This is a genomic window from Macrococcus sp. CoH-51_TC_04 (assembly GCF_058188655.1).
Genome location: NZ_JBVGOY010000001.1, coordinates 346,028 through 403,698 on the forward strand (window position 1 = coordinate 346,028; position 57,671 = coordinate 403,698).

At 36.0% G+C, this 57,671-nt stretch carries 64 protein-coding genes, 1 other RNA gene and 1 riboswitch (2 of these 66 running past the window's edge); of the genes, 10 read left to right on the forward strand and 55 right to left on the reverse strand.

Going from position 1 to position 57,671, the window contains the following annotated elements; translation table 11 throughout:
- From ACZ2V4_RS01750 to ACZ2V4_RS01780, 7 genes are all read right to left on the reverse strand, one after another.
- A protein-coding gene (locus ACZ2V4_RS01750; protein WP_283722145.1) for a lysophospholipid acyltransferase family protein crosses the window boundary here: on the reverse strand, positions 1-546 show its 5' portion. Its footprint begins 183 nt before the window's first position; only the first 546 of its 729 coding nucleotides appear in the window; its start codon is at positions 544-546; its stop codon lies off the left edge, out of view.
- Complete coding sequence (locus tag ACZ2V4_RS01755; RefSeq protein WP_219491699.1) at positions 539-1,021, reverse strand: dihydrofolate reductase; 483 nt, start codon at positions 1,019-1,021, stop codon at positions 539-541. Before ACZ2V4_RS01755 ends, ACZ2V4_RS01750 begins: the two co-directional genes overlap by 8 nt.
- 9 nt (positions 1,022-1,030) lie before the next feature.
- Positions 1,031-1,981, reverse strand: a complete 951-nt coding sequence (locus ACZ2V4_RS01760) for a thymidylate synthase (RefSeq protein ID WP_283722144.1) — start codon at positions 1,979-1,981, stop codon at positions 1,031-1,033.
- 247 nt (positions 1,982-2,228) lie between these two features.
- Positions 2,229-3,059, reverse strand: coding sequence for a hypothetical protein (locus tag ACZ2V4_RS01765; RefSeq protein WP_458620013.1), 831 nt, complete (start codon positions 3,057-3,059; stop codon positions 2,229-2,231).
- Positions 3,007-3,441: a BrxA/BrxB family bacilliredoxin gene (locus tag ACZ2V4_RS01770; protein ID WP_283722143.1), complete on the reverse strand. Its 435-nt coding sequence runs from the start codon at positions 3,439-3,441 to the stop codon at positions 3,007-3,009. Before ACZ2V4_RS01770 ends, ACZ2V4_RS01765 begins: the two co-directional genes overlap by 53 nt.
- Entirely contained in the window at positions 3,438-4,562 is a 1,125-nt protein-coding gene (locus tag ACZ2V4_RS01775; RefSeq protein ID WP_419894934.1) for a virulence factor, read from the reverse strand. The genes ACZ2V4_RS01770 and ACZ2V4_RS01775 overlap by 4 nt, the downstream gene beginning before the upstream one ends.
- A gap of 9 nt (positions 4,563-4,571) precedes the next feature.
- On the reverse strand, positions 4,572-4,754 hold the full coding sequence (locus tag ACZ2V4_RS01780; protein ID WP_413474579.1) for a zinc-finger domain-containing protein: 183 nt from the start codon (positions 4,752-4,754) through the stop codon (positions 4,572-4,574).
- Between the two features lie 126 nt (positions 4,755-4,880).
- Between ACZ2V4_RS01780 and ACZ2V4_RS01785 the strand changes: the two genes are divergently transcribed.
- Together ACZ2V4_RS01785 and ACZ2V4_RS01790 are read left to right on the forward strand one after the other, a co-directional pair.
- Entirely contained in the window at positions 4,881-5,561 is a 681-nt protein-coding gene (locus tag ACZ2V4_RS01785) for a queuosine precursor transporter (RefSeq protein ID WP_219491712.1), read from the forward strand.
- Entirely contained in the window at positions 5,561-5,950 is a 390-nt protein-coding gene (locus ACZ2V4_RS01790; RefSeq protein WP_490514451.1) for a ribonuclease HI family protein, read from the forward strand. Before ACZ2V4_RS01785 ends, ACZ2V4_RS01790 begins: the two co-directional genes overlap by 1 nt.
- Position 5,951: 1 nt before the next feature.
- Here the strand turns inward: ACZ2V4_RS01790 and ACZ2V4_RS01795 are convergent, their stop codons facing one another.
- From ACZ2V4_RS01795 to ACZ2V4_RS01810, 4 genes are all read right to left on the reverse strand, one after another.
- Positions 5,952-6,722, reverse strand: a complete 771-nt coding sequence (locus ACZ2V4_RS01795; protein WP_219491718.1) for an HAD-IIB family hydrolase — start codon at positions 6,720-6,722, stop codon at positions 5,952-5,954.
- Complete coding sequence (locus tag ACZ2V4_RS01800) at positions 6,719-7,675, reverse strand: Fic family protein (RefSeq protein WP_490514452.1); 957 nt, start codon at positions 7,673-7,675, stop codon at positions 6,719-6,721. The genes ACZ2V4_RS01795 and ACZ2V4_RS01800 overlap by 4 nt, the downstream gene beginning before the upstream one ends.
- Before the next feature lie 63 nt (positions 7,676-7,738).
- A complete protein-coding gene (locus ACZ2V4_RS01805) occupies positions 7,739-8,611 on the reverse strand; it encodes a 5'-3' exonuclease (protein ID WP_490514453.1) in 873 nt (290 codons plus the stop codon).
- Between the two features lie 528 nt (positions 8,612-9,139).
- Entirely contained in the window at positions 9,140-12,535 is a 3,396-nt protein-coding gene (locus ACZ2V4_RS01810) for a dynamin family protein (protein ID WP_490514454.1), read from the reverse strand.
- A gap of 131 nt (positions 12,536-12,666) precedes the next feature.
- On the opposite strand from ACZ2V4_RS01810, the gene ACZ2V4_RS01815 reads away from it, so the two are divergent.
- From ACZ2V4_RS01815 to ACZ2V4_RS01825, 3 genes are all read left to right on the forward strand, one after another.
- On the forward strand, positions 12,667-12,834 hold the full coding sequence (locus ACZ2V4_RS01815; RefSeq protein WP_232618435.1) for a cytochrome c oxidase subunit 2A: 168 nt from the start codon (positions 12,667-12,669) through the stop codon (positions 12,832-12,834).
- A 12-nt stretch (positions 12,835-12,846) separates the two neighbouring features.
- Entirely contained in the window at positions 12,847-13,323 is a 477-nt protein-coding gene (locus ACZ2V4_RS01820) for a cupredoxin domain-containing protein (RefSeq protein WP_198479482.1), read from the forward strand.
- A gap of 71 nt (positions 13,324-13,394) precedes the next feature.
- Positions 13,395-15,050: a b(o/a)3-type cytochrome-c oxidase subunit 1 gene (locus tag ACZ2V4_RS01825; protein ID WP_101140911.1), complete on the forward strand. Its 1,656-nt coding sequence runs from the start codon at positions 13,395-13,397 to the stop codon at positions 15,048-15,050.
- Between the two features lie 46 nt (positions 15,051-15,096).
- Here ACZ2V4_RS01825 and ACZ2V4_RS01830 read toward each other — a convergent pair whose 3' ends face one another.
- The 6 genes from ACZ2V4_RS01830 to ACZ2V4_RS01855 form a co-directional block, all read right to left on the reverse strand.
- A complete protein-coding gene (locus ACZ2V4_RS01830) occupies positions 15,097-16,107 on the reverse strand; it encodes an MsnO8 family LLM class oxidoreductase (RefSeq protein WP_458620019.1) in 1,011 nt (336 codons plus the stop codon).
- A 113-nt stretch (positions 16,108-16,220) separates the two neighbouring features.
- Complete coding sequence (locus tag ACZ2V4_RS01835; protein WP_219491728.1) at positions 16,221-17,339, reverse strand: THUMP domain-containing class I SAM-dependent RNA methyltransferase; 1,119 nt, start codon at positions 17,337-17,339, stop codon at positions 16,221-16,223.
- Positions 17,340-17,466: 127 nt separating this feature from the next.
- Positions 17,467-17,834: RNase P RNA component class B (gene rnpB, locus ACZ2V4_RS01840), an RNA gene on the reverse strand.
- A 49-nt stretch (positions 17,835-17,883) separates the two neighbouring features.
- Complete coding sequence (gpsB, locus tag ACZ2V4_RS01845; protein ID WP_219491731.1) at positions 17,884-18,198, reverse strand: cell division regulator GpsB; 315 nt, start codon at positions 18,196-18,198, stop codon at positions 17,884-17,886.
- Positions 18,199-18,208: 10 nt separating this feature from the next.
- Complete coding sequence (locus ACZ2V4_RS01850; RefSeq protein ID WP_101152410.1) at positions 18,209-18,760, reverse strand: SLOG family protein; 552 nt, start codon at positions 18,758-18,760, stop codon at positions 18,209-18,211.
- On the reverse strand, positions 18,757-19,092 hold the full coding sequence (locus tag ACZ2V4_RS01855; RefSeq protein WP_099483547.1) for a DUF1798 family protein: 336 nt from the start codon (positions 19,090-19,092) through the stop codon (positions 18,757-18,759). Before ACZ2V4_RS01855 ends, ACZ2V4_RS01850 begins: the two co-directional genes overlap by 4 nt.
- Before the next feature lie 77 nt (positions 19,093-19,169).
- Here ACZ2V4_RS01855 and recU point away from each other — a divergent pair, with 77 nt between their 5' ends.
- Positions 19,170-19,775 (forward strand): Holliday junction resolvase RecU, encoded by a 606-nt coding sequence (gene recU, locus ACZ2V4_RS01860; RefSeq protein ID WP_283722133.1) that lies wholly within the window; start codon positions 19,170-19,172, stop codon positions 19,773-19,775.
- 21 nt (positions 19,776-19,796) lie between these two features.
- Positions 19,797-22,145: a transglycosylase domain-containing protein gene (locus ACZ2V4_RS01865; RefSeq protein ID WP_490514455.1), complete on the forward strand. Its 2,349-nt coding sequence runs from the start codon at positions 19,797-19,799 to the stop codon at positions 22,143-22,145.
- Between the two features lie 77 nt (positions 22,146-22,222).
- On the opposite strand, the gene ACZ2V4_RS01870 is transcribed toward ACZ2V4_RS01865, so the two are convergent.
- The 9 genes from ACZ2V4_RS01870 to ACZ2V4_RS01910 form a co-directional block, all read right to left on the reverse strand.
- Positions 22,223-22,534 (reverse strand): YpoC family protein, encoded by a 312-nt coding sequence (locus ACZ2V4_RS01870; RefSeq protein WP_219491740.1) that lies wholly within the window; start codon positions 22,532-22,534, stop codon positions 22,223-22,225.
- Positions 22,531-23,184, reverse strand: coding sequence for an endonuclease III (gene nth / locus ACZ2V4_RS01875; RefSeq protein ID WP_219491742.1), 654 nt, complete (start codon positions 23,182-23,184; stop codon positions 22,531-22,533). Before nth ends, ACZ2V4_RS01870 begins: the two co-directional genes overlap by 4 nt.
- On the reverse strand, positions 23,174-23,848 hold the full coding sequence (locus ACZ2V4_RS01880) for a DnaD domain protein (protein ID WP_420493744.1): 675 nt from the start codon (positions 23,846-23,848) through the stop codon (positions 23,174-23,176). The genes nth and ACZ2V4_RS01880 overlap by 11 nt, the downstream gene beginning before the upstream one ends.
- Positions 23,849-23,976: 128 nt before the next feature.
- Positions 23,977-25,272 (reverse strand): asparagine--tRNA ligase, encoded by a 1,296-nt coding sequence (gene asnS / locus ACZ2V4_RS01885; protein ID WP_219491746.1) that lies wholly within the window; start codon positions 25,270-25,272, stop codon positions 23,977-23,979.
- A gap of 73 nt (positions 25,273-25,345) precedes the next feature.
- The gene (locus ACZ2V4_RS01890; protein WP_420496019.1) at positions 25,346-27,898 is read right to left on the reverse strand and encodes a helicase C-terminal domain-containing protein; all 2,553 of its coding nucleotides are present in this window, start codon (positions 27,896-27,898) and stop codon (positions 25,346-25,348) included.
- Between the two features lie 9 nt (positions 27,899-27,907).
- Positions 27,908-28,873 carry a biotin--[acetyl-CoA-carboxylase] ligase gene (locus ACZ2V4_RS01895; RefSeq protein ID WP_420496020.1) on the reverse strand — a complete coding sequence of 322 codons (966 nt, stop codon included), beginning with the start codon at positions 28,871-28,873 and terminating at the stop codon, positions 27,908-27,910.
- Positions 28,860-30,086, reverse strand: coding sequence for a CCA tRNA nucleotidyltransferase (locus ACZ2V4_RS01900; RefSeq protein ID WP_490514456.1), 1,227 nt, complete (start codon positions 30,084-30,086; stop codon positions 28,860-28,862). Before ACZ2V4_RS01900 ends, ACZ2V4_RS01895 begins: the two co-directional genes overlap by 14 nt.
- 2 nt (positions 30,087-30,088) lie before the next feature.
- Entirely contained in the window at positions 30,089-31,222 is a 1,134-nt protein-coding gene (gene bshA / locus ACZ2V4_RS01905) for an N-acetyl-alpha-D-glucosaminyl L-malate synthase BshA (protein WP_283722123.1), read from the reverse strand.
- A 14-nt stretch (positions 31,223-31,236) separates the two neighbouring features.
- Positions 31,237-31,554: a nucleotide pyrophosphohydrolase gene (locus ACZ2V4_RS01910; RefSeq protein ID WP_420496022.1), complete on the reverse strand. Its 318-nt coding sequence runs from the start codon at positions 31,552-31,554 to the stop codon at positions 31,237-31,239.
- A gap of 58 nt (positions 31,555-31,612) precedes the next feature.
- Between ACZ2V4_RS01910 and ACZ2V4_RS01915 the strand changes: the two genes are divergently transcribed.
- Positions 31,613-32,485: a YitT family protein gene (locus tag ACZ2V4_RS01915; RefSeq protein ID WP_420496023.1), complete on the forward strand. Its 873-nt coding sequence runs from the start codon at positions 31,613-31,615 to the stop codon at positions 32,483-32,485.
- Positions 32,486-32,536: 51 nt separating this feature from the next.
- Here the strand turns inward: ACZ2V4_RS01915 and ACZ2V4_RS01920 are convergent, their stop codons facing one another.
- The 22 genes from ACZ2V4_RS01920 to cmk all read right to left on the reverse strand — a co-directional run bounded on the left by ACZ2V4_RS01920 (position 32,537) and on the right by cmk (position 50,222).
- Positions 32,537-33,232 carry a zinc metallopeptidase gene (locus ACZ2V4_RS01920; RefSeq protein WP_219491764.1) on the reverse strand — a complete coding sequence of 232 codons (696 nt, stop codon included), beginning with the start codon at positions 33,230-33,232 and terminating at the stop codon, positions 32,537-32,539.
- A gap of 49 nt (positions 33,233-33,281) precedes the next feature.
- Positions 33,282-33,860: a DUF1405 domain-containing protein gene (locus ACZ2V4_RS01925; protein WP_219491766.1), complete on the reverse strand. Its 579-nt coding sequence runs from the start codon at positions 33,858-33,860 to the stop codon at positions 33,282-33,284.
- Positions 33,861-33,913: 53 nt separating this feature from the next.
- Positions 33,914-34,702, reverse strand: a complete 789-nt coding sequence (locus ACZ2V4_RS01930; RefSeq protein WP_219491769.1) for a menaquinol-cytochrome c reductase cytochrome b/c subunit — start codon at positions 34,700-34,702, stop codon at positions 33,914-33,916.
- Between the two features lie 30 nt (positions 34,703-34,732).
- Positions 34,733-35,407 (reverse strand): menaquinol-cytochrome c reductase cytochrome b subunit, encoded by a 675-nt coding sequence (gene qcrB, locus ACZ2V4_RS01935; protein WP_012657017.1) that lies wholly within the window; start codon positions 35,405-35,407, stop codon positions 34,733-34,735.
- 11 nt (positions 35,408-35,418) lie between these two features.
- Entirely contained in the window at positions 35,419-35,922 is a 504-nt protein-coding gene (locus tag ACZ2V4_RS01940) for a QcrA and Rieske domain-containing protein (RefSeq protein WP_012657018.1), read from the reverse strand.
- A gap of 117 nt (positions 35,923-36,039) precedes the next feature.
- Positions 36,040-36,465 (reverse strand): DUF2487 family protein, encoded by a 426-nt coding sequence (locus tag ACZ2V4_RS01945; protein ID WP_219491771.1) that lies wholly within the window; start codon positions 36,463-36,465, stop codon positions 36,040-36,042.
- Positions 36,466-36,467: 2 nt separating this feature from the next.
- Positions 36,468-36,995 carry a YpiB family protein gene (locus tag ACZ2V4_RS01950; protein WP_219491774.1) on the reverse strand — a complete coding sequence of 176 codons (528 nt, stop codon included), beginning with the start codon at positions 36,993-36,995 and terminating at the stop codon, positions 36,468-36,470.
- Complete coding sequence (locus tag ACZ2V4_RS01955; protein ID WP_219491778.1) at positions 36,982-38,196, reverse strand: tetratricopeptide repeat protein; 1,215 nt, start codon at positions 38,194-38,196, stop codon at positions 36,982-36,984. The genes ACZ2V4_RS01950 and ACZ2V4_RS01955 overlap by 14 nt, the downstream gene beginning before the upstream one ends.
- Complete coding sequence (gene aroA, locus ACZ2V4_RS01960) at positions 38,196-39,497, reverse strand: 3-phosphoshikimate 1-carboxyvinyltransferase (RefSeq protein ID WP_420493750.1); 1,302 nt, start codon at positions 39,495-39,497, stop codon at positions 38,196-38,198. The genes ACZ2V4_RS01955 and aroA overlap by 1 nt, the downstream gene beginning before the upstream one ends.
- Positions 39,494-40,567 (reverse strand): 3-dehydroquinate synthase, encoded by a 1,074-nt coding sequence (locus ACZ2V4_RS01965; protein ID WP_420496024.1) that lies wholly within the window; start codon positions 40,565-40,567, stop codon positions 39,494-39,496. Before ACZ2V4_RS01965 ends, aroA begins: the two co-directional genes overlap by 4 nt.
- A 9-nt stretch (positions 40,568-40,576) precedes the next feature.
- Positions 40,577-41,737, reverse strand: coding sequence for a chorismate synthase (gene aroC / locus ACZ2V4_RS01970; protein ID WP_219491786.1), 1,161 nt, complete (start codon positions 41,735-41,737; stop codon positions 40,577-40,579).
- A 119-nt stretch (positions 41,738-41,856) separates the two neighbouring features.
- Positions 41,857-42,303 (reverse strand): nucleoside-diphosphate kinase, encoded by a 447-nt coding sequence (gene ndk, locus ACZ2V4_RS01975; protein ID WP_219491789.1) that lies wholly within the window; start codon positions 42,301-42,303, stop codon positions 41,857-41,859.
- A 71-nt stretch (positions 42,304-42,374) separates the two neighbouring features.
- Positions 42,375-43,352 (reverse strand): hexaprenyl-diphosphate synthase large subunit, encoded by a 978-nt coding sequence (hexs-b, locus tag ACZ2V4_RS01980; protein WP_219491791.1) that lies wholly within the window; start codon positions 43,350-43,352, stop codon positions 42,375-42,377.
- A 5-nt stretch (positions 43,353-43,357) separates the two neighbouring features.
- Complete coding sequence (locus tag ACZ2V4_RS01985) at positions 43,358-44,080, reverse strand: demethylmenaquinone methyltransferase (protein WP_283722118.1); 723 nt, start codon at positions 44,078-44,080, stop codon at positions 43,358-43,360.
- On the reverse strand, positions 44,073-44,504 hold the full coding sequence (hexs-a, locus tag ACZ2V4_RS01990; RefSeq protein WP_490514457.1) for a hexaprenyl-diphosphate synthase small subunit: 432 nt from the start codon (positions 44,502-44,504) through the stop codon (positions 44,073-44,075). The genes ACZ2V4_RS01985 and hexs-a overlap by 8 nt, the downstream gene beginning before the upstream one ends.
- Before the next feature lie 100 nt (positions 44,505-44,604).
- Positions 44,605-44,877, reverse strand: coding sequence for an HU family DNA-binding protein (locus ACZ2V4_RS01995; RefSeq protein ID WP_041636009.1), 273 nt, complete (start codon positions 44,875-44,877; stop codon positions 44,605-44,607).
- Positions 44,878-44,988: 111 nt separating this feature from the next.
- On the reverse strand, positions 44,989-45,690 hold the full coding sequence (locus tag ACZ2V4_RS02000) for a YphF family lipoprotein (RefSeq protein WP_490514458.1): 702 nt from the start codon (positions 45,688-45,690) through the stop codon (positions 44,989-44,991).
- Positions 45,683-45,889: a DUF2768 family protein gene (locus ACZ2V4_RS02005; RefSeq protein WP_219491800.1), complete on the reverse strand. Its 207-nt coding sequence runs from the start codon at positions 45,887-45,889 to the stop codon at positions 45,683-45,685. Before ACZ2V4_RS02005 ends, ACZ2V4_RS02000 begins: the two co-directional genes overlap by 8 nt.
- A gap of 9 nt (positions 45,890-45,898) precedes the next feature.
- A complete protein-coding gene (locus ACZ2V4_RS02010; protein WP_490514459.1) occupies positions 45,899-46,897 on the reverse strand; it encodes an NAD(P)H-dependent glycerol-3-phosphate dehydrogenase in 999 nt (332 codons plus the stop codon).
- A gap of 10 nt (positions 46,898-46,907) precedes the next feature.
- Positions 46,908-48,218, reverse strand: a complete 1,311-nt coding sequence (der, locus tag ACZ2V4_RS02015) for a ribosome biogenesis GTPase Der (protein WP_219491805.1) — start codon at positions 48,216-48,218, stop codon at positions 46,908-46,910.
- Between the two features lie 109 nt (positions 48,219-48,327).
- Entirely contained in the window at positions 48,328-49,491 is a 1,164-nt protein-coding gene (rpsA, locus tag ACZ2V4_RS02020) for a 30S ribosomal protein S1 (protein WP_219491808.1), read from the reverse strand.
- Positions 49,492-49,571: 80 nt separating this feature from the next.
- A complete protein-coding gene (cmk, locus tag ACZ2V4_RS02025) occupies positions 49,572-50,222 on the reverse strand; it encodes a (d)CMP kinase (protein WP_219491811.1) in 651 nt (216 codons plus the stop codon).
- Between the two features lie 74 nt (positions 50,223-50,296).
- Here cmk and ACZ2V4_RS02030 point away from each other — a divergent pair, with 74 nt between their 5' ends.
- Positions 50,297-51,262 carry an asparaginase gene (locus tag ACZ2V4_RS02030; protein ID WP_420496026.1) on the forward strand — a complete coding sequence of 322 codons (966 nt, stop codon included), beginning with the start codon at positions 50,297-50,299 and terminating at the stop codon, positions 51,260-51,262.
- 15 nt (positions 51,263-51,277) lie between these two features.
- On the opposite strand, the gene ACZ2V4_RS02035 is transcribed toward ACZ2V4_RS02030, so the two are convergent.
- The 5 genes from ACZ2V4_RS02035 to ACZ2V4_RS02055 form a co-directional block, all read right to left on the reverse strand.
- Positions 51,278-52,258, reverse strand: coding sequence for a YpdA family putative bacillithiol disulfide reductase (locus tag ACZ2V4_RS02035; RefSeq protein ID WP_120785594.1), 981 nt, complete (start codon positions 52,256-52,258; stop codon positions 51,278-51,280).
- A gap of 45 nt (positions 52,259-52,303) precedes the next feature.
- Positions 52,304-52,951: a CBS domain-containing protein gene (locus ACZ2V4_RS02040; protein ID WP_219491817.1), complete on the reverse strand. Its 648-nt coding sequence runs from the start codon at positions 52,949-52,951 to the stop codon at positions 52,304-52,306.
- Between the two features lie 17 nt (positions 52,952-52,968).
- A complete protein-coding gene (locus tag ACZ2V4_RS02045; protein WP_490514460.1) occupies positions 52,969-54,018 on the reverse strand; it encodes a LysM peptidoglycan-binding domain-containing protein in 1,050 nt (349 codons plus the stop codon).
- A 76-nt stretch (positions 54,019-54,094) separates the two neighbouring features.
- Complete coding sequence (locus ACZ2V4_RS02050) at positions 54,095-55,477, reverse strand: RecQ family ATP-dependent DNA helicase (protein ID WP_419894956.1); 1,383 nt, start codon at positions 55,475-55,477, stop codon at positions 54,095-54,097.
- Positions 55,467-56,411 (reverse strand): helix-turn-helix domain-containing protein, encoded by a 945-nt coding sequence (locus tag ACZ2V4_RS02055; protein ID WP_458620029.1) that lies wholly within the window; start codon positions 56,409-56,411, stop codon positions 55,467-55,469. Before ACZ2V4_RS02055 ends, ACZ2V4_RS02050 begins: the two co-directional genes overlap by 11 nt.
- Positions 56,412-56,543: 132 nt before the next feature.
- On the opposite strand from ACZ2V4_RS02055, the gene ACZ2V4_RS02060 reads away from it, so the two are divergent.
- Positions 56,544-56,768, forward strand: coding sequence for a ferredoxin (locus ACZ2V4_RS02060; protein ID WP_041636407.1), 225 nt, complete (start codon positions 56,544-56,546; stop codon positions 56,766-56,768).
- 62 nt (positions 56,769-56,830) lie between these two features.
- On the opposite strand, the gene ACZ2V4_RS02065 is transcribed toward ACZ2V4_RS02060, so the two are convergent.
- Both ACZ2V4_RS02065 and ACZ2V4_RS02070 read right to left on the reverse strand, forming a co-directional pair.
- Positions 56,831-57,361, reverse strand: a complete 531-nt coding sequence (locus tag ACZ2V4_RS02065; RefSeq protein WP_241427513.1) for an ECF transporter S component — start codon at positions 57,359-57,361, stop codon at positions 56,831-56,833.
- A gap of 49 nt (positions 57,362-57,410) precedes the next feature.
- Positions 57,411-57,528: riboswitch (FMN riboswitch) on the reverse strand.
- A gap of 24 nt (positions 57,529-57,552) precedes the next feature.
- Positions 57,553-57,671, reverse strand: partial view of an ATP-binding protein gene (locus ACZ2V4_RS02070; protein WP_490514461.1) — the end only. Its footprint extends 1,639 nt past the window's final position; 119 of the gene's 1,758 nt are visible here — the last part of the coding sequence; the start codon falls outside the window, past its right edge — the gene reads right to left on this strand; its stop codon occupies positions 57,553-57,555.

The following is a 57,671-nucleotide window of genomic DNA, read 5'->3' on the forward strand; positions in this document are numbered from 1 at the left end:
TGGTATAATCGGCACTTGTGCTGATTTTGCAAGCTTCAGTGACCCTGCTTTAAAATCTCCTATACCATGTCCTTTACTTCTCGTTCCTTCAGGAAATATAAGTACACTATGCCCTGCTTTTAATGATGCGATTCCATCTTTTATCATCTGTAATGAAGAACGGCGATTTGTTCTATCAAGGTATATACAGTTCATCATTGTCATCCACTTATCGAGAAACGGTATTTTCTTGACTTCGACTTTGGATACAAAGCCAAATGGTTTATCAATCGCGTGAATCAGTACAGGAATATCAAAATTACCTTCATGATTACTGACAAATAGGACACTATTTGTAGGAAGTGCATTTTCTTGCTTAACTTGAACTGTGACACCCGCAGTTTTCAGTACAGCATGTGCCCACTTCTTAGGTTCGATAAAAGCAAGCCTATCTCTTTTATACACATCATCCTGTTCAAGTATTTTTTTTTCAATTCGTTTAAATTGCGGTGTAATAAATGCAGCATAACCGATAATTACACTGACTGTCTTCATCATTCTAATCATTTGTATACCTCACAAGATGCATAAAGTGATGAGGTATCACATTCTTCTCATCAAGTACACCTTCTTCTATGGATTTAACTTTAAAATCTTTGAATGTATATTCAGGGAAAAATGCATCTCCAGGATATTTCTCTTCAATAACCGTGACATACATATCATCCACCTTATCAATCATCTGTTCGTATAAGTTTTGTCCACCGAATATAAATACATGACCTTCAAGCAGATCAATTTCCTCTAGACTATAAATCACATCTGCATCGTTCGGTTTAAAATCTTTATCTCGTGTGAGTACTACATTTCGGCGATTAGGTAATGCTTTACCTAATGATTCATATGTTCTGCGCCCCATTACTATCGTGTTATGCGTTGTTAATGTTTTCACTCGTCTGAGATCATTCGGAAGGTGCCATGGCATCTTATTCTCAAATCCAATTACTCTATTTCTATCATGACAAACAATTATAGATAACATATCTGCTCCTTAGACTGCAATCGGCGCTTTAATCGCCGGATGCGCTGTGTAATCGATTATTTCTAGATCTTCATACTCAATATTAAATATATCCTTATCGCTATTAATTTGAAGCTTAGGTGCTTCATAAGATGACCGCATCAACTGTGTTTCAACCGCTTCGATGTGATTCGAATAAATATGTGCATCTCCCATAGAATGGATAAATTCACCCACTTCTAGCCCACATTCTCTCGCAACTAAATGTGTTAGTAGGCTATAGCTTGCAATATTAAAAGGCACGCCAAGAAATACATCTGCACTGCGTTGATACAGCTGACATGAAAGCTTATTATTATTTACATAAAACTGAAACATTGTGTGACAAGGTGGCAGTGCCATCGAATCAATTTCTCCTGGATTCCAGGCTGATACAATATGACGTCTACTATGTGGATTCAACTTAATCTGTTCAATCACTTCCTTTAGCTGATCAGTCACACGATCCTTCGTTTCAAATTGACGCCATTGTTTACCATACACATTCCCTAGATCGCCATAGCGTTGCATAAAATCATCATCCGTCAGAATCTTTTCTTTAAAAATATTCAGCTGCTCTCGATACTGTTCATTAAATTCAGCGTCACGCAATGCACGATGACCAAAATCAGTCATATCCGGACCCATGTATTCATCACTTTCAATCCATTTTAAGAAAGCCCACTCATTCCATATATTGTTATTATATTCAAGCAAGTATCTGATATTCGTATCCCCACGGATAAACCAGATCAGTTCAGTTGCTACAAGTTTGAAAGATACTTTCTTTGTTGTCAGCAATGGAAATCCTTTAGAAAGATCGAATCGCATCTGATGTCCAAAAACTGACAATGTCCCAGTATTCGTTCTATCATCCTTATCCTTACCGGTCTCTAAAATAAGTTTTAATAAATTATGATATTCAAGGTCAAAAGAATTCATATCGCCACCTCTTTCTATTTTTACTTATATACATTATAATACAGATATATAGGCGACATTTAAAGAATTACATATTGTAATATTAAACGCGCATATTTGTATAACAGAGGAGTGAATTGCATGGATGCTTCAATCATGGTAGTTTCAGGATTATTTCTTTTATTATGCTATATGATCAGTATGTGTATTACTGAATAGTTATTATTCAGTGCATAAAAAATAAGGATCCAGGACAATTCCTGAATCCTTATTTTTTTAATATGCCATAATGTGTAATCGTATTTCTTCTGATATTCATTTCAAATGGGTACTGCGAAATTAATGGTGAATTATATTCTGCACGTAAGACTAATTTGGCGTCCCTTTGAACAACATTATCCAGTAACGATCTTGCATCCTGCTTATCCCCAGTCAAAAAATTGACTAACGCACTAATATTAGAAGTATCAACAGTATTCTGATAAAGACAGTCCACATATATCACATCAAATAGTGTATCATCCTGTTCAATGGAGCCAAAGACAAAATTAATCGAATTAAAAGCTTCTCTCAGTTCTGGGTTGATAACATTACAATAGTAATTCATGCTCCATTTTATCGCAAAATGTATATAAAAATTTTGTTCATAGGCATAAAAGTTTGCGCGCTGTAATGTTCTGGCCATCAGCATCAGGTCGTTACCTAACCCCATCGTACAGTCTGCGATAAGAAGAGGGGCATCAGCATTATCAGTAACCGCAGCAACAAGTGGTGGAAGTATGCCTGTTTTTACGTACTGTTTATATTTAATATTCATCGTACTTTCCTGGTAACTGATTTTGTTATCAATTTGAGTATAAAGATAGATACCGTTTTTCTGGATGATTAGAAGTGGTATATCACTTTCAATGAAGAAAGACTTTACTGTCTTTTTCCCTCTAATGATAACCTTCGTATCAGAATAATAATTTTCCAGATCCTTTACAATCATACTGACGTAATCAAGAACACATTCATCCGGATTAACACACGTTGTTATCCTCAGCTTATACGCAGTGTTCATCAAACTGCTCTTTAATATCCATACATAATTCTTCAACCGGTCGTCCTTCAATATGTTCTCTCGGTATAAAGCCTACGAGCGTACTTCCTTTGAATAATGCCATAGATGGACTTGAAGGCGCTTGCCCGATATAACCTCTCATTGTTTCAGTCGCCAATTTATCCTGTCCAGCAAAGACCGTAACAATATGGTCTGGTTTAACTGGATTTTGTGTCGCAACCGTAACAGCAGCAGGTCTTGCAAGGCCTGCTGCACAGCCACATACAGAATTAATGACAACAAACGTAGTAGCATCCCCTGCTTCACTAAAATGTTTATCGACCGCTTCACTACTTTCTAATGATTTAAAACCATTGTTTGTTAACTCACTTCTCATACCCTCTGATAATTGTTTCATATATTGTTCGTATGCATTCATAATGATTCTCCTTTATTTCTGTTAGCTATTTGTTTCCATACTGATCCGGCTGCGCTTTCACCATTCTTGATACGTTCGTAAGCCATCTGCACTTGTAACTTTACATCAAATGCTTCGTCTTCTAAATGAGCTTCTAAATATGGAAGACTAGTTTCGTCACCTTCATCATAGATAAACATAGCGGCACGCCATCTGACGATTGGTGCTTTATCATTTAATGCCTGGTGCATCGTATCAAGACTTGCTTTATATCCTAGATCACTAATTGTGTCTCCTGCAGTTCTTCGTACCGCAATATTTCTATCCTTCATTGCCTCATCCAGCAATGGAAGGACATCACGTGATTCTATCATGCCAAGGAACATTACAGCAAGTCTTCTTAGCTGAGGTTTATCATCACTTAATACCACTTTCAGGAACGGAATATCGCTGATATCAGGTGTCGGGTAATGATCCAGCATACGATAGCGTTCCTTCCAGTCATCTGTACTTAAATAAGTCTCTATTGAAACACGTTCCAGCTGTTTAGAATGATCTTCGTATCTATTTGCTTTACCCGCTTCAACAAGTTCCTGTAACCTTTCAGCAGGATATAGTGCATCAATCTCTTCTTTTACAGTATTAACAATCTCTTCATCTGTACCATACCTTATTCCATAATCGACCCAGCGTCTTAATAATATAACATTATCATCATCATTCTGACTGTCGAGCATTGCGTCAATAAAGCGTAAATCAAGTTGTTTACGTACTTCACTATCCAGATAAGTTATCTTAATCTGATATGGGATATTTTTGAATTCCAGTACTTCTACCTGCTTTTCACCCGAATCACTAACTGGCTGATGATTAACATCCGCTATCGATCCACTTGCAAATACCTGTTTTATTTCTGGTAGCAGTATATCCCAGTCGCTGCTCGGATTTTTATCCACTGAAATAAAATCTAATGCATGAAATACTGCTTTTACATTTTTAATATTCAGTAATTCATTGATAAATGCAGGATTAGATGCTTCAATACTTTGGTAAGTTGTACTCTTCATATCTTCTTTGTTAAAATCGAGCGTAATTTTTAATGTGTTTGGACTTGGTGTAGGTTCTATCTTTTTTATTTCCATTTTATCCTCCTATTGCAATACGTTTCCTAGTCTTTTGATTTCTATTCCAACCGTACATTTCTTTATACAGTAATTATGTGCGAACGTCTTATTATGTTCTTTACGATGATATTCTTTTAAGAGACAATGACTACAATAATGGTCATTGAGCTTATCAATAGTACGTAACGTAATTTGCTGATCACTATTCAATAAATCCACCTCATACGATATTATAACAAATTTATATATTTAAGCATGATGCTTTGCTTAACACATGTTGCATTAATACATTTATACCACTATAATACTTAAGTTAACTTTAAAAGGAGGTTTATTATGACAAATGAACTATGGGCTATCGCTGCATTTATCATGACATTTGTGATGCTCGTTATTATGTATAGGTTCTTTGGCAAAGAAGGACTTTTTGTATGGGTTGCAGTGGGCACAGTCATCGCAAATATTCAAGTCACTAAATCAGTAGAACTTTTCGGAATCACTGCAACGCTAGGAAATGTATTATTTGCATCAATTTACCTGGCAACAGACATTTTGAATGATCGTTACGGCAGACAAGTTGCTAAGAAAGCTGTATGGTTAGGTTTTTCATCCGCAATAATAATGACCGTTTTAATGACGATATCTTTACAATTCCATCCAGCTGCAAACGATATTGCACAGCAAAGTCTTAAGACATTATTCGGGGTTGTACCAAGAATCGTACTCGGTTCAATTGTTGCTTATATTATCGGGCAGTACGTGGATGTCTATCTTTTCAATTTGATTAAAAAACGTTTTTCTTCTGATCGTACATTCATTGTAAGAGCTTATGGCAGTACAGTATTCAGCTCAATTATCGACACCGCACTATTCACATTGATTGCCTTTACAGGCCTCATGCCAGGAAATGTTCTTTTTGAAATCTTTATGACCACATATCTATTTAAACTTTTGTCTACTATTTTCAATGTCCCGTTCGGATACTGGGCGAAATCGTTCCATAAAGAGGAAGCATGATGACCCAAGTTTATATAGACGCAGCAACGAGACAAGATCCTTTACAAAGTGCTTGTGGTATTATTTTCAGACATAATTCTGACATTGTAGAGTACGGTGAGTATCTAGGAGATATTGATAATCATCATGCGGAATGGCAGAGCCTGATTATCGCTCTCAAATTGAGTCTACAAAATAACTACACGTCATTACTTATAAAAACAGACTCCAAAATTGTCGCTGATTCTGTACAGAAAAAGTTTGTGAGAAAAGAAGCCTATAAAAATTATCTCAAGGAATATCTAGTGCTTGAATCTCAGTTTGAACTTATCATTTTAGACTGGATACCTAGAGCAGAGAATAAGCATGCAGATACACTCGCAAGAAGAACATTAAACAGATATAGCTGAGCTATATCTGTTTAATGTTCTGTTCTAATATATAAAGTACACCACTCTCATTATTAGAAGGCGCGATAGCACTCGCGTAAGATTTCACCTTATGAGGTGCATTTATCATTGCATAACTGTGACTTGACAGTTTGAACATTTCTATATCATTTTCTCCATCACCAAAGACAACAAGATCATCCTTACTTACACTTAATTGTTCCATCACTATTTTAAGCATATGCGCTTTATCTGCATAGGCTGTAATATCTATACAGTGCGCTCCGCTATAGACACAATCTAAACTTGCAGGAAGCAACTCAATTATATCTGAAAGTTCATCAGCGGCAGCCGTGACTGTAATTTTCAATACAGATTCATCAATATCATCACTAACAGTAAACACTTTGATATCTGGATAATAGGGCTGTATCATCATTCGGTAACTTTCTGAAGCTGTCTGGTGAATAAAGGCATTGTTTATCGTTGATACTACAAACTCATAATTTGTATCGATAAGACGTGTTATCGCTGTACAAACATCACGTTGCGCAATCAACTTATATCTCTTTATATCATCTAACTCAAGCGATGCGCCATTGGCACCAATATAAATAATGTCATTGTACTCAGCAAAAAAATATTTTAAATACGAAGAGTGATTACTGCTGGCTACAACGAAACGAATATTATTGTGCAGCATTTTATCATAAATATGTTTAAACCTTACCTCGTCATATTCATTATTATCATTTAAAAAAGTACCATCCATATCTACCGCAACTAACTTCATTTAGATTTTCCTTTCACGTGAAACATCGTATTCAAAGTATATTTTGTTGATTTTCCTATACCAACCTTCTTTATCTCATCATCTTTTTGAAGGCTCACTAAGGCGCGCTCTATTGTTTTTCTGCTGATATCAGCCAGCTTAAGTTCAATATCCGTTCTAGATAAAGGTGTAAATGACTGATTAATTACTTCCAGCACTCTATAATAAGGATCGTATTTGTTCATATTAATCAGTTCGAACTGATTAAAAAACTGCTCATAACATTGATGGATAATCTCGAGATAAAAACAGTAAAAGTCAACAAACGGACTATCTGGCTGCATCACTTCAAGATACTCATCTGCTCTTTCGGCTATGTATTGCTCTATATTATGGTACTTCACAACAATAAATCCGCTTTTAAGCAGCAGCAATGTTAAGAGTAGATGGGTTAATTTACGATTATCTTCCTCAAATATATGTTCTTTATTAAAAGAGTATATAAAGGTGAGAACTCGTTCAAGCGCATTATAATGATCACTTATCTGTTCATAATATGCTTGAGTTGAAGTGTGCAACATAGATGTATTTTGCTGTTTTATCTTTTCAATCATTGCATTATTACCCAATGACATTTCAAGATAAATACGTTCAATTTCTATAGGTAATAAATCAATAAACTCATAATCATTAAATATGTATACTAACGCATCTCGATAACCCATTAAAATCATATCATCATTATTTTTAATACTACTTTTATAGTCCACCATCTGAATCAGTTTGGTATTTGCAAAATAGAAGCTATCTAATTGCATTGTATATTTAAGAGCATTAATCATTGTAATTCTTTGTAATTTTTGCAAAGCAGTGTGATGTCTCTCGCCGATAAGACACTGCATGCCTTTATACTCATATATCTGTGTTGCAAGATCCAATATTTTCAGTTGTTTAGTATCGAATATATAACTCATAATCCCACCCTTTCCTCAGTCAATTAATTATAATTGACTGAGGAAATGATATCAATCTAAAAATTATTTTCCAATCAGAAATCTACTTACAGATTTTAACTCATGCTTATCACAGACACTTCTTATAAACTCATAATCAGAAGCATACGACATACGTTTTTTTATATCCTCAAGGTTGATAGGTACCTCTGTATGAATTTCAGCTAAACTTCTCGAAATTTTCAAAGCATCGATCGATGTCATGATTTTGTTTTGCTGTCCTTTTGGCAATTCTTCTAATGAAGCTAGAACGCCGCTCACATCTCGATAAGACTGGATCAATTTTACCGCCGTTTTTTCTCCTATACCTTTAACGCCGGGATAACCATCCGCTGTATCACCCATAAATGCTTTAACATCGATAAGTTGCTTTGGTTTAAGGTGATATTCTTCTTCAAATCGATTCAAATCGTACTTGCTATATATACTGAAACCTTTTTTTATAAGCCAAATTTCAATATTTTCATCTAATACCTGCAGTAGATCTCGGTCGCCGCTTATTACAGTGATATGGTATTCCTTATCAAGATATTTCGCTAACGTACCAATAACGTCGTCTGCTTCAAATTGATGAACCCCTATATTAACAAATCCTAGTTCTTCTGAAATGCGCTGCGCCATTTCAAACTGTGGAATCATCTCCTCTTGTGGTGCAGGACGATGCGCCTTGTAATTACTATCGATGTCATTTCTGAAAGTTTTGGCACCCATATCCCAGCATACAATGACGTGTGCTGCATGCGTGTCTTCGATCGCGCTAATTGCATGCTTTATAAACCCTTGCACACCATTCGTAGGTATACCCTCATGATTTCTCATATAGTTTCCATGAAGACTTGTTGCAAAGAAGTGTCGAAATAACAATGCCATCCCATCTATAATCAGTACATTTTTCATATTAATCTCCAGTCTCAATTTTATCAGGATAAAACGATATCCATTCAGAAAAGCTATCTGCATATAATACCACGTCTCTATCCACAGATCTTAATGCAGCACGGTCATTTATATATCCGCCTTCAAATCAATAATTATACGGAATATTGATTGCTTCAGGAATGTGACCACCAACCACATCGATTGGTTCAAGCAATCCTATAAACCTCTCCTAAGATCTCGCATCTACAAGTATACGTTCTTCATCATTTTTCAACAAGGGTTCTATATCTAAAAATATTGATTTGTTATAATTCAAATTTTTATCGTCAATATTAATTTTTCATCCGTCATATATCATCTATTGACGGATGAAAAATATTTTCTGATACAAAATATTGTGAAAAGCATCTAAATCTTCATAACTTCCATCAATAATATAGCAATCTCTTCCGACGAGATGACATAAATATAGGATAGGTAAAAATACTATTTTGTATGTGCTTCTGATTAAACTGTTCAAGCTTCTGTGTATCATTATCCATATTTTCATGAATTCATCTCTAATTGCTTTAATGCTGATTTAATTTCAGAAATGACACTATCATCAATTGAAGTAGCACGCTTTTCGATAATTTCTTCAGATATATTTTTATTCTTCTCATCAATATGTGTTTCTAATGCTCCGATACCATTTTCGATTTCAGTTATTATATAGCTTTCATATTTAAGGAGTACTTGATTGATTACCGTCATAGATTGCTCATGTATATTTTCAAATAGCTCATTTCTTGAATTCATATTCTTAAGCTGCTTTTCCTTTACTACTGGAAATACGAGTTGTTCTATTTCATTGACAATGGGATTCAGCTTCATTTGATTTAATTTCAAAATAAATGAGTCAAATACTATATCTTCTGCAATCTCATATTCTATAAGGGCTGCCTTCGTGAGAGAAGTTTCGTCTCTATAACTCTGGATCGCAGCTTTATTGATTCTCGGTACAATGAACTGAAATTCATTAAGTAGTTTACTTTCTACAGATGCTTTAAAACTTTTTTCGATCATATTCAATTTTTGAGAAGTATTTACTTCTGACTTGATAACATCATAAAGCTGGATCTTCATCTTATCACGTAAGTAACTTACCTGTTCATGCAGTAGTTGTTTTATATCACTTAATACTCTACTAACTATATTCCATTCTAATGGCGGCTCTTTCTGCCACACATCATACTGTAAATTTCTTCTATTTTGCTTTGCAATATACGCTTTATAATCATCTCTCATAAATTGCGCACTTCGAACGATACGCGATGCATTGCTATTAAACTGATGTATCTTTTGAATTTTACTCGTAGAATCTACGAAATGTTCAATTGCTTCAGCAAACACGTTAAAACGTTCATCATAACCACCTAATGCTTGTTTACTAGAAACTGAATAAATCCTATCTTCAATGTTCAGCTGGTCGAGTTCAGTTCTTAAATAATCCTCTACTGCAACTAGTTCTTCGTCATTTTTTCTTAAGTCCACTGCATTGATAACAAAGAAATTTTCACTCGCTTCATTCATTACTTCAATTTCATTTAAGTAAGATAGAAATGCTTTGTCCTTCTCTGTGAACACGTGATTATAATATGAAACATATATGAGTAAATCGCTATCCGCAATAATCTCTGTCGTTTCCATCGTATGTCTGCTATTCGTACTTCCTGTTCCAGGTGAATCTATAATAACCTTGTTTTTAAGGAAATCATTTTCTAGACCTATTTTTATACGATTGACGAACGCTGCGTGCTCATCTTGTGCCGTATATTTATCAATCTCATTTTTATCTATTTCAATCGTCTGTCCATTTGATAAGTATGCTTTATAGTGATGATATTGTTTGATCACACCAGATGCGAAGCTTTTATCTTCATCAGAAAAATCATTTATCTTGTTTTTATTTTTTTCTATCCATGACTCAATGGTATTCATATTTTCACTTACTGAACATGATATCCCATTAAGCTTGTTAAGCAGCATATCTTCTGTCTTAAATGTTACAAAATGCTGTTGACCATAATACAGTTCGGTAATACTTGCTGTTGTAGGATTCGGAGAAGAAATTAAGATTCTTTCCTGTAACAACGCATTGATGAGGGCACTTTTACCCGCACTAAATGCTCCGAATACAACTATTTTAGTTTCATCATTGTGAATTCTATCAAGCTGTGCTTCTAGCTTACGCATATCTGATTTAAAATAGTCAACCGTTTTAAAGGTTTCATAGACTTCAATATTCAGTGAATCTTGTCTACCTTTTCTATCATTAATAATGCTCTGCTTGTTCACCACTTCATCAGTTTCATTAATAGACAATGTTACATACCTTCTATCTATTAATTTATCGATAGATTCTTCCAGATGAATATAGTAATGCATATAATTTTTAGTAGTGACTGACTCCATTAACTTTTCATTATTTAGATAATCATCAAATAGGATGCTTTTATCTGAAGTATGATTTGTAGTATTTAATTTAGACATATTTATACTTTTTATGAACTTTTCAAGCCAGACTTTTTGTTGCTGCACAATCTTTTTCTCTATGAATGTCTTTAATTGTTCAGAATAGATTAGAATATATTCTTTTGTAACTTCCGGCTGTGGTTTGCTCAGCGCTTTAACATCCTCTTTTGTAATATGATAGTAAATATCATCAAGTAACGCTGGTTGTTCACTATATTTCATATACTGTTCATAATAATTTTTTAGTTGGAAATTAATCTGTTTATCCAGTAGATCATTAAGCATTTCGATGACACTATCTATTTTTTCGTTTTGAATACTCTCAAGCTTTGCCTGTTTATTGAAGAATCCACCTACTTTATAGTTTGTAGCAAAGGTCTCAAGCATCGCACCTATCTTTTCCCTCAGTTCAAAAGGGATTAAATAAGCATTCTTAACAATGTTCCGTACTTCTTTTAATAATTGTTCCGTACGATTATCCTGTATCAATAGTTGCTGCTCACTGTTCAGACTCTGCTGTATATGAAGCTCATCTAGGGCATGAGATATGTCTGCTTCATCTACCTCGAGCTGTTCTAATAGCCTATCTTTTCTTTGATTTAGATAGTTTATCTGTGCGCGTTCAATATAATCGATGATTCTATTGTAGAAATCTCTATCTGCAGTTAACTCATTTACTTGCTGATTGAGTTGTTCCTTTAATTGATCAAACTGATTATGTTCAGAAGCGTAGATTGAAGTATAATAAATAGCTTCAACGTTTAAGTTCCACATCTTAATATTTTGTTCTACTTTTTCTTTGAATGCCGTAAAGAGTATTTCATTTTCATCATGTTTATCAATCTGATTAATCAAGAGAACAACTGGAACTCCCAGTTCATTCATCATCTTAATCTGGCTGAAGTTCTTTTCTGCGTTCACATGATTATATTCCACCGTATAAAAAACGATGTCACTGATGAGTAGATATTTCATTGTGCTCTGCTCGTGATTTTTGAACGTTGCATCAATACCTGGTGTATCCTGAATTACTGTACCTTCTGGGAATGCAAGGTTTTGTTTATGAATCTCTACCGATTCTATATCTGTATTCAATGTATTCACCTTTTTAACAGTGGCATAGCTTTCGACGTCACTGTATGTCTGGTTGTCCATATTTATTCTTATTAGATCTATGTTATCTCTAATAATTTGAGCGGTATTACTCGTTGTCGGAATCGGAGAGCTAGGTAAAATATCCTCATCACATATCTTGTTAATCAAAGATGATTTCCCTGAAGAAAAATGACCTATAAAACTTAATACAATATAATCTGAATAAACTTTTTTTATCACTTCATTGATTTGATTCAATAATAAAGTGTTGTCTGACTTTTCCACTTCTTTTTTCAGTTGATATAATCGTTTGATCTGCTCTTTATTATCCATGTTCTACCTCATTACCTCTTTATTTGTGAAAAATATAACGAAATATCCAAAAGTGTGATATTTATCACATTAATAAACCAGTTACTCTATTATTATAAAGAAAGAAAAGCTATTAAGAAAGGATGTTCAATGTGAATGATGATAAAAATTTGAATCAAACTAAAGATCCAATTCAAGTCAATGAAGACGTTCATCATGATTTAGATTTGCGTGGAACAATGGCTGCTGTACTTGCTTTAGGAGCAATATTTGTTATCACTTGGTTTGCAATTTTTGTACTATTTATAGAACGAATTTAGGAGGGGAATACATTGCATAAGTTTGAAAAAATCTGGCTTGGTCTAGGTATGGGCTCATTAATTTTATTTTTAGGGATTATTTTTGTTTCTGCATTACATAATGGTCATGAGCCTATCGCAAGCGGCCGTGAATTTATTGCGCCGGAGCTTATTGATAAAGATGAAGTATTTAGTAACCCAGGATTACATAAAGTTGAAGGAAAAGACTGGGATTACGAACTTGTGTTTGTTGTTTCAGCATTTAACTACAACCCAGGTAAAGTTGAAATTCCAAAAGGATCAAAAGTAAAAATTATAGCAACAAGTAGAGATGTTGTACATGGCTTTGAAATTGCACAGACAAATGTCAATATGATGATTGAACCAGGTCACATTTCTAAATTTATAAAAACTTTTGATAAAAAAGGTGAATATCTGTTACTTTGTAATGAATACTGTGGCACAGGTCACGCAGATATGAAATCAAACATTAAGGTGGTTGATCAATAATGAGCGAATATAAATTGGATAGTGGGACTTTTGATGAACGTGCTTCGTTCAGAAATCATCATAGAGAAGAAATGGAAAATCGAGTTGAAATGTCCAAACCAGATGGTAAGTTGATTATGGCTCATATGTATGTTGCGATAGTTTGTTTAATCATCGGTGGATTGGCAGGATTAGTTCAGACTTTAGTCCGCTCTGGAACTTTAGAGTTACCCGCTGGTATTGGATATTATCAGATTCTTACGGTACATGGGATCATTCTCGCATTAGTTTTGACTACATTCTTTATCATGGGATTCCAGACTGCTGCAGTCATTCGTACTTGCGGAAAGCTTAGTCCATTACAACGTAAGCTTGTGTGGATCGGTTTTTGGGTAATGCTAATCGGTACTGCAATGGCAGCAACAATGGTTCTACTTAATAAAGCAACTGTGTTATATACTTTCTATGCTCCACTTAAAGCGCATGTTATCTTCTATGTAGGTATGGCATTAGTTATTGTTGGTTCATGGATTTCTGCAGCTGGACAAATTATGCGTTACGCACAATGGAAAAAAGAACATAAAGGCCAAAAATCACCTCTTTTATCTTACATGGTAGTAATTAACAATGTCATGTGGATTGTATGTTCAATAGGTGTTGCTTCTACAGTATTATTCCAGATGATTCCATGGTCTCTAGGATTAGTTGAGCGCATCGATGTTTCACTTAGTCGTACGTTATTCTGGTACTTCGGTCATGCATTAGTATATTTCTGGTTACTGCCAGCCTATATGTCATGGTATGCAGTAGTACCAAAGATTATAGGTGCTAAAGCATTCAGTGATAATCTTGCGCGTATGAGCTTTATGTTATTCTTGTTCTTCTCAATTCCTGTTGGTATTCACCACCAGTTAACTGAACCAGGAATTGACGTTACATGGAAATATGTACAGGTCGTATTAACATTTATGGTCGTTATTCCTTCTTTAATGACTGCATTCAGTCTCTTTGCTACATTTGAAGCATATGGACGAAATAAAGGTGCTAAAGGCTTATTTGGATGGATTAAAACATTACCATGGAACGATGCACGTTTCGTGTTGCCGTTTATCGGAATGGCCGCATTCATTCCTGGTGGTGCCGGTGGATTAGTTAATGCTTCTGCTCAAATGGACCAGGTAGTACATAATACAATCTGGATTACAGGTCACTTCCATTTAACAGTTGCAACAGCAGTCATTTTAACGTTCTTTGGAACAATGTACTGGTTAATACCACATGCTACTGGCCGTGTTATGACAAAAGCAATGAATAAACTCGCTATCGCACAAGGTGTGCTATGGGCAATCGGTATGTCAATTATGTCTGGTGCAATGCACTACATCGGATTATTCGGTGCACCACGTCGTTCAACATATTCTGAATATGGCGGCTCTAAAATAGCAGCAGAATGGATTCCATATCAAGTAATTCAGGCGATTGGTGGAACAATTCTTTTCGTATCCATTATCTTAGTTGTTATCGTATTTATACAGCTTGCATTCTTTGCACCAAAAGGATACGAAGCATTCCCTGTGTCAGAGGCAATGGATGAACATGCACCAGTTTATAAATTCGTTGAAAACTGGAAGTTCTTGCTTGTTGTAACGATTGCATTAATTTTAGTTGCTTACACAGTACCTATTGGTCAAATGTTTATGGATCCACCACCGGGTGCAGCTGGTATGGGTGAAGGCAAACTCTGGTAATAAAAACCATCAAGCATACGCTTGATGGTTTTTATTTTTAATTTAATTATTCTTCACTATTGATCTCATCTATAATTTCTTTAATAGATCTGAAACTCTCTATTTTTAATGCAAAGTCAAAAGTATTGTTAATTACCATCAATTCATCAAATTGATATGTTTGATACAATCTATTAATCTCATTCTTAACTTCATCTTTTCTACCGATATAATATCGTCCTCTGTTCTTGTCAATGATACGTTTGTCCTGATCACTATAGTGCATTTTATTAACCTGCTCAATAGAAGGAATGACTGTATCTCTTCCTTTAGAGACATTTAATAGCCAATGGTCCAAAATACGTCTTTGCATCTCTTTTTCTGCATCATCTTTCACAACGATGATAAAGGAACAAAATATTGTATAGGAGCGCTGCATAAATGCATTAGGAACAAATTCTCGCTGATAAATTTTAATTGCACTTTCTTGATATTTATCACTGATAAAATTCCCGAACACAAAACCAATACCTAATTTTGCTGCCCTTTTAGCACCATTATCAGTCAGCCCTAACGTAAATACCTCAGGATGTGTTTCTATTCTTGGTCCTGCTTTAACACTTCGATAATGGTGTTCTAAAGGCAAAGTGTTACGCAAAAAACCTAAAAATTCTTCTAGCATTCTATCATAATCTCTCACCTTACTTTGGGCACCATCTGTTAAAGCTTGTCTCGTGATTTCACTCCCGCCAGGAGAGTTCCCTAGGCCAATCGTCACTCGACCAGGAAACATTGCTTCTAATAAATTTGCATTTTCAGCTACCTTATAAGGACTATATTGTGGCAGAAGGATGCCTGCAGAACCTATATTAATTGAAGACGTTATCGATAATAATCTCGTCATAAGAATTTCTGGTGCATGACTGATTAAACCAGTCGTATTATGATGTTCAGCAACAAAATAGCGATCATATTTTATTTCTTCAGCAAATTGAACAAGTTCTATCGTTTGCATCAATGCATCCATCGGCGTTTCGCCTCGTGACATCGGTACTTGATCTAATATACTTAATTTCATATAATTTCACCTGCTATTCAATATATTTATCATAAATATAAACCCACACAAAACATAAATTTATACTTTGTATGGGTAACTTGAACATTTTTACGTATTGCTTTCAAATCCTTTTATCTCTCGCCCCAATATTGATAATAGGTACATTCAATATATCCATTGAACAGCTTGCGGCGTTTTGTCGCCTTCTTACCTACTAATACTTCAAATGTCTTCAAACTAGTTAATATATACAACGACCATTTAGGATTCTTTTCGATCAGTTCCCCTAGATAACTGTACATCGCTTCTACCTCTGCTCTTTCACCGATACGCTCTCCATAAGGTGGATTACCTACTATTGCACCTTTCTCACCATTTAGAGTAAGGTCATGGACATTCATCTGCTTGAATTCAATAATATCTCCAAACCCTACTTCAATCGCATTATTACGGGCAATTTCAACCATATTCGGATCTATATCACTTGCTGTAATCGATATTTCTTTATCATATTCAGCAACTTCTTCTGCTTTAACTCGCTCTTCGTCATACATACCTTCAGGAATGATATCCCAGTCCTCACTTACGAAGTCACGATTGAATCCAGGTGCGATATTTTGAGCGATCATTGCAGCTTCTATCGCAATGGTACCTGAACCACAGAATGGATCGATAAATGGTGTTTCCCCTTTCCAGTTAGATAATAATACAAGTGCGGCCGCCAAAGTTTCTTTCATCGGTGCTTCACCTTGAGCAAGACGATATCCGCGTTTATGCAGACCTGCTCCTGATGTATCGATTGTCAGCAATACTTCATCCTTTAAAATTGCGACCTCTACTTTGTATAAAGCACCACTTTCTGAAAGCCACCCTTGCTTGTTATGTGCTTTTTTCAAACGCTCGACAATCGCTTTTTTTACAATCGCCTGACAATCAGGCACGCTAAATAGCTTGGATTTAAGACTACGGCCCTGCACAGGAAACTGTCCATTTTCAGAAATGAAATTTTCCCACGGAATATCCTTCGTCTTATCGAAAAGCTGTTCAAATGTCGTGGCATAAAAACGTCCTACTACTAACTTCACTCTATCCGCACTTCTGAGCCAAAGGTTAGATTTTACAATTGCACGTGCATCACCTTGATATAGTACTCTACCATTTTCAGTCATTGTTTCATATCCTAATGCCTGAACCTCTTTCGCTGCGACAGCTTCCATTCCCATAGGGGTTGTTGCTAATAATTGATACATAATCTACTCCTTGTTTACATAATATTTTTATTGTGTTTTTATTGTAAATTTGATTCACTTCATTTTACCATTGATGTATTCAATAAAAAAAGCCCTCCATATTGGAGAGCTTAAACTAGAAAGATATCTCTATAAGCCATGTTCTGTCCCATAGTACTGCTAGCGAGCCTAGTTACTCTCGTACGCCGGTGATAATCATCTGTCTGTACTTTCATACCTCTTCTATACGTTCATTTCCGCTAGAAAAGTGCTCCTACCAAATTTGGATTGCTCACTCGAGGGGTTTACCGCGTTCCACCTTCTTTATTTCTAAAGAAGCTACGTCACTGTGGCACTTTCAAACTACTAAAACCATATCATAGACTTAGGTTCGTTCGTTGCCGTCAAATTAATGCCCTGGCTTATTGTTTCACCAGGCACGATCACTACAGCCATCTCAGGCATGTGTGAGCATGGACTTTCCTCTATAAATAAATATAGCGATTATCCGAGATATCTTTAATAATTCTATTTATTATAGCATGACTCTATTGATTTCACCATACTATTTACCAAAGACTGCTTTCTCTAGATTAGATATTCTCTTTAATAGATCAAAATTATTTGTAGTAGATACAGTGTTCTCGCTTCTACCAGTAGCAAGTCTCATTCTTAAGTCTTCAATTTCACGTTTTAATTTAACATTCTCATCATTTAATTTTAGAAGCTGCTGATTCATATCTGCCATCTTCTGATAATCTTCAATGACATCATCCAGAAAACTGTCCACGTCTTCTGGCTTAAATCCTCTGAACGCGGTACGTTCAAATTCTTTTTCGTATATATCCTTTGCTGATAATTTCAATGTAATATCCGCCATATGCTCACTCCTAATATTCTTTTGCTCTCATATATTCATTTACAAAATCTGATAAATCCTCCAACGTCACAACATCAATATTATATTGATTTTCTGCCGCAAAATCAATCAGTGTCTGCTTGAAAAATTTTGGGCTAGCCTCATGTTCATCATCATAGAAAAGAATTGTACCTTCAGTGTTATCAAGCACAAACTGATCTGTATTCCTAAATTGAAATCCACCTCTATAGACATCGTTGTGTGCAGAGGTTATAAAATCAGCACGCGCACAAATCTGATTGTAATAAAGCTGGTTCTCTTCATTCCATTTGCTATGATGCTCCAGAAACGGTGTGATGATACTCAATTTAACATCATACATTTTCTTTAGACGAATAACAACTTCAGCTGCCCACAGTTCAACACCGAGCTGACCTTCTATGATGACCCATTCCAATCCATCTTCGATATATTCTTTAAGTTTCTGCTGAAGAAATAATTTAATGTAACGCACTTCAGGCTGCTTGTTATTAAATATATTGAGTTCGTATGGTTTATAACCCGTTATATAGATAGATTTCATGTATTTATCATTCGATTCAAATAATGGAGTTCATGTTTTACAGCCTTAAACTGATCAATAAAAACTTTCTTACTCGTCTTACTAAAGAAACAACTTACAGATAATTCTTTAATATGGGCAACCATTAGCTGATATTTCTTTTCATTCATTAAAGGTAGACTGATGACTTGTACTTTATAATTTTCAAGCATAGAAAGATGCTTATCAACTTTTTCTGTAAAAGGTTGAACATCCATAACAAAATTAAATTGCTGCCCATCTTTAGAAGCTTTAAAATAATGCTCTATTCTAATGATATCATTCATTAAACTTTCAATACATTGTTGTAACATTTAATGGCTCCTCATCAGTTTTATGATACACTCATTGTATATTATATTTATTATCTTCACAAATAGGATGAATCTATATGGTCAATTACCCAAATGGCAAGCGAAATACGTCTAAAGCACTAGTTACAACAGCAAATAATCATAGTAAAATAGAATATGGAAAAAGAGGAATGCGTTTTGAAGAAGCAATCGACCATGCCAATCAATATTATTTGAAGCAGGATATCGCAGTTATCCATAAGAAACCAACGCCGATACAGATTGTTGATGTAGATTATCCAAAACGTTCTCGGGCCGTAATAAAAGAAGCATATTTCAGAAAAGCCTCTACAACTGATTACAATGGTATTTATAGAGGTAAATATATTGACTTTGAAGCAAAAGCAACGCAAAATAAAACTAGTTTTCCGTTAAATAATATACATGAACATCAAGTAGAGCATATGCAGCAGGTTTCAAAACATGGCGCTATATGTTTTATATTATTTTATTTTTCATTTCATGAAGAAGTTTTCTTACTTCCAATCGAACCATTTTTAAAGTATTGGGACCTGTATAAGAATGAGAAGAAGAAATCCATCCCTATGAATGACATAAAAAAATACGGTTATCATGTGGAAAAAAAATATCAGCCTAGAATCGACTATTTAAAAGTTATAGATCACATATATTTTAATGAATAAATCGAGAGTGAGGAAATTTTAATGGCTAGAAAGAAGAAACGTAATATAAAAAAGTTAATTCTACAAATTGCAGGCGGCATATTTCTTTTATTTGCTGCACTTTTTATTTGTGGGATGCTTCTTTTCCTATATTATGCATACAAAGCACCAAAGTTTAATGAAGCATCGCTTCGTGATCAGCTTCCTACAAAAATTTACGACAAGGATGATAACTTAGTCACCGTTCTACAAATGGGACAAAAACGAGAACAGGTCAAGTTTAAAGACATTCCTGACCAAGTAAAGAATGCTGTACTCGCAACTGAAGACAATCGTTTTTATGAGCATGGTGCTATCGATTTCAAAAGGTTATCTGGTGCAATATTTAAAAACGTCTCCGGAGGTTTCGGGTCACAGGGTGCGTCTACTTTAACACAGCAAGTTGTTAAACGATCCTTTCTGACAGACAAAAAATCTATCGAAAGAAAAGCTCAGGAAGCGTATCTTTCCTACAGATTAGAACAAGAATACAGTAAAGATGAAATATTTGAAATGTACCTTAATAAAATTTATTATTCTGATGGTATCTACGGCGTAAAAACAGCTGCAAAATATTATTTTAATAAAGATTTAAATCAGCTTTCACTCGCTGAATCAGCATATCTTGCCGGTCTGCCTCAGATTCCTAACACCTATAATATATATGATAATCCAGAGGCTGCTGAAAAGCGTAAGGATACTGTTCTATATTTGATGAACCGTCATGGAAGAATAACAAAGGCTGAAATGGAAGATGCACAAAATACAGACCTTTCGCAAACTTTAGTGCAGCGTACAGCCGCACAAAGACAGAACCTTGAAGAAAATGATCCGGATTATGCATCTTATATTAACGTGATAAAACAAGAAATTAAGAAGAATAAAGAATTTGAGAGTAAAGATTTACAAGATATATTAACAAGTGGTTTATCTATCTATACTACCATGGATAATAATGTGCAATTATCACTTCAGAATAACACTGATAACATGAACATCTACAAGAATAAATATCATCAGGCTGCTTCTTCTATCGTTGATACGAAAACAGGTGCCCTGATTGCAATTAGTGGCGGAAGAAACTATACAGATGTTGTCGATAGAAATTTAGCTACAGATGTACATCCAGTTGGTTCAACAATTAAACCGTTTTTAAGCTATGGACCTATAATCGAGAACGAACAATGGTCAACAGGACACAGAATTCAGGATGAAGCTGAATATGATATTCACGGCATTAAATTTAAGAACTATGACTCTCAGAATCATGGTAATGTTACAATGAGAGATGCAATAAGACGAAGTTTAAATATACCCGCATTAAAGATATTCCAGGCGGTACAGTCTGAGGCAGGAAATGACGCCTCTTATAAATTTGCAAAGAACTTAGGATTAAATTATCCATCTAACGATCTCGGTCCTTCAGAGGCACTAGGGGGATCATCTTCGGAGTTTACTCCTTTACAGATGGCCAGTGCATATGCTGCGTTCGGTAATGGCGGAACATATAATGAATCTCATGCGATTCGAAAGATTGAAACACAAGATAATGAAACTATAAAATTTGATTTTAATTCTAGAAAAGCAATGGAAGATTATACAGCATATATGATTACTGATATGTTAAAAGGGACATTTGAACCATATGGTACTGCTTACGGTAGTCAGATCCCTGGTTTAAATCTTGCTGCGAAGACAGGAACAGGAACTTATGGCGATGAAACTTACAAAAAATATAATTTACCTGATAGTGCAGCAAAAGATGTTTGGATTGTAGGGTATTCACCACAATATACGATGTCTGTGTGGATGGGCTTCACACAAATGGCACAATATGGTGAGAATTCTTTTGTAGGTCCTGAAGAACAATCGCTCCCAAAAGAACTTTTCAGACAAGTCATGAGTGAAATCAGTCCAATTGATGGTCAAGATTTTGAAATGCCTTCTTCTGTGGAGAAATATGGTGGCTTTCTACAGGTTAAAGGACAATCAGATAATGGATATACAAGTAATGTAAAACCAAATAATACAAATGATGCTGTTCGGGATAATTCTCGGGCAGCTTCTACAAATACTTATCAAAATGACACGAACTATAATACGACACGTGAACCCAACACAACTGAAGCTCGTACAGTAGAAAGTACGACGACTGAACGTCCGACGACTGAACGTGCTACGACTGAACGTGCTACGACTGAACGCCCGACAACTGAACGTCCGACTACACAAGAAGCAGCAACTGAACGTCCGACTACACAACCCGCTACGACTGAGCGAGCAACAACCGAACCGGCAACGCAACCGGCAACAACTGAACGTGCAACACAGCCTGCTACAAGTGAACCGTAATTAAAAACGAATATATTATACATTGAAGCCCTTATTTCATTTCAACGCTGTTAATTGAATGAAATAAGGGCTTCTTTTTATTTTTTCTTCTTCAAATCATGGACTGCCTTTAATTTTAAAACTTCTTTCATCATCGTTTTAATTTGTTCATATCCCATATACTGATATTTATGAGATTCAAAGTATTCAATTCGGTCATGGAAGTTTAAAGGTTTCTTGTTATAATCTAACTGTCTTTCTGTACTATCAATTTCATTTATTTCATTCAAAATGTTAATAAGCAATAGGTAATAGCGATCAATTTTTTGCTGATTTTCCTTCTGTTTCATTTTTCTGTTCTTAATTGCTTCGTCAATCGATGCTTCAAGTTCAATCAGTTCTTCTTTCATTGGACTATCACCTTATGTCTTTTACGGCCCTCTCTGCACATCTGTAATAATGGACATTCAAGGCACTTCGGATTACGTGCGGTACAATGATAACGCCCAAAGAAAATCAGCTGATGATGTGTCTTATTCCATCGCTCCATCGGAATGTGTTTCGTCAGTGTCGCTTCTACTTGTTTTACATTATCTTTCCATCTGCAAATGCCAAGTCTTTTTGAAACACGCTCTACATGTGTATCTACTGCAAGCGCGGGAATACCAAATGCAACAGAAACGACAACGTTTGCAGTTTTCTGCCCTACTCCTGGAAGTTCAACGAGCGCACTATGAGACTGTGGAACTTGACCCTCATATCGATCAATTAGAATCCGACATAATGCCTGAATATTTTTAGCCTTATTTTTATATAGTCCTATTGAGCGTATATCATCCATTAGTTCTTCAATTGAAACTGATAAATAATCTTCCGGAGTCTTATACTTCTGAAACAAAGATTTTGTCACTTTGTTCACTAATACGTCCGTACATTGAGCAGATAGCAGCACAGCAATCGTTAGTTCAAATGGATTGTCATGCACAAGTTCACATTCAGCATCCGGAAACATCTCATCTATAATATCTAACATTTCTAATGTCTTTTTCTTACTTATCATAAGGACTCTCCCCATTTACCCAGTCAAATACAGGAATATCTGGCACTTGCTTTACCAAATTTTTCTGCTTAAACTGTTTACTTACTTCTTTTGAATCCACGACACTTTTAACATTTTTCTTTTTCCAGTTTAACAGAATTCTATCGATATACTTTATACTTAGTTTATTATGCACAGATGCCTCATTTAATGCTTCATTGATTAGATCCAGATGATGGTTATCTTTATCTAGCCAATGATTGATCGTCTGAATTTCAAGTGGTGTCAACGGTCTACCAAATGTCGTTTCAAAACGTTCAAACACCTTCTCAAAATTCAATTGATTATTATGCTGATCTGCGACTCTAGCTTGTTTTTTTAGAAGTTGATCTAACTGTTCTTCTAGGGAAGAAAAATCAAAAATTTCATTAAACTGTGCGTGATTGTCTTTAACGACGGTTATCTTTAATAGATCTTTACTAATTAAATTCTGGATAATCAGCATGATTTCATTTTGATTGATACTCATCTGTTCTGCAAGCATTTCAAAAGAGGGAAGCTGTTGGTCATCTGATAATTCTATAATTTTCAATATTACCATCAACTCAGTTTCGCTAATGTTTAACAACGGATAATATTTAAATAGCTGATGTGGTATGATCACCGGTTTTTTAAACAGTTCCATAATGCATGCTCCTTTCAACTGTTTATATTAATAATTGCTAGCTGTACATTAAAATCCGAACAATCTAGAAAATATAAACATTTTCAAACATTGTTCGGATTCTCATTTAACTTAATGGATAGAAATAATTATGGGTAGAGACGGTTCAACAGACGAGGGAACGGACTTGTTTCTCTAACATGCTCTACTCCTGATAACCATGCAACTGTACGTTCAAGACCTAATCCGAAACCTGAATGCGGTACGCTACCATACTTTCTTAAATCTGTATAATAGCTATAGGCTTCTGGATCTAAACCATGTTCTTTAATACGTTGTTGTAATAGCTCAAGATCATCGATACGTTCCGAACCTCCGATGATTTCACCATAACCTTCAGGAGCAATCATATCTGCACATTTAACAGTACCCTCTTCTTCCGGGTTCGGCTGCATATAGAACGGCTTGATACTTGTTGGATAATTGATGATGAAGACTGGTTTATCATAATGATTGGCAATTGCAGTCTCATGAGGTGCACCGAAATCATCCCCCCATTCGATATCATCGAATCCTTGTTCTTTTAGGAATTTGATTGCGTCTGTGTATGTTATTCTTGGGAATGGTGTCGTAATTTGTTCTAATTTTGTTGTATCGCGTCCTAGAATCTTTAAATCCAACTGACAATTTTTAAGTACTGATTTTACAAGGTGTGTAACATATTGCTCTTGCACTTCCAGACTATCTTCATGTCTATAGAATGCCATCTCTGGCTCAATCATCCAGAATTCAATTAAGTGGCGACGCGTCTTAGATTTCTCAGCTCTGAATGTTGGTCCGAAAGAGAATACTTTTCCATGTGCCATCGCTGCTGCTTCCATATAAAGCTGGCCGCTTTGAGATAAGAATGCATCTTCATCAAAATATTTCGTATGGAAAAGTTCGCTCGTACCTTCTGGTGCTGAACCAGTTAGTATTGGCGGATCAATCTTTGTAAATCCTTGTTCATTAAAAAATTCATACGTCGCTCTGATAATTTCATTTCTAATTTTCATAACGGCATGCTGGCGTTTAGAACGCAACCAAAGATGTCTATGATCCATTAAGAAATCTGTACCATGCGCTTTAGGTGTAATGGGATAATCTACCGCTTCATGAATAACTTCGAGATCGGTTACTTCCATTTCAAACCCAAAGTCAGAACGTTCATCTTCTTTAATCACACCAGTAATGAATAGTGATGATTCCTGTGTAATACCTTTGGCTACTTTAAATAAATCTTCACCAATGGATTCTTTAACAACAACTGCCTGCATAAATCCTGTACCATCACGTAGCTGTAAAAAGGCAATTTTACCACTAGAGCGCTTGTTTAAGATCCATGCACCAATCGTAACTGTTTGACCCACGTAATTAGGTGATTGATTAATTGTAATCTTCGTCATAAAAAATTCTCCATTTCATTGTTATTATAATTATAGTTTACCAATTATCTGCATGAAAGATAAGGGGTGTGCATTACTTTTCTTGATTAATTTGTTCGATAATTTCTGTAAAGTCTTCAATTGTTCCGGATTTGACATGAAAGGACTTTAGAACATGACTAAAGTAGTTTGCATAACGTCCTTCAAGTAGCCTACGATCAAAACAGATAAGCATACCTCTATCCTGTTCATTACGAATTAAGCGTCCTGTTGCCTGATGCAGCTTATTTACAGCACCAGGTAGCTGATAATCCATAAATACATCATTCACTTCATCTCGCATCAGCATAATATTCAGATCATCTGGGTGCATAAATGGTAATGAAATAATCATCACTGTCTTAAATCCATCATACTTAAAGTCTACTCCTTCATAGAACGTCTGCGTTGCTAAGAATATTCCATTGTCAAGCGTATTAAACTGTTCATTTAACTTCGACGTATTAACATCTGATGTCTGAGTAATAATTAACGATGGATCATACAGCTCTACAAGATAACTTCTTAGTATCTCGATCTGACGATAACTATTCATCAGAATCAATACTTTGGAAGACATATTCTCAAGATAATAATGAATATATTGCAGACATGACTCAATATACTGGTCCTGTTTCATATAGTGGTAGTTCTGAATATCTGATGGTACAAAGAGTGTTGCCTTATATTTAGAAAAGGTATTTTCATACTTGTAAAAATGGTCTAGCGATGGATGGAATTGCTCTAGAAACGACAATGTCTGCATCGTACCTGATACAAAGACCTTTGATGTAAAACGGTCAAAGATTCTGTTGGTTAATATTTCATTTAATTTAATAGATTTACTTATAAGTGACATTCCCGATTTACTATTATTCTTCATATGAATATACAATTCTTTATAGACCTTTATCTGTATCCATACCGATAAGAAATATTGCTGTACGGTCTCTAATCTCGTTCGTATAGACACATCCATTTCATATGAAAGCAAAACATTAATCATCGAATGAATCTCTTTGAATAATATATATATATCATCATTCTCTTCTACTTTTACCTTTACCACGGATTTAGAGGAATAATTCTCCAGAAGATGGTCAAACATATCATCAATTTTATGATTGAGCTGGCTAATTTCAAAATCCATATCTACAAGCGTATCCAAAGTGTTAGAAGTATTATCTGGAACCGACTTTATCGTCTGTCCAATAATATATTTGATTGTTTGATAATTCAGTGCATCATAAGAATTGTTTAATGCATAATCCAAGAGCTGATGAGCTTCATCAACAATAAGGTGTTCATAATGATTAAATATATTATCTTTTCTTCTACTTAAAAGATGCGCATGGTTCGTTATACCGATATGCAATGTTTCACTAGAATCCTCATACGAAAAATGTTGATGCTGAGCGCTATCGAACATGGAAGTCATCAATTCAAAATAAATTTTTCTCCCGCCATTTAAATTCAGTCGATCAATATCTCCACCATGTGGTTCCAGCAGGTATACAATAAGCTGCATCTTTAAAAGAAGAATATCATGATTCTCTTTCTGATCATCTAGAATAAACGATACAAATTCTAATGATAAGTAATGGCGCCTACTCTTGATAATCTGAAAAGGCACTTTTATCTTCAATGCATGTTCAATTCGTCTTAAATCTTCATCAATGAGTTGATTCTGCAGAAAAATCGTAGATGTAGAAATTAATAGCGACTTCCTATAGGTACTTAAATAATAAACAGCTGCCAGTAAATAACTTATAGTCTTACCACCACCAAGATCGGCTTCAATCGTCAGAACGCTGTCTTCACGTAATTGTCTGTATATGTGCTCAGAAAGCTCACACTGCTTCTCTCGAAATGTATATCCCAGCTGACTGATCGCACGTTTAAAATAGGTGCGATATTCTTCTTCGAATGGATATAAACTTGGATTCTTTTTTGTTGCTTTATTGTAGTAGAGTCCATTCCAGCTTTCATAATGATGCGCTTGTGTTTGTGAAACTAAGATTTCGAACAAAAGTTCATCACTTGAATAACGCATTCGTTTAGCGAATTGATAGAGCATCTTGATTGTATCCGAAGGGAAAGTCGCAACTTTTTTTATACTTTCAATAAATACTTCTGCAGTTGCGATTGCATCATCGATTGCACGATGTGCACTGCTTAACTTAATTCCAAGATCATCAGCAATAGATTTCAATTGGTATCGCTCTAGCGATGGATAGACAATCTTAAACCAATCAACCGTATCAATGATATAACGGGGCTGAAATTTATGTCCCGATTCACTGAAGTACTTCTGTAGGAACCTTAGATCAAACTGTACATTATGAGCAACAAACACACAGCCATCTAGAAGTTTGATAATATGTGATGCGACATGACTAAAGTTTGGTGCATCTACAAGGTCGATGGCGTCAATTTTGGTGAGAGACTGTATAAAGGCCGGTATTTCGTTATTACAAGCAATAAACGTATCATATGTCTCTATTATTTTTTTATTTTGAACGATTGCAATACCCACTTGGATAATTTCATCACTATCCAGATTATTTCCTGTCGTCTCAATATCGACAACGGCATACTTTCTATTCATAAATTTCACCTACAATTCAATATCAGCACTGATAAATCGATGCATATCACCCTCTGCTGATTTTACGTTCAATGTGCCATCATTATTCAAGGACTCGGCTTGACCAATAATTACACGACTTCCTTCAGTATACTTTAATGTTCGGTCAAATATTAAGGCATATGATTCATATTCATCTTTGATTTCACTAAATGTTCCTGTTAAGAACAAATAATAATATTTCTCAACATTCAGTATTAGTCTTTCAAGGAATTCATATCTATCAATATTATCACCTGTTTCAATATGTAAACTAGTAGCAGTTGATTCAAGTTCATTCGGGAAATCAGTGCGCTGGGTATTTAAATTAACACCAATACCACAAATAATTTGAGTGATATTATCCTGGCTCCCTTTAATTTCTGTTAAGAATCCACTTAATTTCTTTTCATTCAGATAAATATCATTGGGCCATTTTATTTTAACATCTGGATGATAGTATCCAACTGTTTTAGCGAGCGCAAGTGCGATAAATAGATTAAATGTTGTTAGTTTCTGCAAACTGATGTCAGGCTGTAATACGATACTCATCCATAACCCTGTATTGGGCTGCGATGACCAATGACGTTTAAAACGACCTCTACCCTTCGTCTGCTTCTCACTAATCACTATAAAAGGCTGTGATTCTGACAAAGCAATCTTTTCTGCTTCATCCTGAGTAGACTTAAGTTCTTCAAAAATATATCCTTTATTAAATAATGAAGACCTTTCTAATATGCTACTGAGAAGATGACTGTCCCACTGTTTTGGAAAAGCAACAAGCAGATAACCTTTATTACTGATAGATTCAACCTTATATCCTCTGTCCTTTAGTTGGTCAATCGCTTTCCATACAGCAGTTCGTGATATATTTAATTGTTCAGCAATCTTTTGTCCTGACACAGAAGTATTCGACTCGAGCAACATTTTAACGATATCATTTTCATATTTCGACATTACAATCAATCCATTCCAGCAAAGTATTTTTTGTATTCTGCACCTCGTTGTGTAAAACCGCATTCTCGGTGATGCTCAGGATATCTTTTATCCACGGACCACCTTTTCTTTTATAATATTCCATTAGTATTGTACCATTGATTGCAAGAGTCTCTCTCGAATGAATGGGTAGCCCGTCGTATATTTCAGAAAGTGACTTCTCATCATAAGACTTATAGTTAATATGAAGATTTTCAATATTAACCGTCCTTGCAAGACTCAGTGTACGTTTCAAGAAATCTAATCCAAAATGATAAAGTAGATATTCGATTGTTCTATCACCTTCTACCAAATGATGCAGTAGCGTTATTGTCTGTTTAATATTTTTCTTTTCAGCATTTGACAACTTCAGTTGCGGAAGTGTCTGTGAAAGTGTCTGATCATGAAGAAATATGTAACTTGAGATGTATTCATAAAGTAGTACCGGCTGGGTAACGATATAAGGCTTCATGTCTTTAAAAAACGGAATATAGCGATTAATTCCAAGTTCAAAAAATAACTTTAATGATCTTGTTACATTTACCCCTGATAAAAGTTTACATAACTCTATTATTATTCTTTCAATTGATACAGACTCAAGATATTGTGCGCTTTCCTTCATATTTTCTAACGTTTCTTGCTCAATTTTAAAATCTAATACGCTCATAAATCTTAAAGCACGTATAATCCGCAATGCATCTTCTTCAAATCTTAATGCAGGATTACCAACCGCTTGAATTAATTGGTCTTCGATATGTTTTGTTCCGTCAAAATAATCATAAAGTTGATATTTGTCTGCTGCAATCGCATTGACAGTAAAATCTCTTCGTTCCAGGTCTATTTTCAATGACGTTACAAAGTTTACGGAGTCTGGCCTTCGGTGATCCTTATATTCGCCATCCTCTCTGAACGTTGTCACCTCAAATGGGAAGTCGTCAACAAGTACTATAACTGTTCCATGTTCAATCCCGACAGGAATTGTGCGTTCGAAGATACGGATCATCTGCTCTGGAAGACAGTCAGTGGTAATATCGATATCATTGACTGGGATACCCATTAATAGATTTCTAATAGCACCGCCAACGATATAGCCTTTGTATCCATATGATTCTAAAGTTTCGATGATACCGAATGCGCACTTAAATCGATGCTGCTCATGTGGCTGTAATGCCTTTATCATATTCTTGATCTGCATCCTCACTGTTCTCTTGCACCTTCAATTAAATTACTATAGATTGCTTCGTATTGATCTGTAATATGTTCAGATGAAAATCGTGAGTTAATATCTTCTATCATGTTTTTCTGGAATCTTTTATAAAGTATATCATCTGTTAACAGAGCAAGTGCATATTCTCCGGCAGCCTCCGTATCTCCAACATCCACAATATAACCTGTTTCTCCATGTCTGATAACCTCTTTAATACCTCCCGCTGTTGTTCCGATACATACGACACCGGAATGCATCGCCTCTAACAATACGAGACCGAAACTTTCTTTTTCACTCATCAATAAGAATAAATCTGCCATCTGATATAATGGTGCTACTTGTTCCTGCTTTCCAAGAAATAACACCTTGTCACCTATACCCAGCTGCTCAGCACAAAGTCGCATATTTGACAGCTCTGGCCCATCACCAATCAATAATAACTTAGAAGCAGTCTTTTCAGACACTTGCTTAAATGTTTTCAAGATGTCTTGTATGCGTTTAACTTTACGGAAATTCGATACGTGTATAACTACCTTTTCTTCTTCGGTAATACCATAGCAGGCCCTCAATTTAGGATTGGATGTATTATTAAAATCTTCTTCGTTAATAAAGTTGTAGACCGTCTGAATCTCTTTATTGGGTGCAACAATTTCATAGGTCTCTTCTGTTAACGAATTACTGACACTTGTAACAACATCGCTATCTTCTATTCCAAACTTAATTGCTTCCTTAAGCGTTGAATCATAGCCTAATACTGTGATATCCGTTCCGTGTAAAGTCGTTACTATCTTTACATCTTTTCTCGCAATTTGTCGGGCAAGAATACCACAAATTGCATGGGGAACAGCGTAATGCATATGAAGGACATCAAGATCATACAGATTAATAACTTCCGCTATTTTTGTAGCAAGTGTAATATCATAAGGTGGATATTGAAAGACGGAATATTGATTGACATCCACCTGGTGAACAGTAATATTAGGCATCTGAAAATGAATTCTAAATGGTGTATTAGACGTAATAAAATGCACATCATGTCCACGTTTTGCCATTTTTATTCCTAGTTCAGTAGCAATGATACCTGAACCTCCCATTGTCGGATAACATGTAATTCCAATTTTCATAGTAAAACCTCCAGTTATTTTCTTTCGAATCTATTAAAATCTCTTGTATTAAATTTCTCCATTGTTCTATCGAAATAATGGGTTAGATCAATATCCATTGAATTTGCAAGAGAGATGAGTACAAACAAGTTATCAGCGAGCTCCATCCCTATTTGTTTTTCTTGTTCACTTAACTTTTTTTGTTTTGGCCCATATACATGATTGATTTCACGCGCAAGCTCGCCTACCTCTTCAGTAAGTCGAACCATATTTTCCATCGGTGTAAAGTAACCTGTCTTAAACTGGCTAATATATTTATCAACTTCTTGCTGCATTTCTTCTAATGTTTTCATTCGTTTCCTCCAAGATAACAGAATATTATGTATAATATAATTTGAAGGGAGATTAAATATGAAAATACATCTTAATATAATCAACATCTTCTTCATATTAATAGGTGCATTTATTTTTAGTTTTGGCATTGTAAATTTCAATATGACAAACGAACTGACTGAAGGTGGATTTACCGGCATTGCGTTAATATTATATCATTTATTTGGTACAAGCCCTGCTCTCATGAACTTAATTTTTAATATTCCACTATTTTTTGTTGGGTATAAGCTTCTAGGAAGGTTGTCTTTTATCTATACGCTTACAGGCACGCTAAGTGTATCGTTATTCTTATGGATTTGTGAACGCTATCCGATGCATATCGACCTAAAAGATGATCTACTACTCGCAAGTTTATTTGGTGGCGTTTTTATAGGCGTGGGTCTTGGTATAATATTTAGATTTGGAGGTACTACTGGAGGCGTGGATATACTGGCACGTTTGATGAAGAAATACTTCGATATCGCTATGGGAAGAACGATGTTTGCATTTGACTGTCTTGTTCTAATTGCAACTTATATTACAATCGGTGATTACATCATAACAATGTATACGTTAGTATGCGTTTTTGTTGGAGCACGCGTGATTGATATCATTCAGGATTCTGGATACTCTGCTCGTGGCGCAATGATCATCTCAGAACGACATAAAGAAATATCAGACGAAATCAATTCATTACTTGACCGCGGAGTGACGATTATCTCTGCTCATGGTCACTACTCCCAGACTGAAAGACCCATCATCTATTGTGTCGTACCAAGAAATGAAATTACACGTTTAAAACAAATCATACACTCAATTGACCCGCATGCATTTGTATCATTACTTGATGTACATGATGTATTAGGTGAAGGGTTTACATTAGATGAATTTAAAAAACCCATTGAAAGATAATGGATGATAAAAGAGAGGTCAGAACAAATTTGTTCTGACCTCTACTAATGATTAATCACTATTTCTTGCCATCATGAAGAATCTTAAGAATTCTGCTACTGCTACTGCTGTTGCTGCTACATATGTCATAGCGGCTGCTGATAGTACACGTTTCGCATGCTTATATTCTTCAGCATTCACAATGCCTAATTTCTCTATTTGATTCATCGCGCGGTTACTTGCATCAAATTCAACAGGCAGTGTAACAATTGAGAATAATACAGCAAAGGACATTAAGATGACACCAGCCCAGATTGCCATAGAACCAATTCCTCCGCCTTGCTGAGAAATGCCAGTTAATACTGCTCCGACCATAATTAACAAGTAACTGAATGTTGTTCCTAAATTTGCTAGAGGCAACAAAGCGCTACGTAACTTCAGCATACTATATCCAGTCGCATGCTGAATCGCATGACCAACTTCATGCGCAGCGATTGCAGTACCAGCAACACTTGGCTGTCTGAAGTTAGAGGGACTAAGTACGACAAGCTTCTTTGATGGATCGTAATGATCTGATAGAAAGCCTTCGCCTTCTACTACTCTCACATCTGTAATACCATTCGCTGCAAGTATTTCCTCTGCTACTTGCTGTCCTGATTTACCACTTGTAGATTTCACCCTGCTGTACTTATTATAAGTTGATTTTACTTTATACTGGAAATACATCGGCACCAGCATAATAATAATAAAATAAAGAATATAGCTCATCAAAACACTCCTTAATAGATTTAATTTAATTCTAATTTATTGGTCAAAATTAATCAAATAATTTATCTCTATTCAAGATAAATAATAAAGCAAAACTAAACACTGATAACCAGAATGAAAAATAACCGATATGCTGGATATAGTCAGAAAGCATACTGTAAACCGGATACTGCATATAAACATAGTCTATGACATCATTATGAAATACCCATATTGATGCAATTCCGATTGATAATAAGCTGACTCTGAACAAAGGAACAAATAATAACGCCTGTATTGCCATAACTGCATGTGAGATTACAAGCATCATTCCCATCGCCGTGACATCATCTAGCGTAATAAAGACGAGGATATTCATAACGACAGCCCAGACACCATATTTTATCAGCGTAACGAACGCAAGGACTTCAATTATCGGAAGATGCTTATTCATTAATATTGCCGTCAGTGCAATCACTAAAAATAATGATGCAGTCGGACTATCTGGAACAAACGGTATAAAATACCATTTCGTCTGCTGAAGTTGACCTAAATACCAGTAGTATCCATACACCGTACCGACAATATTACAAAATATAATCAATGTGAGAAACTTTTTATTTTGTATCCAGTAATAATATTGTGACAAGTGATCACCTCATAAAAAAAGAATCATCTAGAATAAGATGATTCTCTAAAATATTATTTTTTCAATGGCTTTCCGTTCTCGTCAGTTTCTTCTAAACCTTCGATGAACTTTCCAACTTCTTTAATTTGTTCTTCTGTCAGCGTATCTTTAAATGAAGGCATTGCGCCACTACCATTTTTAACAAACGCTTCTACACCAGCTGCAGGTAGATTCGCTTTAACCAAGTTTGGACCAGCGCCACCTGTCAATTCTCCACCGTGACATGAAGTACAGTTAGATTTAATGATCTTTTCGTATGTCGGGTCTTTCTTATCTAAATTTGTGAATACGATTTTACCTTGTGCAGCTTGTTTCTTCCAATCATGGTAATGTGAAGATTCCCAAGTCGTATAGAAGATGATGGCTACCGCTAATAACATAAATCCTGAAGCTAATGGACGCTTATTCCATTTACGCTCTGGTCCACGATCTAACCAAGGTGCTAACATTAATGCACCGAATGCAATCCCTGGCATAACAATCGCACCAAATGTATTAAATGGTCCTGAAGCATACGTATACTTTAAGATTTGGTATAAGAATAAGAAGTACCAGTCAGGTAAAGGTGTATAACCTGTATCTGATGGATCCGCGATACGTTCTAATGGAGATGGATGCGCTACTGTTAAACATAAATATGCAACTAAGAATACCGCACCTGTCATCCATTCTTTTAATAAGAAATCTGGCCAGAAGCTTTCTGTTTTACCAGGAAATTCTGAATAATCTCGATTTAACTTTGGTTTTTCATAAGATTTAATACGTGAATCACCAACAAATTTCATCCCTTTTCCGCGATGCATCTGTATAACCTCCTTTTAGAATATTCGTGTTTATAGTGGCCCCGAAATACCTTGTTTTCTAATCATAATAAAGTGAGCTGCTAACAACGCGAATAAACATGCAGGTAAGAAGAATACATGAATCGCGAAGAATCGCGTTAATGTCTGTGCTCCAACAATATGTGGGTCACCAGCTAATAAAGTTTTTACCCATGGACCGATAAACGGTACGGATTCAGCGATTTGTAAACCTACTTTTGTCGCAAATAATGCTTTCATATCCCATGGTAATAAATAACCAGTAAACGATAATCCTAACATTACGAAGAAAATTAATACTCCGACTAACCAGTTTAATTCACGTGGTTGTTTATATGATCCCGTGAAGAATACGCGTAGTGTATGTAAGAACATCATTACTACTACTAGACTCGCACCCCAGTGATGCATACCACGTACGATAACACCTGCTGCTACATCATGCTGTAAATAATAAACTGATTTCCAGGCGTTAACAATATCTGGTACATAATACATCGTTAAGAACATACCTGATAAAACTTGTATTACAGTAATAAAGAATGTTAATCCACCAAAACAGTATACGAATGCAGAAAAGTGATAAGCAGGGTTAACATGCTCAGGCACCTCATGATCTGCGATATCGCGCCAAATTGGTGTAATATCGAGTCTGTCATCGACCCAATCATAGATTTTATCGATCATTTTGTCCCCTCCTATTTCACTAATTCATTTTCGTGTTTTTTACCGATTGTTAACATTCCGCCTTTTTCTCCAACTTTATATTGGTCTAAAGGCCCAAGCGGTGGTGTACCAGGAACGTTCTTACCATTCTTCTCATAACGACCATTATGACATGGACAGAAGAATTGGTTCGGATTACCTTTATCACCATTCCAAGATACTGTACAACCTAAGTGTTTACATACAGGAGATAAAGCAATAATTTCATCGCCTTCTTTATATACCCATGCAAATTCTGTTACTTCACTCGTGTACCATGCATCTTTTTGTTCGAATTTAAAGTCAACCTTTGTCGGTTCTTCTTTAATTTCTGAAACTTTAACGCTAGTAGTGATCATATCTCCAGCTGCACCACTTTTAAATACTGGATCTAGTGCAAAACGACCTAAAGGCATAACCATACCAGCAGCCATAAATGATCCAACTCCCATTAAGGAATAGTTTAAAAATTGGCGTCGTGTGACACGTTGGCTCATTTAATTTTCCCCCCTCTAATGCGATTCTTTTTATAAAATATACTAGGACATATCAATTTTAGCCTATAAATATAGCTTGGTCAATAAGATGTCACAATTTAAGTACTAAAATTGTCATTATTTATTCCAAAGTGTAATAATAAATTTCATCAACGATTTGACATTATCCTGAATAAATTCCTGTTTCATTTCATTATCCATAGATTCTAATGGAATGATACTCACTTTATGGACATTATCAGCATCAATTTGTAATGTTTGTGGACATACGACAACGATATTCTTGAATCCATATTCTTTAAGTTGTGTATCTATAAGACCAATCGGATCATAGTCACCTAAAATTTGCACTGGAGGCAATACAAGGAGACGTCCTTTAAACTGTTGTTCAGCACCTAAAGTTACATATTGAATCATTTCATATTGATCTGCTATATCTAAAAGTCGAGAAGTATAGTTGGCTGGTATTGCCGGGATGATTGCAGTATCAATATATTCTATCTGATCGTTCAGCAACATAAGATCATTATGATTAAAAAGCATTCCTATTCTCCTATCATCTGTAATAAATGCGTAAGTTGATTAAATTTATCCTTATCTTTATTCACTAAAGTTTCTTCAATCAAGGGCTCTATGTAACGTTTAACTTCTTTCTTTATAATTTCATTATGCTGGATATAGTGAAGCTTGTTCTTAATTTCTTTGTATTCAAAGTTATTTAATGATATTACTACATAGCTCAGCAGTTCTTTTATCTCAATTTCAACATATTTGTTATCATGAAGTATGACATCCAGATAAATATCATGATTTAATGAAGATAAATAATGAAAAATGACAAAAGCATCGGTAATAATTCCATGAGCAAGTACGAGATGACATTTAAAGTCTGGATAAATAATCAGACGATTAATAAATGCATCAGCTCTCATAATATGAATATAGGAGAGTATATCATCTCGATCTTTTAATAAGTTTAATATCCACACCGTGTTCTTGTTGTCAATATTATGATTGAGTAGCAGATATCTTATATAGTTTCTGCGGTCATCGACAATATTAGTATGCGTCATCAAACTCCGGTTCCAGACCAATAATTATTTCGTAGAGCTGTTCGCTGCGAGATCGATCTGCTATTTCTCGGGTGTAATAATAATAATCTTTCAGGAAAGAGACATTTTCATTCAGACTATTATAAGCTTCTTTATAGAAATGCTTTGCTTCTTTATCTTTTTCCAGCTGTTGATAGCTATATGCTAAATGCCATAAAATCTCTGGATCAATATCATCTTCGTCAATAACAGTGAATAACTGGACCATCTCTTCATACAGTTCTTCTTTGCGATAGTAGTCTGCTAATACTAATCCTGCTTCAGTATACGATGGATCGATTGTTAGAGCCTGGATTAGATAGTCTGCTCCTTCTTCATTATGCATCTTAATCATAATACGTCCAGTATCCACAAGCAGCTCTTTATAAAATTCATTTAATCGTATCCCTTGCTGACCTACCAAGATTGCATCTTCATATTTGCGTTCACTTTCTAACAGCTCAACTAATAACAGATATGCCTGCATAAAATCAGGATCTTTATCCAGTAAAGACTGCAGCGTCGATATTGCTCTATCCATCAGCCCGGATTTTTGATAGCTAATCGCTTTTTTGAAGAAATCATCGCTCGTATAATCTTTCTCGTCTATTTTCTCATAGTAAACTACCGCCTGATCATAATCACCCGTCTGTAATAAACTATCTGCAATCCTTAAATTCAAATTAACATTATTAATTTCATCGATACCACTATTTAATAGTGTTTCGTAGTTTCTTACAGCTGGTAGATACTGCCCGTCAAAGTAATAGAGTTCTGCTAATGCAAAGCTAAGCACTGGATCTTCACTAGATAGTTCATAAGCTTCCTTCACCTTCTCAATTGCGACTTCTGGCATATCCTGCTGTTGAAAGATATCCGCTTCAAGCATCAATCTTTCTATTGTTTTAGGAAGCCCATGTAATATCATTAGTGCTTGATCCATATCATTCGTATCGATTAAACTTTCGATATAAAAGCTTAGTACCTCAGGCTCATCGGGGTATAGTTCAAACAGCCGTTCAAACACAAGTTTACCTTCTTGTACAATACCAAACTGCATGAGGGTTGTACCCAGTTCAAAAAGTGCATCATGATCATCTGTAAATAAAGCCCTTTTAACATTATCGTTCAGGCCTTCTAGATGCTGCAGATGAATCTGATCGATTAATTGATTAATATCCATTACAAATCTCCTTTTAACTGCTTAATATGTCCTATGAAGTTCGGATATGAAATATTTACCGCTTCAAATTGATTGATTTCGATTTCTACCTTTTCAAGTAATGCTGCAACTGCAAGCATCATTCCGATACGATGATCGCCATAAGAATCAAAGATATTACGTGCACGCACATCCTTTACTTTACCGTAAACGATCATACCATCCGTTGTTGGTTCTAACTTATAACCTAATGCGTTCAGTTCAGAAACAACCGTATCAATTCGATTGGTCTCTTTCACCTTCAGTTCCTCTGCATCTCTTATCTCACTCCTGCCCTGTGCATGTGCTAAGAGTAATGCAATCACTGGTATCTCATCAATAAGCTTCGGAATTAATGAACCTTCAATCGTAATTCCTGTCAGATTATGCGTATATGAAACGATGATATCACTTACAGGTTCTGTCTGTTGTGCTTTGTCAATAACTTGAATATTACCGCCCATCATCTTGACAACTTCTAGAATACCACTTCTCGTTACGTTCGTTCCAACATCATGCAGAGTAATCATGCTGCCAGGGATAATCAATGCAGCAACAATAAAGAAGGCAGCCGAAGATATGTCTCCAGGAATATGTATATCATTCATCTTAATGTCATGTATACCATTTGGTTTTAACAGGATTGTTCTATCATTAACCTCAATATCAATATTACTGTTTTTAAACATTAATTCCGTATGATTTCGAGAGATGTCTTGTTCAGTGATGTGCACTTCATCATCTGCATATAGACCGGCTAGTAATATCGCACTTTTTACTTGAGCACTTTTCACAGGCATCATGTAGTCTATTCCCTGTACTTTAGAAATATCTCCATCATTGATGATAATCGGTGTAAACTGATTATTCCTTCCCTTAATATTTACCCCCATCTGTCTTAAGGGTTCGATCACGCGCCCCATCGGACGTTGCGCAATGGATGCATCTCCGTCCAATATCGTTTTAAACGGAAGACCCGCAAGTAAGCCGCATAATAATCGTGTCGTAGTCCCTGAATTTCCAGTATAAAGGATTTCATCAGGCTCACGAAACTGCTCATAGCCTGGTGAATCAACGATAACGTTATCCTCTTCTATTGAAATCTGAACGCCTAGCTTCCTGAAAATATTAATCGTTGAAATACAGTCATCTCCCAGTAATGGCTTTGAAATAACCGTCTTTCCTTTACTTAAACTCGCAAGCATAATTGCACGATGCGTTATCGATTTATCACCAGGAACAGAAATTTCTCCTGTTAATGGTCCATTATATTTTAATTTCACAACAGTTCACCTTCTAGCTTTCTTAACCTCTCAAATGCCATCCTTAAACGTTTAACATCTACTTGTTCTACTTTATATCCATTATTTTCACAGTACAATACAAAACTAATATCATTCGCTACATTCTTCTTATCCTGTCTCATAAGCTCGTAATATATATCAAAGTTATCATAGGCTAATTTCTTTAACCCGAGATGGTGCATCCAGCGCATGAGTGATAGGATGTCAGTTTCAGTCACATCACTTAAAAGTAATGCATAGATCATGCCATGCATTACTGCAATGCCATGAGGTAACTTATGATGAAATTCAATCGCATGCCCCAAAGTATGTCCGAAGTTCAAAAACTTTCTAACACCTGATTCAAATTCATCATCATGCACAACTTTCATCTTTGTCTGAATACCAAACGTTATCCACTTATCAATCGCATGCAGCTCACTCAAACAAGTTCCATCTTGAACGTCATGCATTATTTCTAATAAAGTATCACTTTTACCAATACGACCATTAGCATTGAGTAATACGTGTTTAATAATTTCAGCAAAGCCACTTAACTTTTCGCTTTGTGATAACGTATCTAGAAAATCCAGATCATAGATCACCATATCAGGTCGTTTAAATGCACCGATTAAATTCTTACCTGCGCTTGCATTGATCCCAGTTTTACCACCGATCGAGGCGTCATGAGCAAGTATTGTTGTGGGCACCTGAATAAAATGAATGCCACGTAGGACAGTTGCTGCAACAAATCCTGTAAAATCACCTGTCGCACCTCCTCCAATTGCAAAGAGACAACTGTGTCTTGTTACATGCATCGATAATAGCGTTTCTACCACCTTGCTATAATGATGTATTGTTTTCACTTGCTCGCCACTTGGAATCAACAACTTTAAGATAGAATGCTTGCTCAAGAACAAATCAATTTTCTGTTGATGCAGCTGATGAACGGATTCATCAATCAGTGCGATACGTTTATCATAATGTTTAAAGTCAAGATTTAAATTGAATGCTTCGTGTTCTACAACAATATCATAATTATTGTCTATATAGTTTGTCGTTAACTTCATATCTGCTCCTTAATAATCAAGGATTGCCTGTCTATGTCGTGCAATACTCTCTTTCAACTGCTCTAAATCATTGCTCTGGAATTCATTTAATATCTCTTTTGCCAGTTCAAACGCAACCGCATGTTCACAGACAATGGATGCTGCAGGTACAGCACAGCTATCACTGCGTTCGATTGAAGCCTGATATACTTCTTTCGTATCGATATCAACAGATTGAAGCGGTTTATACAACGTCGGTATAGGTTTCATTACAGCGTTCACTATAATCGGCATCCCATTCGTCATGCCACCTTCAAATCCCCCAAGATTGTTAGTCATTCTAGAGTAGCCGCTACCCTCTTTATAGCTGATTGGATCTTGTACTTTAGATCCAGGTAGATGCTTCATATCATATCCTGCACCGAAACCCACAGCTTTAAATGCATTGATACTGATGACAGATTGTGCAATTTTACCATCCAGCTTGCGATCATATTGCACATAACTGCCAAGACCGACTGGCACGCCGTCAGCAATAACCTGTACTTCTCCACCGATGGAGTCCCCATTCGACTTTGCTTCGTCAATTTTATCACGCATCGTCTGTGCCACTGTTTCATCAATGCATCGAACATCATTTATGTCATTTTTCTTCTTAATTTCATCCAGAGTATATTCACCATTATCTCGTGCGCCACCAATCTCTATGACGCGTGAATAGATACTTATCCCTAAAGATTCAAGCAGCACTTTACACACTGCACCGACAGCAACACGTGCAGCAGTCTCACGAGCACTGGATCGTTCCAGAACATTACGTAAATCTCTATGACGATATTTCATACCACCAACTAAATCCGCATGACCCGGTCGCGGCTTTGTAATCTTACGTTTATCCGGCGTCATTTCTTCACTTTCTTCTACACCCATAATCTTAAGCCAATGTTTATGATCATCGTTAATCACTTCGATTGTGATCGGACTGCCGAGTGTAATGCCATGGCGTACACCTGATGTAATTATGACTGTATCCTTTTCAATCTGCATACGACGGCCACGCCCATAACCACCTTGACGTTTGAACATCTCTTTATTAATCATGTCACTTGATAACTTCATGTTCGATGGAATACCTTCAATAATCACAGTTAGTTTCGGACCATGTGATTCTCCGGCTGTTAGAAATCTCATATTAAAACCTCACAATATATAATAAGTATTATTATAACGCACTTACAATGATATTTATAATCAAAAAGAAAAAGGTCAAGACAAATATGTCTTAACCTAAGTATTTAATCGTTTTCGATTTAGTACACCCAAGCAGATGTCACTAAGTCATAGGATAAAATTTCTTCTTCTTTAAACCATAATGCGATTTCTTTGTCAGCTGATGCGACTGAATCTGAACCATGGATGATGTTCTTACCAACAGTCATACCAAAGTCTCCGCGAATTGTTCCAGGAGCACTTTCGGCAGGGTTTGTTTTACCTACTAATGTACGTCCGATTTCAACAACGTTTTCACCTTCAAGTACCATCGCAAATACAGGTCCTGAAGTAATAAACTCAACTAATTCGCCGAAGAATGGTTTTTCGCTATGCTCACCGTAATGTGTTTTAGCTAAATCCTCTGACACCGTCATTAATTTAGCACCTACAACTTTGATGCCTTTGTTTTCAATACGTTTTACGATTTCTCCGATAAGACCGCGACCTACACCGTCAGGTTTAATCATTAAAAATGTTTTTTCCATGGTTATCCCTACCTCTTTTAATTTAGTAAATCCTTAAACAGTTTAACATTGTAAGCGATTTCTTGCAATTACTAATAAATACGTTTCAACATTTTTTCATGAATTTGTACTAAATAGCTTTTGATGTTACTGTCAGGCAGTTGATCTAGATGAAATTTCGCTTTATCACCGTACTTTCTGCTCAATACTTCCGAAGAGTGTACGCCATGTCGTTTCACCTGTTCAATGATAAAATCAAATACCGCTTCATCTGAAGCTTGCTGTAATTGCATTACACTTTGTTCCAGTCTGTAATCCTCACGCTGATTTAATACATCAATCGCTGCTATAAGCGGGTAGGTGACGTGTCCATTTCGGATGTCACTTCCTACCGGTTTACCAAGTGTCGCTTCATTACTCGTATAATCCAGAATATCATCAATAATCTGGTAGCTCATACCAATGCAGTGACCGAACTGTTTGATATGATAGGTTGTATATGAATCAAGATTCGTACTCACGGCTCCTAGATGACAGCTTGCTTCAATGAGAATTGCAGTTTTACGATTAATGCGTCTTAAATACTCTGTGAATGTAATGGGATAATTAAAGCGATCTGCCATCTGATCAAATTCGCCGAAACAAACTTCTAATATTGTTTCACTGAATATTTGATGATACTGTGAATCCTTAATTTCTGCAATATTTTCTAATGCACGAGCCAATAAGAAATGTCCTGTTCGAATTGCTGTGTCCTTGTTAAAAGCCATATGCACAGAAGTATTACCTCTACGTTTGTCACTATTATCTATATAATCGTCATGAACAAGGCTTGCCATGTGTATAAGTTCCAGTGATACAGCTGTACGAATCAAATGTTCTTTATCACCTTTAGCTAGAAATCCGCTTAACAGTACAAACATCGGTCTCACGCGTTTACCGCCAGAATTTAATATATGCTTAGATGCATCGGTGATCACTGTAGATTCACTTTGAATTAACGTCTGTAACCTCTGTTCAACTTCAAATATATATGGTTGTAAAAATGCTTTATAACTCACAGCAATCATCCATTCTAGTTTTCTTTTGGTTTGTATGCGAGATGCATCGCGCTTACGCCACCTGTAAAGCCTTTGAATTTAATATGTGTAAAGCCCGTTTCAGCCATTAAATGCGCTAACGTGTATTTATCCGGGAATTCAAATGCACTTTGCTGTAACCAGCTGTATTCTTTCATTGATTTCGCGAAAACTTTACCAAAGAAAGGCATAATGTATTTAAAATACAGCTTATATCCTTGTTTAAATACTGGCATCGTTGGATGACTTGTTTCTAAGACTACAATCATTCCTCCAGGTTTTAATACACGATACATTTCTTCTAAGCCTTTCTTATAATCCGGCAGATTGCGTAATCCAAAACCAATTGTCGTATAGTCAAATGTATTGTCTTCGAATGGTAAATCCATCGCATTACCATGAATAAGATTAATATTAGCAATATGATCCGTTTTTTTATGTGCGACACTTAACATGTTGTCACTGAAATCCAGACCTGTAACGTGGCCATGACTACCTACTGCCTGAGACATCTGTATTGTCCAGTCCCCTGTGCCACAGCATACGTCCAGTGCTTTTGCGCCCTTTTTAACTTTCATTTGTTTCATCGTATATTTACGCCACGATTTATGCTGATTGAAACTTATTATATCGTTTAATCGATCATATTTCGTTGAAACATTTTGAAAAACATCATGTACTAATTCACTTTTTTCTTGTCCATTTAACTGTTTACTCATAAGCCACCACTTTCTCATCATTCATATAAGGTTGTACAAACATATAATGAATTTCCTGATCTATTTCTGTTAATTTATCTTGTTCAGTTATCGTTAAACGTAATTCTTTCAATTCATTAATACGCGTGACACATCGCGTTAAAACTTTAAAGTCATCTTGTAAAAACGGCTGTGATAAATAGCGATAAAATAACGCACTTAATATGTCAGTAGATAGCACAAGCCTGTCTTTATTATCATCATTGATCACACTTTGCATACGCATACTTGTATCAATAACAACGATTGCACTTTTAACATTGTCATCTACTTTAAGATTGCTCACAATATCAATGATTTCCTGCTCAAAATTGATCATCTGAAAATATGCATATCGTTTTTTTAGCTCTTTAATCTGATTTTCTAGGTTAACTAAATATTTCATTGCCATACCTCAATTTTTGTCCTTCCATTATTATAACGATAATTCATAAAAAATGGTATAAGAACAAATAAAAAAAGCCCATAGTGGGCTTTAGATGCATTTATTTCACTGCATCTTTTAATGCTTTACCAGCTTTGAATGCTGGAACTTTGCTTGCTGGGATTTCAATCTCATCACCAGTTTGCGGATTACGTCCTTTACGTGCAGCACGTTCGCGAACTTCAAAGTTACCGAAACCAATTAATTGTACCTTCTCACCATTAGATAGTGATTTTTGAATTGATTCGAAAACAGCATCAACTGCTAAACCTGCTTCTTTCTTAGTTAAGTTTGCACTATCAGAAACTGCATTGATTAAATCTGTTTTATTCATGTCAATTCACCTCCCCAACATTATGTAAATGATATAAAATATCATTCTGTTATGACTTTAACACAATAAACGTTGTCACTGCAACGGTTATTGTATATTATCAACAATTTTTTAGCGTTGTACGGTTTTGAAAACGGGTTCATTCTTATCATCTACAGTATAAGGTACTGAATAGGCAGGTAATATTGGGTTGTCCTGATAGAGAATATATCGGATATCCTCCCCTTGTTTTACCTGATGTTTCTGTAGTGCACGACCAAGATCAAGAGAGTAATCTATCTTAAATTCGTCCCCCCCGTTGATATAAATAGGTAATGCCTCGCCCGAATAGGGGCTCTTCACTGTCGGGTATTGATCAAGACCGTATTTCTTATAGTTAATTTTATAAAGGTTTGGACCTATCTTCTTTCCTAATGCCAATTCATTCGATTTCGTCTCGAGTCGAATTCTTAAATTTTTTAAAGTATCTGATGTTCTTAGATCTACAATCATCACTTTAGGATTTTTATCTACGTCCATCATCACATACTGATAATAGCCACCCATTTCAAATGATGAGCCTGGTAACTGCGAAAGATATTTTGGTTTTAACTTTCCAAAATCAACTGGATGCTTTAAATAGATTTCATAAGTCTGATCTCTATCTTTCAGTGGTAGCAATCCACCGGTATCCTTCTGATAACTTTCAACAGCATTTTGAACCATGTTCAGCTGATCTTGAGGTGCGACTTGATTTTGTTCAAGCGCTTCTTTAGGATACATGCATCCACTGAGCAGCAAAGAAACCAGTAATAATAATAAAGATTTACGCATAACTAGAACCACCTAACACGACAAACATGAGCAGTGCACTTATAAGCAATGCTGCATATGCAAGAAACGTAACAATCATATTCAATGGTTTATTAGCAATCTTAAACCTTGCGAGATAAATAAGCATCATTGCAAGAAGCATTAGCCCAAGCGAATAAAATGATACCCACATTAAATCCATTCTAGAAATATTAAACATAGTCTACCTCTATTCGTTCGTTTTTTCTCTGTTCATCAAATTCCTAACTCCTTCATTGACATCAAGACCTTCAAACAGCACCTTATATAAGGATTGTGTGATCGGCATCTCAACACCAAATGCTTGTGCCATTTCGTTTGCAGCTTGTGTCGTACGGACTCCTTCAACGACCATACCCATTTGTGCCAGCGCTTCCTCTAGAGAAGCACCTTTACCCAGCATATTGCCACATTTCCAGTTTCGTGAATGTACTGATGTACATGTCACAATCAAATCGCCAATCCCTGCAAGCCCAAGAAATGTTAACGGATCTGCTCCCATCTTCGTTCCAAGGCGTGTGATTTCAGCGAGACCACGTGTCATCAAGGCTGCTTTAGCATTGTCTCCATAGCCAAGGCCATCTGTTATCCCTGCTGCAAGTGCGATAATATTCTTAAGCGCACCTCCAATTTCAACACCAATCAAGTCATCATTCGTATAGATTCTAAAATACGAATTCATAAAAATATCTTGTGCAATCTGCTTAATCTGTTTGTTGTCACTTGCTACAGCCACCGTTGTCGGATGCTGAAGTGCAAGTTCTTCAGCATGACTCGGCCCACTCAGAACACCGACACCTTCAAACTTCTCAGGATCCATCTCTTCGGTTATCATTTCAGAGATTCTTTTAAATGTTATAGGCTCTATCCCTTTAGAAACATGAATAAAAATTTTCTTTTCATCCGCAACCTCATTAATCTGCTGCATGACTGAACGAATCGCTTTCGTAGGAACAGCTATTATGATTACCTTTGCATGCAGTACTGCTTGCTGAATATTTGAAGTCGCTTGCAATACATCGTGCAGCTGAATCTCTTTAAGATACTTTTCATTCGTATGATGCGTGTTGATTTCATCAACGGTAGCTTGGGTCTTCCCCCACATTAAAACGTCATGCTGATTCTCTGAAAGTATATTCGCTAGTGCAGTACCCCATGAACCTGTACCGATTACTGAAACTTGTAGCATACAATCACTCCTAATTTCTCTTTCTTGCAATTAAATGTAGTGGTGTTCCTTCGAATCCAAAGGCTGCACGAATTCTATTTTCTAAAAATCTTTGATAAGAGAAATGCATCATCTCAACATCGTTGACGAAGAATACAAAAGTTGGTGGCTCAATCGCAACTTGTGTCGTATAGAAGATGTTTAATCGACTGCCCTTATGTGTTGGTGTTGGATTCATTGCAACAGCATCAGTGATCACTTCATTAAGCGTACTGCTTTGAACTCGTTTACGATGGTTTTCCCCTGCCATATTAATCAGCGGGAATAATGTATTCAGACGTTTGCGTTCCTTTGCAGAAACAAAGGCAATCGGTGCATAATCTAAGAACTGGAAGTTTTCACGCACTTTATCTTCAAACTTCTTCATCGTTTTTGAGTCTTTCTCAACAGTGTCCCATTTGTTTACAACGATAACAATAGCTTTACCTGCTTCATGGGCATATCCAGCAATCTTCTTATCCTGTTCAATAATACCTTCTTCAGCATCGATAACAACCAGCACAACGTTAGAACGTTCGATTGCTTTCAAGGCACGTAATACAGAATAACGTTCCGTTGCCTCATATACCTTACCTTTTTTACGCATTCCAGCTGTATCGATCATCACGTATTCCTGATCCTCAAAAGTGTATACCGTATCTATTGCATCTCGTGTTGTACCTGCGACTGGTGATACGATAACACGCTCCTCACCAAGGATTGCATTGATTAAACTCGATTTCCCCACATTTGGTCTTCCTATAAGAGAGAATTTGATAACATCATCATCATAATCTTCTTCCTGCTGCTCAGGGAAGTGCTTTGCCGCTTCATCCAGCAAGTCTCCAATACCTAAACCATGTGATCCAGAGATCGGAATAGGCTCTCCAAATCCTAATGAGTAGAATTCGTATATATCTGCACGCATTTCAGGATTATCAATCTTATTGACACCTAATACAACAGGCTTGCTTGATTTAAATAATAGTTTTGCCACGAAATCATCTTCATTCGTAATCCCGTCACGTCCATTTACCATAAAGATGATAACATCCGCTTCCTCAATCGCAATTTCTGCCTGAGCACGAATCTGCTCCTGGAAAGGCTCATCACCTAGCTCAATCCCACCTGTATCTATAATATTGAATTCATGTGTCAACCATTCTCCGCTCGAATAAATTCTATCTCTTGTAACTCCGGGTGTGTCTTCTACAATCGAAACACGTTCCCCGACGATTCTATTAAAAATTGTAGATTTCCCTACATTTGCACGACCTACAATCGCTATCGTTGGTTTTGTCATTTTATCTATCCTCTCAAATAATATCCCTATTATTTTAACATAGTTTATCATTTATTAATATTTAAAAAAAAAGAGACAAGGCAAGCGCCATTGTCTCCTTAGAACTCTATTAAAGATTTAAGTTTTTAAGTTTGTCTCCAAACATATCTCCAAGTGTTGGAGCATCTTGATTCTCTTGATTTGAAGCATTGCTCAAGTATGTAGTATCAAAATCTTCTACTTGTTCTTGAGTCGCTTTAATTGAAAGACCAATACGTTTCTCTTCTTTGTTGATATCCAGAATCTTCACTTTAACCTTTTGACCTGGTTCAAGGACTTCTGATGGATTACCGATATGTTCGTGACTAATTTGAGAAATATGCACAAGGCCTTGTAATCCTTTATCAATTTCAACGAAAGCTCCAAAGTTTGCTAGACGAACAACTTCTCCATCAACGATGTCTCCGATACTAAACTTCTCTTCAATCGTTTCAAACGGCCCAGGTAAAGCAGCTTTAATTGATAAAGAAACGCGTTCTGCTTCTTTGTCGACGCTTAATACTTTAACCTTAACTTTGTCGCCGATAGACAGAGCATCTTCAACCTTATCGATATGATCATGCGTAACTTGAGAGATATGTACAAGACCATCTACTTCACCGATATCTACGAACGCTCCGAAGTTTGTAATACGTAAAACTTCGCCTTCGATTACAGAACCAACTTCAATTTCATCAAGACGTTGTTCCTTTTTCACTTTGTTCTCTTCAGCTTCGATGGCTTTGTGATTTAAGATTACACGGTTCTTCTCCTGATCCAGTTCTTCAATCTTTAAAGTTAATACTTGACCAACGTAGTTTGAGAAGTCTTCAATATAATTCGTAGAAATTAAAGATGCCGGAATAAATCCTCTTAGGCCTACATCAACAACAAGACCACCTTTAACTGCTTCTTTAACTTCTGCTTCTAGCGTTTCATCATTTTCGAACTTTTCTTTTAATGATTCAAATGATTCAGATTCATCTAGTTGACGTTTAGATAAGATGTAATGACCATCTTCCTCTTTATCTTCAATCTTAGTAACAAACGCTTCAATCTCATCGCCAATTTGAACGACTTCTTCAGCATTGTCAATATGTAGACTTGAAAGTTGACTGATTGGGATGATACCATCATATTTTGCACCATCTAAGTTAAGAACGACATGTTTCTCTTCAATCGCTTGTACCGTTCCTTTAACCTTGTCTCCTTCTTGAATTTCTTTAATCATTGCTTCGTTAAATTCTTCTGTCATTGTGGATTCCTCCTTGAAATTACAACTAGTGTTATTATAAACTTCTTACAAATCGAGCTGAAAGTCAAGGAATACGCTTTTTACATTGCGCTTTTTGCTAATTCAATAATCTGGGCTGTCACTTCTTCTATTGACTTTCCCGTTGTATCAATTTCAATAGCATCCTCTGCTTTTGTGAGCGGCGAGATTTCACGCGTCATATCCAGGTGGTCACGACGTTCAATATCTCTTTTCAATTCTTCGAATGTTGAGGCAATCCCTCTATTTCTGTTATCAATCAAACGACGTTCTGCACGTTCTTCTACAGAGGCTACCATATACACCTTTAATTCAGCTTCAGGAATAACTTTCGTTCCAATATCTCGACCATCCATAACAACACCTTTATGCGCTGTCATATTCTGCTGAAGATTCACAAGTTTCGTTCTAACACTTTCAATACTAGCAACCCTAGACACATTTGATGTAACATCGTGCTCTCTAATTCTATCGCTGACATCACTTCCATTGAGATAAATGCGCTGACCAGATCTATTGATCAGCTTCAAATCTATATGCTCAACCAACTTATCGATTTCTATTTCAGGCTGCTCTAAATGTGCGAGTGTAATCGCACGATACATCGCCCCAGTATCCACATAAATCATGCTTAATGCTTCAGCGACACGCTTAGCAATTGTACTTTTTCCTGCTGCTGCAGGTCCGTCTATTGCGATATTTATCTTATTCATTTATATACCTACCTTGTTGTTTAATCTTAATTATTCTATCATAGAGCTATATCAATGTATATTGGAGGACTAAAATGAAAAATATTCTCGTAATGCATACAGGTGGAACAATCAGTATGTCTGAAAATGCGCAGGGTGTCGTCACAACGAATGACACAAATCCTATGTCAAATATCGAAATCATTCAGTCGATTGCAAACATTACTGAAAAACACCCATTTCAAATCCCCTCTCCTCATATGACCCTTAAACATATGAATATATTAAGAAAATCAATTATCAATGAAATATACGAAGAAAACTATGATGGTATCGTCATCACACATGGCACTGACACACTCGAAGAAACAGCATATTTTCTGGATTTGACCCTCAACGTTTCAATTCCAGTAATCTTAACCGGCGCGATGCGTTCATCCAACGAAATCGGGGCAGATGGTCTGTATAACTACATCTCCGCAATACGTACAGCTTGCCATGATGATGCCAAAAACAAAGGCGTGCTTGTTGTGTTTAATGATGAAATTCATACAGCTATGAACGTAACAAAGACCCATACATCAAATACAAGTACTTTTCAAAGTCCAAATTACGGACCACTCGGTATTATCACGAAAAACAATATTTATTTCCATCATCATCCATCAACACATCCCCCGCTGGTTAAAGTCAATGAAGCAATTAAAGTTGGACTCGTAAAAGCCCATAGCGACCTAGACTCAGACTTAATTAAATTCTTTGCTGATCAGGAATATGACGGGCTTGTTATAGAAGCGCTTGGACAAGGAAACTTACCGCCTTCTTCATTAGACGGCATCCAACATCTAATCGATAAAAATATCCCGATTGTCATCGTATCCCGATGTTTCAATGGAATTGCAAGTGGTAACTATCAGTACGAAGGTGGCGGGTATGAGCTACAGAAGATGGGTCTCATATTCTCCAATGGACTTAACGGTCAGAAAGCGCGTTTAAAACTTATCGTCGCAATAAGTAATGGCTTAAATGATGCTCTTCTTGACGATTACTTCAAACGTTAAAAATACGCGGACAAATTATTGTCCACGTATTTCTTTTTTTATAATATCATCAGCTATCAGTCCGCCGTGAAATTTTCCGTTTTCAATGAATATCGTATTCGCGTCATTTCCTGCTGCGATCACCCCTGCGATATATAAATTGTCTATATTCGTCTCCATCGTCTCTTTGTCATAGAAAGGTGCTGTCCCGAATTCATTTGTTATGAGTTCTATCCCCATATCACTTAAAAACGTGTAGTCCGGGTGATAGCCAATCATTGCAAAAACAGTATCATTTTTGATTGCCATTTCTCCATCAGGGGTTTGAATGATCACTTCAGAATCATTGATAGAGGTTACATGACTATTAAAATAGAGTTTAATTTTTTCATGATTAACAAGGGATTCGTAAAGAGGTAATATCCAGGGTTTCACACTCTTAGAATATGTATCGCCGCGATACACAGCTGTCACTCGTGCACCAGCTTTTTCAAGTTCGATCGCAGCGTCAATTGCAGAGTTTTTACCACCAATGATCAACACATCCTGATCAAAATAAGGATGGGCTTCCTTGAAGTAATGCTGCACCTTATCTAAATCAGCACCCGGTACATCTAATGTATTCGGCTGCCCATAATAACCTGTCGCAACTGTAACGTAATTACATTTATAGTGTGCTTTAGTTGTCGTGATGATAAATTCGTCTTCATGCTTCTCCACTTTTAGAACTTCTTCGCCAGAATGAATCTTTAAATCATGATATTTCACTACACTTCTGTAATAGACAAGTGCTTGGTTTCGATGCGGCTTATGTTCTTCAACAATAAACGGAATATCACCGATACTCAATTTTTCACTCGTCGAGAAAAAAGTCTGATGTGTCGGATAATTGTAGATTGCTTCGACGACATTCCCTTTTTCGATGATAATATTATCTATGCCTTTCTTTTTTTGCTCTATACTTGCTGATAATCCACATGGACCAGCTCCAATTATAATACTTTGTACGTGTTTCATTTTTTTCACCTTTCTTAAATAAAAAAGGGCTCAAAAGAGCCCCCTCTAGATTTCGTCATGTTCTTGTATATCGAGAATCTTAAAGCCATTGTTTTTAAGATACTTTGTAAACTTCTTAATATTTTTACTATCTTCAACTTTAACAATCATTCTTCGATGCATCTTATCTGTTTCGTCAAACGTTACAAAAGAAATAGCATTTAACTTATACTTCTTCAATGCTGAAGCAAGACGCATGATACGCCCTTCTGCATCTATTGATGTAATGGCAATGCGCACACCTTTTTGATTCATTCCAAATGCAGATTTAAACTGCTCCATAACATCAAATCGTGAAACCACGCCTAAAAAATCGTTGCGTTCATTGATAACACTTAAAATCGGAAAATCTTGTAATGTTAAGAAAGACTCTTCGAATAGCGCATCATCTTTAACACTATATTCATCAAGAGGAAGGATATCCTTAATCTTTGTGTTTTCAATGAATTCATCTCTTAGTTTGGGTGTCTTCATAAAGAAGAAATGTCTAAAGATGCTATAACGTGTCGCTGTGCCAATATATTTTCCTGTTTCAACAACAGGCATCCCGTCAATACCATGGTGTTCAAGCTTGTCAAGCACACTCTTAACCGTGTCATCTGGACTGGCAACATAACATTTTTCTTTAGGTATCATTATTGACTTTAAATACATAGTACCGCCCCCTTTTTTTATTTTGGTATAACTAACGTTTGTCCTTGTGAAAGATTATTGTCTGAAATACCATTTGCCTGTCTTATCTTTTCAACATTTTCTGGAGAGCCATTACCATAGTATTTAATCGCTATTCGGTAAAGATTCTCTTTAGCATTAACGACGTGTGTCGCCTGCGCCTGCTGATTGTCAGACTGGTTATTATTTGAAGCAGCTGATGATTGTGATGCATTGTCTGTTTGTGATGCATTATCCTGAACTTCTGCTGTTTTTTCTTCGGCTAATCTTGCTGCTTCTGTTTCATCAGCAGCTTTTTGTGCTGCCAGACGTTCTTGTGCCGCTTTTTCCTGTGCTGCTTTTTCCTGTGCCACTTTTTCCTTAGCTGCTTCTTCCTTAGCCGCTTCTTCCTTAGAAGCTTCTTCCTTAGCTGCTTCTTCCTTAGCTGCTTTTTCTGACTCTGCCTCTTCAACAGTCTTATCCTTAGCTTTGTCTGTTTTTTCTTCAGCAGTTTTCTTCTTGTCGTTCGTTGCTACTTGTTCTGTATTATTATGTTTATTATCACTTTGAGAATTGATATAATTTGCAAGCAGCAACATAATTGGCAGTAGTATTAAAATCGCAGCAATCAGTGGAATAAATTTCTTAAGTCCACTATTATCCTTATCTTCTTGCTGTTTTCCCTTTTCAGGCTTTTCTTCGACAGTCTTTGCATTTGCTTTATTTACTTTTGCAGCCGCTCCTGCTACCCCTGCTGCACCAGCTGCTTTTTTACTGTTAGAGACTTGTTTATTAGTCTTTTGATTGTTATCTCTTTTGTTGTTTTTCTTAGCGCCAGCGCCAATAGTTCCTGCTTCTTTGTTATCGTTAGTATTGTCTTCACGTTTCTTTCTTTCTTGTGAACGGCTACGACGTGAGACTCCACGAGGCGGAAAAATATCTTCTTCAGTTTCTTTTTTTCCTTCATATGTTTCTGAACTTACTTCTTCAGTTTCAACCGTCTCTTCTTGTTGTCTTTCGATCTTTTGTTTATTCTTTTCAAATTCATCTTTAAAATCATTTTTTGACACGTTTATCCACCCACTCATCAATTTATAGTCTATTCTTATTATAGACAAACACTATTGCTTTAGTAAAGTATTACAGCTATAAAAATAACCTTTCTAAAATTAATGCCACAGGCTCAAGTTGAATACTTTTAGTAATATTTTCATATCTTTGCAAATCTGTCACTTTGCACTTGTGACACTGATTACGTTCATAAAATTCATCTGAATTTATCGAAGATGTCCTCAACATGCCGGAAAGTTCATGGTGGAGACAATGATTGCTATGCACATACGCAAGCATCTTTGATAATAACTGCTGTTGCTCATATTGATGCGCCTTTAATTTATCAGCGATAATGTTGTTAGCAAACTTGCGATGAAAAATATCAAGCTTCTCTTTCTTTTCCGCATCATAAATATTTTGCAGAGTATAATTATGTAGATCGCTTGTGTCAATAGCGTCTAATTCGAGCAGTCGTGACGCTTGTGCGATATCATTATTATTATATAGGAGTATCGATTGACAAGAGTGATGATCTCTTCCTGCGCGACCAATCTCCTGAATAAACTGAAGGATTGATGCTGGGATGTGATAGTGAATCACCGTACGGATGTTTTTCTTATTGATTCCCATTCCAAAAGCACTGGTTGCACATATTACATGTACTTCATCTTCCATAAACCGACTCTGTACTTCAGTACGTTCACTATAGGTCATATCTGCATGATATCTGTCCACAATAAAATCCTCAGAAAGCGCCTCGTATAAAGCATCACATACCTTCTTCGATGAGAAATAGATAATAGTAGGTCCACTTTCTTTAAGTACTTTTTGTAGAAATATGAGCTTATCATCTTCACGCACTTCATATTTATACAAGTACATATTGTCCTTATTTTTGAGAAAATCATGTACTTTCAATGGCCTTCCGATAATCTCCTCAATATCATGAACAATCTTTTTTGTTGCTGTAGCTGTTAGAGCGATTACCTGTGCATTATGTCTATCAATCACTTCATTCACAAGTAAGTAATGAGGACGGAATTGAAATCCCCATTGAGAAATGCAGTGTGCTTCGTCCAGTACAATATGCGTGAACCTTATGCGAGAGAATAATGCTTCTGCAAGTTCACTTTGTAACCATTCGGGAGAACAATAAATAAATTGATAGCTATCAATGCGATGCGTAATTATCGAAAGTTCCGCACGTGATAGACCTCCATGAATAGCTACAGCATCAATTTTACTCATCTTCAACTGCATCACCTGGTCCTCCATCAAAGCAATTAACGGGGTGATAACGAGCGCTTTTCCGTCGGTAAATACAACTGGCAGCTGAAACGTGATTGATTTACCACTTCCAGTAGGCATCAGTGCTAATACATCTTCATTATTCAATATACTATCAATTATTATTCTTTGTTCCTCATTTAACTTTTTAATCCCAAAACGCTTATTTAGCAAATGTTCAATCGACATGATCGTTCCTTTCCATCAGACTGGCGTATACAATACCAATCTTCAGCTTGAAATAATCTTTAACCTCTGAATGCTCATAAAATGATTTTAGCTTTCCATATGTTAACTGACTATAAAGATGAACAATTGCCTGCAGTTCATCCGCGCTAATAAAACGTGAAATCTCCACAGGATAATCTTTAATCATCATTTCAATAATATGGTCCTGGATAGTATGCTCTCTTAAACGAAGCAAACGAGCAGTTTCATCGATAGTATAACTATTTATCAGCTGGTACGTTCTTGCCGTATTCTTATGTAAGGGCACCTTGTAATAAAGATGATTTAATAGATGGAATGATTCATTCCGAAGCAAATGCAGTATATAGTTTTTCTCTGCCAATAACATAAATTTCAAATGAGATGTTTCAACATTTAATAGTCGTGCCAATTGTTCATCGTTTCTTGGATGTATATCATGGCCCGTTATTTTATATACGAAATAGCTATGTTTAAATTTATCTTGCACTAAAGTTACAAGTTTAAAGAAATCTAGCTGCAGAAGGTTGAAGTCTTTAGTTTTCGCCCGCCTTATAACTTCTTTAACCTGCGACTGTACAATCAGGTTGTTAGAGACTGGCACATACCTATTTGTGCCATAACTCATTTCTGAAGATGCCTGAATAAGTAGACATAACGTCTCAAAACTCATCTCAGATGCAAGGTAAAAATAAGGGAAAAGCATGTGCTCTCGTTGCTTATCATTGTGACTTAACATACTTGTGAATGCTTCAAAAGGATAGCCTGGTGCAATCTCGTAAACAGGTAAAAGATGCTGCATAGAGGCGTCAAAATATGTCTGCTGCGTTCTTGCTCCGGTTACAATATTCCATAGACTTTTTATAGATTTATCTTCACGATAATGTGTACGTATGTAAGTTGATATAGAATTCATAGGCATCTCCTGAATCTTTTTGTTGAAAAACCATTAAACAATCACTAAAATAGTTATGTACATTGTTTATATATTTTATCATGAAATTGGTGGGAGGCGAAAATTTTGGCAGGTAAATATACAATTGTTGATATGGATACATGTATTGCATGTGGTGCTTGTGGTGCTGCAGCTCCAGATATATATGATTACGACGACGAAGGTATTGCTTACGTAATATTAGATGACAACCAAGGGACTCAAGAAATACCTGAAGAACTTGAAGAAGATATGATCGACGCATTTGAAGGTTGTCCTACAGACTCAATCAAAGTGGCAGATGAATCATTTGATGGTGACGCACTGAAGTTCGAATAATATAACAAACCCGGACTACTGTAGAAAATAGAGATTATTTTCTGCAGTAGTCCGGGTTGTTTTTATCTGGTTTTAGGCAGTACATTGAGCAATATAATCGATAATATCGCGAGTAGTATGCCTTTGATAATATTAAAAGGGATGATGCCGGCTGTAATAATTACCTTTAAGTTATTAGAGATATCAGTGAAATTCATTATCATACCGTAAAGCGGTAATAATACGAAATAATTCATAATACTCATTACCATCGTCAATACGATTGTTGCACATAAAAATCCAACGATTAGTCGTTGCTTTCTCCCTTTAGTTACTGCATACAATGTCAATATCAATGATGTCCCTGCAAGAAAATTCGCAACAGGCCCAATTGGATCTGTCATATTCATCAAGAAATTTAGCAAGTTTTTAATGACTTCGACTCCAATCGCTCCAAGTGGTCCAACAGTGAAAAGTGCGATAATTGCAGGAATATCACTTAAATCAATTGTGAGATAGGGTGGTAAAAATGGTAACGGAAACTTTAAAAACATAAGTAAAAAAGCAACCGCACTTAATAGACTCACCGTAATGAGTCGTCTTGTCTTATTAATCTGTGTCATTTCCTTCTCCTTCTATCCATCTTACAAAGAGGAGGAAAACCTCCATCTTCTCCCATCCAGACTGTACTGTCGGTACTGGAATTTCACCAGTTCAGCTGAGTAATCAGGTCGCGGACTGTAACCGCCGGTTCGGAATTACACCGACCCCGAAGATGAATGATATATTTTTTATAGTATATATCTTACTTGTTATTCTTTGTATCGTCAACTTTTGGGATTGAGATAACAAATGTTGTGCCTTTGCCGACCTTGCTATCCACATTTATACTGCCATGATGACCTTCTATAATTGATTTGACGA

Coding starts and splice junctions, on each gene's coding strand:
- ACZ2V4_RS01755 (WP_219491699.1), bottom strand. CDS start 1,021: ATGTTATCTATAATTGTTTGTCATGATAGAAATAGAGTAATTGGATTT.
- ACZ2V4_RS01760 (WP_283722144.1), bottom strand. CDS start 1,981: ATGAATTCTTTTGACCTTGAATATCATAATTTATTAAAACTTATTTTA.
- ACZ2V4_RS01770 (WP_283722143.1), bottom strand. CDS start 3,441: ATGAATGCATACGAACAATATATGAAACAATTATCAGAGGGTATGAGA.
- ACZ2V4_RS01775 (WP_419894934.1), bottom strand. CDS start 4,562: ATGGAAATAAAAAAGATAGAACCTACACCAAGTCCAAACACATTAAAA.
- ACZ2V4_RS01785 (WP_219491712.1), top strand. CDS start 4,881: ATGACAAATGAACTATGGGCTATCGCTGCATTTATCATGACATTTGTG.
- ACZ2V4_RS01790 (WP_490514451.1), top strand. CDS start 5,561: ATGACCCAAGTTTATATAGACGCAGCAACGAGACAAGATCCTTTACAA.
- ACZ2V4_RS01795 (WP_219491718.1), bottom strand. CDS start 6,722: ATGAAGTTAGTTGCGGTAGATATGGATGGTACTTTTTTAAATGATAAT.
- ACZ2V4_RS01800 (WP_490514452.1), bottom strand. CDS start 7,675: ATGAGTTATATATTCGATACTAAACAACTGAAAATATTGGATCTTGCA.
- ACZ2V4_RS01805 (WP_490514453.1), bottom strand. CDS start 8,611: ATGAAAAATGTACTGATTATAGATGGGATGGCATTGTTATTTCGACAC.
- ACZ2V4_RS01810 (WP_490514454.1), bottom strand. CDS start 12,535: ATGGATAATAAAGAGCAGATCAAACGATTATATCAACTGAAAAAAGAA.
- ACZ2V4_RS01825 (WP_101140911.1), top strand. CDS start 13,395: ATGGAAAATCGAGTTGAAATGTCCAAACCAGATGGTAAGTTGATTATG.
- ACZ2V4_RS01830 (WP_458620019.1), bottom strand. CDS start 16,107: ATGAAATTAAGTATATTAGATCAAGTACCGATGTCACGAGGCGAAACG.
- ACZ2V4_RS01835 (WP_219491728.1), bottom strand. CDS start 17,339: ATGTATCAATTATTAGCAACAACCCCTATGGGAATGGAAGCTGTCGCA.
- gpsB (WP_219491731.1), bottom strand. CDS start 18,198: ATGGCGGATATTACATTGAAATTATCAGCAAAGGATATATACGAAAAA.
- ACZ2V4_RS01850 (WP_101152410.1), bottom strand. CDS start 18,760: ATGAAATCTATCTATATAACGGGTTATAAACCATACGAACTCAATATA.
- ACZ2V4_RS01855 (WP_099483547.1), bottom strand. CDS start 19,092: ATGTTACAACAATGTATTGAAAGTTTAATGAATGATATCATTAGAATA.
- recU (WP_283722133.1), top strand. CDS start 19,170: ATGGTCAATTACCCAAATGGCAAGCGAAATACGTCTAAAGCACTAGTT.
- ACZ2V4_RS01865 (WP_490514455.1), top strand. CDS start 19,797: ATGGCTAGAAAGAAGAAACGTAATATAAAAAAGTTAATTCTACAAATT.
- ACZ2V4_RS01870 (WP_219491740.1), bottom strand. CDS start 22,534: ATGAAAGAAGAACTGATTGAACTTGAAGCATCGATTGACGAAGCAATT.
- nth (WP_219491742.1), bottom strand. CDS start 23,184: ATGATAAGTAAGAAAAAGACATTAGAAATGTTAGATATTATAGATGAG.
- ACZ2V4_RS01880 (WP_420493744.1), bottom strand. CDS start 23,848: ATGGAACTGTTTAAAAAACCGGTGATCATACCACATCAGCTATTTAAA.
- asnS (WP_219491746.1), bottom strand. CDS start 25,272: ATGACGAAGATTACAATTAATCAATCACCTAATTACGTGGGTCAAACA.
- ACZ2V4_RS01890 (WP_420496019.1), bottom strand. CDS start 27,898: ATGAATAGAAAGTATGCCGTTGTCGATATTGAGACGACAGGAAATAAT.
- ACZ2V4_RS01895 (WP_420496020.1), bottom strand. CDS start 28,873: ATGTCGAAATATGAAAATGATATCGTTAAAATGTTGCTCGAGTCGAAT.
- ACZ2V4_RS01900 (WP_490514456.1), bottom strand. CDS start 30,086: ATGCAGATCAAGAATATGATAAAGGCATTACAGCCACATGAGCAGCAT.
- bshA (WP_283722123.1), bottom strand. CDS start 31,222: ATGAAAATTGGAATTACATGTTATCCGACAATGGGAGGTTCAGGTATC.
- ACZ2V4_RS01910 (WP_420496022.1), bottom strand. CDS start 31,554: ATGAAAACATTAGAAGAAATGCAGCAAGAAGTTGATAAATATATTAGC.
- ACZ2V4_RS01915 (WP_420496023.1), top strand. CDS start 31,613: ATGAAAATACATCTTAATATAATCAACATCTTCTTCATATTAATAGGT.
- ACZ2V4_RS01920 (WP_219491764.1), bottom strand. CDS start 33,232: ATGAGCTATATTCTTTATTTTATTATTATTATGCTGGTGCCGATGTAT.
- ACZ2V4_RS01930 (WP_219491769.1), bottom strand. CDS start 34,702: ATGCATCGCGGAAAAGGGATGAAATTTGTTGGTGATTCACGTATTAAA.
- qcrB (WP_012657017.1), bottom strand. CDS start 35,407: ATGATCGATAAAATCTATGATTGGGTCGATGACAGACTCGATATTACA.
- ACZ2V4_RS01940 (WP_012657018.1), bottom strand. CDS start 35,922: ATGAGCCAACGTGTCACACGACGCCAATTTTTAAACTATTCCTTAATG.
- ACZ2V4_RS01945 (WP_219491771.1), bottom strand. CDS start 36,465: ATGCTTTTTAATCATAATGATCTTATGTTGCTGAACGATCAGATAGAA.
- ACZ2V4_RS01950 (WP_219491774.1), bottom strand. CDS start 36,995: ATGACGCATACTAATATTGTCGATGACCGCAGAAACTATATAAGATAT.
- ACZ2V4_RS01955 (WP_219491778.1), bottom strand. CDS start 38,196: ATGGATATTAATCAATTAATCGATCAGATTCATCTGCAGCATCTAGAA.
- ACZ2V4_RS01965 (WP_420496024.1), bottom strand. CDS start 40,567: ATGAAGTTAACGACAAACTATATAGACAATAATTATGATATTGTTGTA.
- aroC (WP_219491786.1), bottom strand. CDS start 41,737: ATGAGATTTCTAACAGCCGGAGAATCACATGGTCCGAAACTAACTGTG.
- ndk (WP_219491789.1), bottom strand. CDS start 42,303: ATGGAAAAAACATTTTTAATGATTAAACCTGACGGTGTAGGTCGCGGT.
- hexs-b (WP_219491791.1), bottom strand. CDS start 43,352: ATGATTGCTGTGAGTTATAAAGCATTTTTACAACCATATATATTTGAA.
- ACZ2V4_RS01985 (WP_283722118.1), bottom strand. CDS start 44,080: ATGAGTAAACAGTTAAATGGACAAGAAAAAAGTGAATTAGTACATGAT.
- hexs-a (WP_490514457.1), bottom strand. CDS start 44,504: ATGAAATATTTAGTTAACCTAGAAAATCAGATTAAAGAGCTAAAAAAA.
- ACZ2V4_RS01995 (WP_041636009.1), bottom strand. CDS start 44,877: ATGAATAAAACAGATTTAATCAATGCAGTTTCTGATAGTGCAAACTTA.
- ACZ2V4_RS02000 (WP_490514458.1), bottom strand. CDS start 45,690: ATGCGTAAATCTTTATTATTATTACTGGTTTCTTTGCTGCTCAGTGGA.
- ACZ2V4_RS02005 (WP_219491800.1), bottom strand. CDS start 45,889: ATGTTTAATATTTCTAGAATGGATTTAATGTGGGTATCATTTTATTCG.
- ACZ2V4_RS02010 (WP_490514459.1), bottom strand. CDS start 46,897: ATGCTACAAGTTTCAGTAATCGGTACAGGTTCATGGGGTACTGCACTA.
- der (WP_219491805.1), bottom strand. CDS start 48,218: ATGACAAAACCAACGATAGCGATTGTAGGTCGTGCAAATGTAGGGAAA.
- rpsA (WP_219491808.1), bottom strand. CDS start 49,491: ATGACAGAAGAATTTAACGAAGCAATGATTAAAGAAATTCAAGAAGGA.
- cmk (WP_219491811.1), bottom strand. CDS start 50,222: ATGAATAAGATAAATATCGCAATAGACGGACCTGCAGCAGCAGGAAAA.
- ACZ2V4_RS02030 (WP_420496026.1), top strand. CDS start 50,297: ATGAAAAATATTCTCGTAATGCATACAGGTGGAACAATCAGTATGTCT.
- ACZ2V4_RS02035 (WP_120785594.1), bottom strand. CDS start 52,258: ATGAAACACGTACAAAGTATTATAATTGGAGCTGGTCCATGTGGATTA.
- ACZ2V4_RS02040 (WP_219491817.1), bottom strand. CDS start 52,951: ATGTATTTAAAGTCAATAATGATACCTAAAGAAAAATGTTATGTTGCC.
- ACZ2V4_RS02050 (WP_419894956.1), bottom strand. CDS start 55,477: ATGTCGATTGAACATTTGCTAAATAAGCGTTTTGGGATTAAAAAGTTA.
- ACZ2V4_RS02055 (WP_458620029.1), bottom strand. CDS start 56,411: ATGAATTCTATATCAACTTACATACGTACACATTATCGTGAAGATAAA.
- ACZ2V4_RS02060 (WP_041636407.1), top strand. CDS start 56,544: ATGGATACATGTATTGCATGTGGTGCTTGTGGTGCTGCAGCTCCAGAT.